Annotated in this window: 55 protein-coding genes, 1 tRNA gene and 1 pseudogene (1 of these 57 running past the window's edge); 29 read left to right on the top strand and 28 right to left on the bottom strand. The window is 41.7% G+C overall.

Annotation, left to right across the window (positions count from 1 at the left end):
• On the top strand, positions 1–1,730 hold the 3' portion of the coding sequence (locus ACILP5_RS07100; protein WP_395617962.1) for a hypothetical protein. It extends 169 nt beyond the left edge of the window; the window shows 1,730 of its 1,899 coding nt (coding positions 170–1,899); its start codon lies beyond the left edge, outside the window; it ends in the stop codon at positions 1,728–1,730.
• Here ACILP5_RS07100 and kdsA read toward each other — a convergent pair.
• From kdsA to ACILP5_RS07085, 3 genes are read right to left on the bottom strand one after another with little or no spacing between them, the layout of a single operon-like run.
• Positions 1,727–2,536: a 3-deoxy-8-phosphooctulonate synthase gene (gene kdsA, locus ACILP5_RS07095; protein ID WP_395617961.1), complete on the bottom strand. Its 810-nt coding sequence runs from the start codon at positions 2,534–2,536 to the stop codon at positions 1,727–1,729. The genes ACILP5_RS07100 and kdsA overlap by 4 nt on opposite strands.
• A 1-nt stretch (position 2,537) precedes the next feature.
• Complete coding sequence (murB, locus tag ACILP5_RS07090; protein ID WP_395617960.1) at positions 2,538–3,542, bottom strand: UDP-N-acetylmuramate dehydrogenase; 1,005 nt, start codon at positions 3,540–3,542, stop codon at positions 2,538–2,540.
• A 1-nt stretch (position 3,543) separates the two neighbouring features.
• A complete protein-coding gene (locus tag ACILP5_RS07085) occupies positions 3,544–4,272 on the bottom strand; it encodes an ABC transporter ATP-binding protein (protein ID WP_395617959.1) in 729 nt (242 codons plus the stop codon).
• A 64-nt stretch (positions 4,273–4,336) separates the two neighbouring features.
• Between ACILP5_RS07085 and ACILP5_RS07080 the strand changes: the two genes are divergently transcribed.
• Positions 4,337–5,236 (top strand): prohibitin family protein, encoded by a 900-nt coding sequence (locus tag ACILP5_RS07080; protein WP_395617958.1) that lies wholly within the window; start codon positions 4,337–4,339, stop codon positions 5,234–5,236.
• Positions 5,237–5,253: 17 nt separating this feature from the next.
• Here the strand turns inward: ACILP5_RS07080 and ACILP5_RS07075 are convergent, their stop codons facing one another.
• Positions 5,254–6,465, bottom strand: coding sequence for a bifunctional 3,4-dihydroxy-2-butanone-4-phosphate synthase/GTP cyclohydrolase II (locus tag ACILP5_RS07075; protein ID WP_395617957.1), 1,212 nt, complete (start codon positions 6,463–6,465; stop codon positions 5,254–5,256).
• Between the two features lie 51 nt (positions 6,466–6,516).
• Here ACILP5_RS07075 and ACILP5_RS07070 point away from each other — a divergent pair, with 51 nt between their 5' ends.
• Entirely contained in the window at positions 6,517–7,224 is a 708-nt protein-coding gene (locus ACILP5_RS07070; RefSeq protein ID WP_395617956.1) for an ABC transporter ATP-binding protein, read from the top strand.
• On the opposite strand, the gene ACILP5_RS07065 is transcribed toward ACILP5_RS07070, so the two are convergent.
• Genes ACILP5_RS07065 through ACILP5_RS07055 form a run of 3 tightly spaced genes read right to left on the bottom strand, consistent with a single transcriptional unit; the run spans position 7,205 to position 10,127 of the window.
• The gene (locus ACILP5_RS07065) at positions 7,205–7,984 is read right to left on the bottom strand and encodes an amidohydrolase (RefSeq protein WP_395617955.1); all 780 of its coding nucleotides are present in this window, start codon (positions 7,982–7,984) and stop codon (positions 7,205–7,207) included. The genes ACILP5_RS07070 and ACILP5_RS07065 overlap by 20 nt on opposite strands.
• A gap of 12 nt (positions 7,985–7,996) precedes the next feature.
• Entirely contained in the window at positions 7,997–9,367 is a 1,371-nt protein-coding gene (locus tag ACILP5_RS07060) for a DUF4270 family protein (protein ID WP_395617954.1), read from the bottom strand.
• Positions 9,318–10,127, bottom strand: a complete 810-nt coding sequence (locus ACILP5_RS07055) for a glycogen/starch synthase (RefSeq protein WP_395617953.1) — start codon at positions 10,125–10,127, stop codon at positions 9,318–9,320. Before ACILP5_RS07055 ends, ACILP5_RS07060 begins: the two co-directional genes overlap by 50 nt.
• A gap of 124 nt (positions 10,128–10,251) precedes the next feature.
• On the opposite strand from ACILP5_RS07055, the gene ACILP5_RS07050 reads away from it, so the two are divergent.
• The 3 genes from ACILP5_RS07050 to ACILP5_RS07040 are packed head-to-tail and all read left to right on the top strand — an operon-like array spanning position 10,252 to position 12,389.
• Positions 10,252–11,235 carry a lysylphosphatidylglycerol synthase transmembrane domain-containing protein gene (locus tag ACILP5_RS07050; protein WP_395617952.1) on the top strand — a complete coding sequence of 328 codons (984 nt, stop codon included), beginning with the start codon at positions 10,252–10,254 and terminating at the stop codon, positions 11,233–11,235.
• Entirely contained in the window at positions 11,219–11,704 is a 486-nt protein-coding gene (locus ACILP5_RS07045; RefSeq protein ID WP_395617951.1) for an adenylyltransferase/cytidyltransferase family protein, read from the top strand. Before ACILP5_RS07050 ends, ACILP5_RS07045 begins: the two co-directional genes overlap by 17 nt.
• A 4-nt stretch (positions 11,705–11,708) precedes the next feature.
• On the top strand, positions 11,709–12,389 hold the full coding sequence (locus ACILP5_RS07040) for a zinc metallopeptidase (RefSeq protein WP_395617950.1): 681 nt from the start codon (positions 11,709–11,711) through the stop codon (positions 12,387–12,389).
• Positions 12,390–12,529: 140 nt separating this feature from the next.
• On the opposite strand, the gene ACILP5_RS07035 is transcribed toward ACILP5_RS07040, so the two are convergent.
• On the bottom strand, positions 12,530–14,242 hold the full coding sequence (locus ACILP5_RS07035) for an amino acid permease (RefSeq protein WP_395617949.1): 1,713 nt from the start codon (positions 14,240–14,242) through the stop codon (positions 12,530–12,532).
• Between the two features lie 85 nt (positions 14,243–14,327).
• On the opposite strand from ACILP5_RS07035, the gene ACILP5_RS07030 reads away from it, so the two are divergent.
• Entirely contained in the window at positions 14,328–15,332 is a 1,005-nt protein-coding gene (locus ACILP5_RS07030; RefSeq protein WP_395617948.1) for a glycosyltransferase family 2 protein, read from the top strand.
• Here ACILP5_RS07030 and ACILP5_RS07025 read toward each other — a convergent pair.
• Positions 15,329–15,550 carry a PspC domain-containing protein gene (locus ACILP5_RS07025; RefSeq protein WP_223131421.1) on the bottom strand — a complete coding sequence of 74 codons (222 nt, stop codon included), beginning with the start codon at positions 15,548–15,550 and terminating at the stop codon, positions 15,329–15,331. The genes ACILP5_RS07030 and ACILP5_RS07025 overlap by 4 nt on opposite strands.
• 211 nt (positions 15,551–15,761) lie before the next feature.
• Here ACILP5_RS07025 and ACILP5_RS07020 point away from each other — a divergent pair, with 211 nt between their 5' ends.
• Positions 15,762–15,956 (top strand): cold-shock protein, encoded by a 195-nt coding sequence (locus ACILP5_RS07020; RefSeq protein WP_130895221.1) that lies wholly within the window; start codon positions 15,762–15,764, stop codon positions 15,954–15,956.
• A gap of 150 nt (positions 15,957–16,106) precedes the next feature.
• Here ACILP5_RS07020 and lysS read toward each other — a convergent pair whose 3' ends face one another.
• Positions 16,107–17,822 (bottom strand): lysine--tRNA ligase, encoded by a 1,716-nt coding sequence (gene lysS / locus ACILP5_RS07015; RefSeq protein ID WP_395617947.1) that lies wholly within the window; start codon positions 17,820–17,822, stop codon positions 16,107–16,109.
• A 145-nt stretch (positions 17,823–17,967) separates the two neighbouring features.
• Between lysS and ACILP5_RS07010 the strand changes: the two genes are divergently transcribed.
• Positions 17,968–19,449 (top strand): Do family serine endopeptidase, encoded by a 1,482-nt coding sequence (locus tag ACILP5_RS07010; RefSeq protein ID WP_395617946.1) that lies wholly within the window; start codon positions 17,968–17,970, stop codon positions 19,447–19,449.
• Positions 19,450–19,726: 277 nt separating this feature from the next.
• Here ACILP5_RS07010 and ACILP5_RS07005 read toward each other — a convergent pair whose 3' ends face one another.
• Positions 19,727–20,710: a pyruvate dehydrogenase complex E1 component subunit beta gene (locus ACILP5_RS07005; RefSeq protein WP_395617945.1), complete on the bottom strand. Its 984-nt coding sequence runs from the start codon at positions 20,708–20,710 to the stop codon at positions 19,727–19,729.
• Between the two features lie 110 nt (positions 20,711–20,820).
• Between ACILP5_RS07005 and aroB the strand changes: the two genes are divergently transcribed.
• Complete coding sequence (gene aroB / locus ACILP5_RS07000; protein WP_395617944.1) at positions 20,821–21,849, top strand: 3-dehydroquinate synthase; 1,029 nt, start codon at positions 20,821–20,823, stop codon at positions 21,847–21,849.
• On the opposite strand, the gene gatC is transcribed toward aroB, so the two are convergent.
• Genes gatC through ACILP5_RS06980 form a run of 4 tightly spaced genes read right to left on the bottom strand, consistent with a single transcriptional unit; the run spans position 21,850 to position 24,198 of the window.
• Positions 21,850–22,137 (bottom strand): Asp-tRNA(Asn)/Glu-tRNA(Gln) amidotransferase subunit GatC, encoded by a 288-nt coding sequence (gene gatC / locus ACILP5_RS06995; protein ID WP_395617943.1) that lies wholly within the window; start codon positions 22,135–22,137, stop codon positions 21,850–21,852.
• The gene (locus ACILP5_RS06990) at positions 22,127–22,309 is read right to left on the bottom strand and encodes a hypothetical protein (protein ID WP_395617942.1); all 183 of its coding nucleotides are present in this window, start codon (positions 22,307–22,309) and stop codon (positions 22,127–22,129) included. Before ACILP5_RS06990 ends, gatC begins: the two co-directional genes overlap by 11 nt.
• 9 nt (positions 22,310–22,318) lie before the next feature.
• Positions 22,319–23,821 carry a glutamate--tRNA ligase gene (gltX, locus tag ACILP5_RS06985; protein WP_395617941.1) on the bottom strand — a complete coding sequence of 501 codons (1,503 nt, stop codon included), beginning with the start codon at positions 23,819–23,821 and terminating at the stop codon, positions 22,319–22,321.
• Between the two features lie 5 nt (positions 23,822–23,826).
• Positions 23,827–24,198 carry a RidA family protein gene (locus ACILP5_RS06980; RefSeq protein ID WP_395617940.1) on the bottom strand — a complete coding sequence of 124 codons (372 nt, stop codon included), beginning with the start codon at positions 24,196–24,198 and terminating at the stop codon, positions 23,827–23,829.
• Positions 24,199–24,256: 58 nt separating this feature from the next.
• Here ACILP5_RS06980 and ACILP5_RS06975 point away from each other — a divergent pair, with 58 nt between their 5' ends.
• A complete protein-coding gene (locus ACILP5_RS06975) occupies positions 24,257–25,138 on the top strand; it encodes a DMT family transporter (RefSeq protein WP_395617939.1) in 882 nt (293 codons plus the stop codon).
• A gap of 200 nt (positions 25,139–25,338) precedes the next feature.
• Here ACILP5_RS06975 and ACILP5_RS06970 read toward each other — a convergent pair whose 3' ends face one another.
• Complete coding sequence (locus ACILP5_RS06970) at positions 25,339–26,433, bottom strand: chorismate mutase (protein ID WP_395617938.1); 1,095 nt, start codon at positions 26,431–26,433, stop codon at positions 25,339–25,341.
• Between the two features lie 106 nt (positions 26,434–26,539).
• On the opposite strand from ACILP5_RS06970, the gene ACILP5_RS06965 reads away from it, so the two are divergent.
• The 3 genes and pseudogenes from ACILP5_RS06965 to ACILP5_RS06955 form a co-directional block, all read left to right on the top strand.
• The gene (locus tag ACILP5_RS06965; protein WP_395617937.1) at positions 26,540–27,739 is read left to right on the top strand and encodes a proline dehydrogenase family protein; all 1,200 of its coding nucleotides are present in this window, start codon (positions 26,540–26,542) and stop codon (positions 27,737–27,739) included.
• The gene (locus ACILP5_RS06960; protein WP_395617936.1) at positions 27,736–28,314 is read left to right on the top strand and encodes a lipoprotein signal peptidase; all 579 of its coding nucleotides are present in this window, start codon (positions 27,736–27,738) and stop codon (positions 28,312–28,314) included. Before ACILP5_RS06965 ends, ACILP5_RS06960 begins: the two co-directional genes overlap by 4 nt.
• Positions 28,315–28,360: 46 nt before the next feature.
• Positions 28,361–29,047 (top strand): annotated as a pseudogene (locus tag ACILP5_RS06955) (sulfite exporter TauE/SafE family protein); the annotation flags it as partial.
• 49 nt (positions 29,048–29,096) lie between these two features.
• On the opposite strand, the gene ACILP5_RS06950 reads toward ACILP5_RS06955, so the two are convergent.
• The 8 genes from ACILP5_RS06950 to ACILP5_RS06915 form a co-directional block, all read right to left on the bottom strand.
• Complete coding sequence (locus ACILP5_RS06950) at positions 29,097–29,705, bottom strand: OmpH family outer membrane protein (RefSeq protein WP_395617935.1); 609 nt, start codon at positions 29,703–29,705, stop codon at positions 29,097–29,099.
• Between the two features lie 46 nt (positions 29,706–29,751).
• Positions 29,752–30,336, bottom strand: a complete 585-nt coding sequence (locus ACILP5_RS06945) for an OmpH family outer membrane protein (RefSeq protein ID WP_395617934.1) — start codon at positions 30,334–30,336, stop codon at positions 29,752–29,754.
• 2 nt (positions 30,337–30,338) lie between these two features.
• A complete protein-coding gene (bamA, locus tag ACILP5_RS06940) occupies positions 30,339–32,996 on the bottom strand; it encodes an outer membrane protein assembly factor BamA (protein ID WP_395617933.1) in 2,658 nt (885 codons plus the stop codon).
• A gap of 16 nt (positions 32,997–33,012) precedes the next feature.
• Positions 33,013–33,753, bottom strand: a complete 741-nt coding sequence (locus ACILP5_RS06935) for an isoprenyl transferase (RefSeq protein WP_395617932.1) — start codon at positions 33,751–33,753, stop codon at positions 33,013–33,015.
• Between the two features lie 79 nt (positions 33,754–33,832).
• Positions 33,833–34,522 (bottom strand): DUF6089 family protein, encoded by a 690-nt coding sequence (locus ACILP5_RS06930; RefSeq protein WP_395617931.1) that lies wholly within the window; start codon positions 34,520–34,522, stop codon positions 33,833–33,835.
• A gap of 26 nt (positions 34,523–34,548) precedes the next feature.
• The gene (locus ACILP5_RS06925; RefSeq protein ID WP_395617930.1) at positions 34,549–36,087 is read right to left on the bottom strand and encodes a DUF1501 domain-containing protein; all 1,539 of its coding nucleotides are present in this window, start codon (positions 36,085–36,087) and stop codon (positions 34,549–34,551) included.
• 2 nt (positions 36,088–36,089) lie between these two features.
• Positions 36,090–37,460: a DUF1800 family protein gene (locus tag ACILP5_RS06920; RefSeq protein ID WP_395617929.1), complete on the bottom strand. Its 1,371-nt coding sequence runs from the start codon at positions 37,458–37,460 to the stop codon at positions 36,090–36,092.
• Between the two features lies 1 nt (position 37,461).
• Positions 37,462–37,935 (bottom strand): hypothetical protein, encoded by a 474-nt coding sequence (locus ACILP5_RS06915; protein WP_395617928.1) that lies wholly within the window; start codon positions 37,933–37,935, stop codon positions 37,462–37,464.
• Between the two features lie 152 nt (positions 37,936–38,087).
• Between ACILP5_RS06915 and secA the strand changes: the two genes are divergently transcribed.
• Positions 38,088–41,441, top strand: a complete 3,354-nt coding sequence (gene secA, locus ACILP5_RS06910; RefSeq protein WP_395617927.1) for a preprotein translocase subunit SecA — start codon at positions 38,088–38,090, stop codon at positions 41,439–41,441.
• A 198-nt stretch (positions 41,442–41,639) separates the two neighbouring features.
• Here the strand turns inward: secA and proB are convergent, their stop codons facing one another.
• A complete protein-coding gene (gene proB, locus ACILP5_RS06905; RefSeq protein WP_395617926.1) occupies positions 41,640–42,668 on the bottom strand; it encodes a glutamate 5-kinase in 1,029 nt (342 codons plus the stop codon).
• A 13-nt stretch (positions 42,669–42,681) separates the two neighbouring features.
• Positions 42,682–43,290 carry a leucyl/phenylalanyl-tRNA--protein transferase gene (aat, locus tag ACILP5_RS06900; protein ID WP_395617925.1) on the bottom strand — a complete coding sequence of 203 codons (609 nt, stop codon included), beginning with the start codon at positions 43,288–43,290 and terminating at the stop codon, positions 42,682–42,684.
• Between the two features lie 228 nt (positions 43,291–43,518).
• Between aat and ACILP5_RS06895 the strand changes: the two genes are divergently transcribed.
• The 9 genes from ACILP5_RS06895 (at position 43,519) to ACILP5_RS06855 (ending at position 53,564) form a co-directional block, all read left to right on the top strand.
• Positions 43,519–44,181 (top strand): GNAT family N-acetyltransferase, encoded by a 663-nt coding sequence (locus ACILP5_RS06895; protein ID WP_395617924.1) that lies wholly within the window; start codon positions 43,519–43,521, stop codon positions 44,179–44,181.
• 7 nt (positions 44,182–44,188) lie between these two features.
• Entirely contained in the window at positions 44,189–45,382 is a 1,194-nt protein-coding gene (gene argG, locus ACILP5_RS06890; RefSeq protein ID WP_395617923.1) for an argininosuccinate synthase, read from the top strand.
• A gap of 1 nt (position 45,383) precedes the next feature.
• Complete coding sequence (gene argC / locus ACILP5_RS06885; protein WP_395617922.1) at positions 45,384–46,325, top strand: N-acetyl-gamma-glutamyl-phosphate reductase; 942 nt, start codon at positions 45,384–45,386, stop codon at positions 46,323–46,325.
• 83 nt (positions 46,326–46,408) lie between these two features.
• Positions 46,409–47,533 carry an aspartate aminotransferase family protein gene (locus ACILP5_RS06880; RefSeq protein ID WP_395617921.1) on the top strand — a complete coding sequence of 375 codons (1,125 nt, stop codon included), beginning with the start codon at positions 46,409–46,411 and terminating at the stop codon, positions 47,531–47,533.
• 96 nt (positions 47,534–47,629) lie between these two features.
• Positions 47,630–49,747 carry a peptidylprolyl isomerase gene (locus ACILP5_RS06875; RefSeq protein ID WP_395617920.1) on the top strand — a complete coding sequence of 706 codons (2,118 nt, stop codon included), beginning with the start codon at positions 47,630–47,632 and terminating at the stop codon, positions 49,745–49,747.
• Positions 49,748–49,809: 62 nt separating this feature from the next.
• The gene (gene gldG, locus ACILP5_RS06870) at positions 49,810–51,465 is read left to right on the top strand and encodes a gliding motility-associated ABC transporter substrate-binding protein GldG (RefSeq protein ID WP_395617919.1); all 1,656 of its coding nucleotides are present in this window, start codon (positions 49,810–49,812) and stop codon (positions 51,463–51,465) included.
• Between the two features lie 94 nt (positions 51,466–51,559).
• Entirely contained in the window at positions 51,560–52,684 is a 1,125-nt protein-coding gene (gene dnaN / locus ACILP5_RS06865) for a DNA polymerase III subunit beta (RefSeq protein WP_395617918.1), read from the top strand.
• Between the two features lie 116 nt (positions 52,685–52,800).
• On the top strand, positions 52,801–53,214 hold the full coding sequence (locus tag ACILP5_RS06860; protein ID WP_395617917.1) for a thioredoxin family protein: 414 nt from the start codon (positions 52,801–52,803) through the stop codon (positions 53,212–53,214).
• 47 nt (positions 53,215–53,261) lie between these two features.
• On the top strand, positions 53,262–53,564 hold the full coding sequence (locus ACILP5_RS06855; protein ID WP_395617916.1) for a nucleotidyltransferase family protein: 303 nt from the start codon (positions 53,262–53,264) through the stop codon (positions 53,562–53,564).
• On the opposite strand, the gene ACILP5_RS06850 is transcribed toward ACILP5_RS06855, so the two are convergent.
• Positions 53,561–54,373 (bottom strand): TerC family protein, encoded by an 813-nt coding sequence (locus ACILP5_RS06850; protein ID WP_395617915.1) that lies wholly within the window; start codon positions 54,371–54,373, stop codon positions 53,561–53,563. The two genes, ACILP5_RS06855 and ACILP5_RS06850, sit on opposite strands and share 4 nt — an antisense overlap.
• 148 nt (positions 54,374–54,521) lie before the next feature.
• Here ACILP5_RS06850 and ACILP5_RS06845 point away from each other — a divergent pair.
• Positions 54,522–54,596: transfer RNA gene (locus ACILP5_RS06845), tRNA-Val, on the top strand.
• Positions 54,597–54,980: 384 nt separating this feature from the next.
• Entirely contained in the window at positions 54,981–55,478 is a 498-nt protein-coding gene (locus ACILP5_RS06840; RefSeq protein WP_395617914.1) for a hypothetical protein, read from the top strand.
• Between the two features lie 61 nt (positions 55,479–55,539).
• On the opposite strand, the gene ACILP5_RS06835 is transcribed toward ACILP5_RS06840, so the two are convergent.
• Positions 55,540–55,956: a hypothetical protein gene (locus ACILP5_RS06835; RefSeq protein WP_395617913.1), complete on the bottom strand. Its 417-nt coding sequence runs from the start codon at positions 55,954–55,956 to the stop codon at positions 55,540–55,542.
• Between the two features lie 167 nt (positions 55,957–56,123).
• Here ACILP5_RS06835 and ACILP5_RS06830 point away from each other — a divergent pair, with 167 nt between their 5' ends.
• The 3 genes from ACILP5_RS06830 to ACILP5_RS06820 form a co-directional block, all read left to right on the top strand.
• Positions 56,124–56,504 carry a hypothetical protein gene (locus ACILP5_RS06830; RefSeq protein ID WP_395617912.1) on the top strand — a complete coding sequence of 127 codons (381 nt, stop codon included), beginning with the start codon at positions 56,124–56,126 and terminating at the stop codon, positions 56,502–56,504.
• 82 nt (positions 56,505–56,586) lie between these two features.
• The gene (locus tag ACILP5_RS06825) at positions 56,587–57,462 is read left to right on the top strand and encodes an AAA family ATPase (RefSeq protein ID WP_395617911.1); all 876 of its coding nucleotides are present in this window, start codon (positions 56,587–56,589) and stop codon (positions 57,460–57,462) included.
• Positions 57,440–57,671 (top strand): DUF3871 family protein (locus ACILP5_RS06820; protein WP_395617910.1); only part of this gene is annotated, 232 nt, incomplete at its 3' end. The genes ACILP5_RS06825 and ACILP5_RS06820, both read left to right, overlap by 23 nt.

Genomic DNA, 57,671 nt, shown 5'->3' with positions numbered 1-57,671 from the left:
AAATCACTTCATTTCTTGCATTTCGTAAGCAAATCGGATCCTTTCAGTCTATTTTAGAACTACAAACAATTCCCACATGGGATCTAGAGTTCCTACGAAGAATACAAGACTTCGTAGTCTGCAACCCAACGAATCCCAGCTGGTGGAAACCGAGTTCATCTGAGCATCAAATTTTATTTAAAACCGATTGGACGGCAGAAACGAAGAAAGGATTTACCGAACCTGATTTACGAAGCAAGACACGCTATGTGGGTGATCGAACAAACCAAATTTTACGTTATAGAGGACAATTGAATACGAATCTTCGTGTGGGATTTCTAGTACAAAAAGATGCAGGAGAAAAAAACCTCAGTGATTTTAGTAGTGGATTTATTGAATTTAAGTCGAAAGGTATACTCGAAAAAGTCATCTTAGGTGATTTCGTGAATCAATGGGGACAAGGTTTAGTACAAGCAGGTGGATTCTCTTTAGGCAAGAGCTTTGAAAGCATTAAAGCTACCCAAAAGTTCAACCTTGGAGGCCTAGCCTACAGTTCCAGCGTGGAATATGGCTATTATCGCGGAGTCAATACTACCCTAAAAATGACCGAATTTTTAAGAGTCCAAGCCTTCGCTTCGTATCGAAACTTGGACGCCACCACAGGAGCTGATTCGCTAGGCCAAAAATACCTACGTTCCCGTGTCGAGGATGGCTTTCATCGAACGGCCTCTGAAATCAGCCACATTGATGCGATGCAAGAGAAGACAGCTGGAATGACACTCATCTATTCCTCTTTGATACTTCCCCTTATCCTGCAATTCAACACCGTATGGACGCACTGGTCTTTGCAAAAACCCGCCGGTTTAGGATATAAAAAGAAAGAATGGTCAGGAGACGAGCTAAAAAATTATTCCATCCACATTCAATATCCCTACCGAAACATTCGCCTGGTGGGAGAAATAGCCTATTCTGGTGGTCAACAATTTGCCATCCTCCAATCTGGCGCGACCTCCATTTCGAAAAAAATGGATCTCTCCTATTTGATTCGCTTTTACTCTGCCGGGTATTTCAGTCCTAAATCCAATGGCCTTTCTGAAAACTCAGAAAATCTCAATGAAATGGGCTTATTCCTGGGCCACAGCTATCAAATAAATAAGCAATGGAAGCTTAGCTCCTACTTCGATTATTTTCGCTTCCCTGAGCCTAAATTCCGAGTTAATGAGTCTAACACCTTTGGCTGGGAAATTTTATCAAGGGTCATCTGGGAAAAAAGACATGCTGCACGCGGATTCATTCAAGGGAAATGGACTAGAAAAGAAAACCAAGATCTGCTACAAATCAGCCTGGATGGGCATTATTTGAAGGTAAAATCCTGGGATTTTCACCTACGCGCAATGGCTTCTAAACTAGGCAGCGAAATAGGCTATTTAGTTTTACAAGACACGAAATGGGACAAAGGAAAATGGACGATTCAAGGTCGCATAGCGTATCTGAATACCCCTAGCTATGACACCCGTAATTATGCGTATGAACCAGGTGTCCCCTATTCCTTCCTTCTCCCCGCTTATGCAGGAAAAGCACTAAAAACGAACCTGGTCATGGCTTTTCAATGGAAAAGGGAAATCCAACTAGCTGCCAAATGGGCTAGAATTACCTACTATGATAGAACGGAAATTGGATCTGGATTAGACTTAATTCAAGGTTCAAAAAAAACGGATGTTACACTTCAAATCCTCTATAAAATGCCTTAAACAATTGCCTCCCGAACGCGCAAGAGCTTTTCTAAAAGACCTTCCAACTGATCCAATGGTAACATATTCGCACCATCAGATTTAGCCACCGAAGGATTGGGATGTGTTTCGATGAAGATACCATCTGCTCCTACAGCGATAGCTGCTTTAGCAATCGTTTCAATCAAAGCAGGTTGGCCACCTGTTACGCCCGTTGTTTGGTTAGGACGCTGCAAGGAGTGGGTGCAATCCATAATGACCGGAACATTCATCGCCGACATCTCTGGAAGATTGCGGTAATCCACCACTAGATCTCCATAACCAAAGGAATTGCCACGATCGGTTAAATACACTACTGCCTCCGGATTTTCGTGCAACACTTTTTCTACCGCGAAACGCATGGAAGCGCCAGACATAAACTGGCCTTTCTTGATATTAACAGCCTTGCCTGTTTGAGCGGCAGCCGCTAGTAAATCGGTTTGACGGCAAAGGAAAGCAGGTATTTGCAAGACATCGACATAAGCAGCTGCCATGGCCGCTTCCGCACTTTCGTGAATATCAGTTACCGTGGGCAAGGAATAATGTTTTCCCACCGCTTGTAGAATTTCTAAGGCTTTGATATCACCAATACCGGTAAATGAATCGATTTTTGTCCGATTAGCTTTGCGGTACGAACCTTTAAAAATGTAAGGAATTCCCATAGCCTTCGTGAGTCCATCAATCTTTTCAGCGATTTCAAAGGCTAAATCGTTGCTCTCAATCGCACAAGATCCTGCCATCAAAAAGAAGGGGCCTTTGCCTAAATTCGCTAAAGTGGGTAATGTCATGTTATAAAATATTTACCTCGGTCTCTAATGAAACTCCGAATGTATCTTTTACTGATTTCTTAATTTCTTCTGATAGGGCCAAAATCTCCCCGCCAGTCGCCTCTCCATAATTCACTAAAACCAGTGCCTGCTTCGCATGCACACCCGCATCCCCTTTCCGGTAACCTTTCCAACCAGCCTTTTCAATGAACCAACCGGCCGGAAACTTGACGTCCGTACTGCCCTCCACTGGATAATGAGGAATACCAGAATTTTCCGAAATTAAGCGAACAGCCTCAGTAGCAGAAACTGTAGGATTTTTGAAAAAACTACCTGAATTGCCAATGTCTTTGGGATCTGGCAATTTACTTTGGCGGATTTCAATGACTGCATCAGCTACCTCACGGATCGAAGGTTGTGAGATTCCCTTAGCCGCTAAAACCTCTTGAATCGCACCATAAGACGTTTTAACCGAAGGCTTTTTGGATAATTTGAATGTCACAGAGCTGATAAGGTATTGCCCTTTTCCTGCGCGCTTAAAAAAACTTTCGCGGTAGCCAAACGCACAAGCTTTGGCATCAAACACCTCTACTTCCAATGTCTGTAGATTCAGCGCCTCTAAAGACTCAAATGTATCTTTAATTTCTACTCCATATGCACCAATATTCTGCATAGGAGCCGCACCCACCGTACCCGGAATCAAGGATAAATTTTCTAATCCAGACCATCCTTTATCGACAGAATACTGGACTAATTCATCCCAAACCACCCCAGCACCCGATTTCAACCACACAAAATCTACATCCTCTTTCAAGACCGAAATACCAGGAATGGAAATTTTAACAACTAATGCTTCTTGCGGCTTAGTCAACAACACATTACTACCTCCTCCTAAAAACAGGTGAGGTAAATCAGCGTACAAACCAGATTTTCGAAGAGAAACGTATTCTTCCACCGAACTAATCTCTACGAATTGACGAGCTTCCGCCTCAATCCCAAACGTATTATACCCACGTAGAGAAAACATATTAAAATAATTTAGTAGACAAAAACTCCTCTAAAGAGGGCACGCCTGAGTGATGAAAGGACTCTGAATTCCCCTCCCAAATCTTCTTTCCCTCCTTCAAGAAAATAATGGATTCCCCCATGCGCATCACCGAATTCATATCGTGCGATATAACCACTGTGGTCATTTTGTATTCCTGGGTAATTTCTTGAATCAAATAATCGATCTTCACCGCAGTCAAAGGATCTAAACCTGAATTAGGCTCATCACAAAACAAATACTTCGGATTCATCACAATGGCTCTGGCGATCCCTACCCGCTTTTTCATCCCACCTGAAATCTCAGAGGGCATTAAAAGGGCTGCATTCTCCAAACCCACCCGCTGCAAGCAAAGCATCGCTTGGTCGTTTTTTTCCTCTAAGGTTTGGGAAGTAAGGGTATCTAAAGGAAAACGGACATTTTCCAGAACAGATTTGGAATCAAAAAGGGCACCTCCTTGGAATAAGACGCCCATTTCACGGCGAATTTCTTTCACAACATCTTGATGAGCCGTCAAAAAATCACGTCCATCATACAATACTTTTCCCTTCTCAGGTACTAAAATCCCGATCATGCATTTTAGCAGGACAGATTTCCCCGTTCCACTACCCCCGATCACCATATTCGTCTTTCCTTGTTGGAAATTCGCACTAATGTCATCGAGCACCACACGACCGTTAAAAGATTTAGATAAACCCTTGATTTCAATCATATTCAAAATTAGGGATTATTGAATACTTTATGATAAATTTGACCACATTTAAATCTAAAAAAATATGTTTTTCATCTTCCTAGGTATTTTGCTGTTTGTTGGCGCAAACACCATTAGCCCAAATTTAGTATTCTACAAATACGCCAAAACATTGAAAGTCATAGGAGCTATTTTTGCCATCCTTGGCTTAACCAGTTCTGCGGTTGTGCAGGTGGATGCCGGCGAGGTCGGTGTACAAAGTGTCTTTGGAAAAGTACAACCTTCCACCTTAAATAGCGGGTTGAATTTCGTTAATCCAATCGCTAAGGTGGTGGTTTTTGATGCCAAAACGCAAAATTATACCATGTCTGGAGTTCACGATGAAGGTGATAAAGAAGGAGACGATGCGATTCGTGTTTTGACAGCCGACGGCCTTGAGGTCATCGTTGACTTGACCGTATTGTACCGAATCATTCCTTCAGAGGCTCCTCGCGTTTTAAGAGAAATAGGCGCAGATTATAAAGATAAGGTGGTTCGGCCTATCACACGTACCATGATCCGCGACAATGCTGTTTATTATGATGCAGTGGCGCTTTATTCTTTGAAGCGAAACGAGTTCCAGCAACGAATTTACCGAGATATCGAGAATAACTTTAAGAAAAGAGGATTAGTCTTAGAGCAGTTATTGATTCGAAACATCAACCTTCCTACCTCTGTAAAGACCACCATTGAGTCTAAGATTAACGCGGAGCAAGATGCGCAAAAGATGCAGTTCGTTTTACAAAAAGAGAAGCAAGAAGCGGAGAGAAAGCGCGTAGAAGCACAGGGTATTGCAGATTACCAGAAAATTTTATCGACAGGTCTAAGCGACAAACAATTGCAGTATGAGTCGATTATCGCCCAAAAAGAATTAGCTAAATCCCCTAACACGAAAGTGATTATTATGGGAGGCAAAAGCACCCCGATCATCTTAGGGAATCAATAAAAAATAGGCACGTGATTCTAGCGAATCGCGTGCCCCATTTTATCTCTTTTAGTTTCTAAGTATTTCTTATTGTGTGGATTAGCCGGAATTTCGATGGCAATCGAATCTACTATTTCTAAACCATAGCCCATAAGGCCGGCTCTTTTCTTCGGGTTATTAGATATCAAACGAATCTTGTGAATACCTAAATCACGTAAGATTTGAGCACCTACGCCGTAGTCACGCTCATCCATCGCAAAGCCTAATTCTAAATTCGCCTCCACCGTATCACGGCCTTGCTCTTGCAATTTATAGGCTTTCAATTTATTGATTAGACCGATTCCGCGGCCTTCTTGGAACATATATAAAATCACACCTTTCCCCTCTTTCTCCACCATTTCCATCGCTGCGTGCAATTGCTCTCCACAATCACAGCGACATGAACCAAAAATGTCCCCTGTCACACAAGAGCTATGCACCCGAACCATGACCGGTTCGTTTTCTTCCCAACTACCTTTAATTAAAGCTAGATGGGTATCTCCTGTATTGATTTGCTTAAAAGCGACTAATTCGAAAGAACCCCATTCAGTGGGCATATTCACTCCGATTTCTCTTTTGATGAGGGATTCTTTGGCCAAACGGTATTCAATCAAATCCTTGATTGTCACTAGTTTCAAATCATGTTTATCAGCTAGCTTGCGAAGATCTGGCAAGCGAGCCATGCTTCCATCTTCATTCAATACCTCAATCAAAACACCCGATGGTTGAAATCCAGCTAAACGGGCGAAGTCCATCGATGCCTCTGTATGGCCTGTGCGACGTAAAACGCCTTCCGTGCGCGACTTCAAGGGGAAAATATGACCAGGTCTTCCTAAATCAGCCGGTTGAGTCTTAGGGTCAACTAAAGCTTGAATAGTCTTAGAACGATCAGATGCAGAAATACCCGTAGTACAACCATTGCCTAATAAATCCACAGAAACCGTAAACGGCGTCTCATGTGAAGTGGTATTCTGATTCACCATCATCTCTAAGCCTAATGCCTGACAACGCTCATCCGTTAAAGAAACACACATCAATCCGCGTGCCTCCTTGATCATAAAATTGACTAATTCAGGTGTGATCGCTTCTGAGGCGCAAATCATATCGCCCTCATTCTCCCGATCCTCATCGTCAGCAACAATAATTATTTTGCCCTGGCGAATATCTTCCAAGGCATCTTCAATACGATCTAAGCGAATTTTATCTAACATTTTTTAGGCATTTGAATCAGAAACACAAAGTTACACGAAATAATTCCCATTTTGACTACCTTTGTCAATATGTTCATCGAGGCCATAAATCTTTCTAAAACCTACGGAAAACAAGCTGCCGTAGAAAACCTAAACTTTCGTTTAGAGGAAGGTCAAATTGTGGGTTTTCTGGGTCCCAATGGAGCTGGAAAATCGACAACATTGAAAATGCTTTTGGGACTCATTAAACCTTCATCAGGTTCAGTTACCATCGATGGAAAAGACCCACAAGAACAGGAAATTACCCTCAAAAGGCAGATTGGCTATTTAGCTGAAAACAACCCGCTTTATTCAGAAATGTATGTTCGGGAATTTTTGGCCTTCATCGGTACAATTCATCAAATTGCCCAACTTGAATCTCGCATTCAAGAAGTCATCGAATGGGTGGGACTCCAGAAAGAAGCGCACAAGAAAATTCAAGAGCTATCTAAAGGATACCAACAACGTGTAGGCATTGCCATGGCGATTCTACATAATCCTACCGTTTTGATTTTAGATGAGCCTACGAGTGGTCTAGATCCTAATCAGCGGGATGAAATCAGGACCTTGATCAAAAGCCTCCAAAAAGACCGCATTATCTTATTCTCCAGCCACATTCTATCCGAAGTGGAAGCCATATGCGATCGCGTATTATTGATTCATGAGGGCAAACTTGTGAATGATAGTCCTCTAAAGGATATTAAAGATTTAGAGAAATTCTTTAAAGAGAAGACAAGCTAAAGGAATCTGCATCCAGATGGGCAGGGAACTTTGTCCGAAATTCCGATAATGCTTCGTGCGATAATTCGCTTGTTAAGATTTGATCCTTCGATTTTAAATCGAGCAATAAATCACCTTTGAAATTTACTAACAGAGAATCTCCTGCATAAGCTAAATCATTAGCATCCATACCCACCCGATTCACACCTACCACATAGGCTAAATTTTCAATCGCTCTAGCTTGCAACAAGGTTCTCCAGGCATTCGCCCGAGGAGCAGGCCAATTCGCCACATAGATCGCGGCATCGTAGGCCAAGCCGACATTACGTGACCAAACAGGAAAACGCAGATCATAACAAACAAACAAAGCTATTTCCCAACCCTTGTAGGTAACAATCACTTGCTGATCGCCTGATTGATAAAACTTATGCTCGCCCCCCATTCGAAACAAATGACGCTTGTCATACGAAGTGTAGGCACCAGATGGCTCTACAGCATATAAACGATTGTAAAAAGAAGTATTGTGTTTTACTTTTAAAGAACCTACGACTAAGGCTCCTAAACGCTTCGCTTGTACTTGCATCCACTGCAGGGCTGGACCTTTACCAATTTCGGCCCCTGCGGGCGTCATAGAAAAGCCAGTAGCAAACATTTCAGGCAATATGACAACATCAGTCAAACCTGCTAAAACAGCTAATTTCTCCTCCAATTGAGCACAATTAGCCGAAGGATCTTCCCAAACTAAATCGGTTTGAACTAAACTTACCCGTAGATTTGTCATGATTGCCGGTATTTATTTGGCAATATAGGAATAATAGATTTTCAAACGAGCCTTAAATGCTTGCAAAGGAACAAAACGAGCACTCTCATTATTAATTCCTGAATTACCAACAGCATTTATAGAGAAAGCCGGTGTAATTAGCCAACCTGAGTTTGCTTGTTTACCTACTAATAGAGACTGAATAGCAGTTGTAACATTAAATGTATATGTCTTCGATAATTGATTTATAGAGGCCGTATTGACACTTGTACCACCTTCAGACAACAAGTATTTCAAACCATAACTATTTCTTAGTGTACGATTCGTAGCATTTGTCTCTACTATAGATAATTGTCCAATTGTATTTATTAAATCGATATTATCTGCGGCCGTCAAAACCAATTCAGCTTTGTTTACAGCCACATTTCGATTACCTTTCAGATTCAATAAATAGGGGAATTCTACCTTCGTTGCTACACCAGTTCCAGACTGTACATAAGTTAAACCGCTTGTTAAAGTAGATGAAACAAGATCACCAGGTTTTTGTAATGCCGCTAAAGGTCCGGATTTAATGGACTTTACTTGGTTAAATCGAGCTAATAATTCTGGGGTAAACGCATTAGATAAAGAGAAATAGTAATCTATATTATACATTTTTGCCTCACCCGGATTGTGGAAATATAAAGTCATCCGAGAGAACCCTGGATTAAAATTAATTATTGCTCCAGCGGATGTAGATGATGATTTAAATAACATTCCTGGAAAATAATTTCTAAAAGCCTTACCTCCAGCAGCCACATTTTTATCTGCAAACTTACTCAACAATTCACGTCCAAAGGTGTCAGACATCCTGAATCGAAGCGTATCAAATTGTGCCGAATCGCCATTCATCGCTTTCGTCCGAATAGGGCGAGGATTAAAGGTATGACGGCCTAAAATAGCGGCATCGGTCCGAATGGTTGAATTAGCGAAATAATTGGTTTTTAAACTCAAACTATCAAGTAAACGATACACGCTTAACGTTTGAGATTTAGTCGTATCTCCTTGAAAACCAGCATAAACTAATCTCAAAGTCAACGAATCGAAGACTGATGTTTCTTTCGCAAATAAGGTATCAATATTCGATACCTGAGTCAGAAAGGATGCCTCAGATGTACCTAAAACGGGATGATTATAGCTACCGGCTAACAATACAGACGGAGATCCTGTATAAATCGAATCGATCAAAACTGTCGACGATTTAACTGTAATCGTATCCGAATAATTCAAACCCACTTCCACGCTAAACAAATCGTCGCCAATTTCTTTAGGTGTTTCACAGGATGCAAGGAATAAGGAAAGAATTCCTACCCATTTAATTGCCGGACATTTCCAAGTACGTTTTTTCGAAGAAATCGAGGTCATTATCGGCAATATTTTGAGAAGTTTTATGTTGATATTCATCAATAATCGATTGAATACGGCTGTTATCCGCATTTTCTAAAGAAACTATTTTGTCCGCATACTCTGCACCTATCTTAATAAATGCTTCGTAATTCCCACCAGCTAAACTTCCTAAGTTAGCTTCATCTAAGTCACCAATCTTCACTTTCTCGATCAGATCGTCTGATTCAAACGTGAAATCAAAGGCTGAATTGTGTGGAGAGAAAATAGTTTTCGAATCCTTGTAAATGGGGTGATTCTGGTAATGCGTCGAAATATACAAAGGCACTAAACTTGACATCCAGTCATTACAATGAATGATATCGGGTGCCCAACCTAACTTCACTACCGTCTCCAATGCTCCTTTGCAGAAGAAAATCGCACGCTCGTGATTGTCTGGATAAAATGCGCCCTCCTTATCGTTAAGCACATATTTACGTTGGTAATAATCTTCATTATCGATGAAGTAGACTTGTAATTTCGCAGCTGGAATACTTGCTACTTTAATGGTCAAAGGCTTTTCTTCCTCACCCATTGGAATGGTAATACCTGAAAGACGAACCACTTCGTGCAAACGGTTTTTACGCTCATTGATCGAACCGAATCTAGGCACTAAAATTCTGATTTCCATGCCTCTTTCCTGCATTGCAGTAGGAAGAGCACGTACGAAATCTGCAATTTTTGATGTGTTTTGAAAAGGATCTACCTCACTTGAAACGTAAAGAATACGTAATTTGGCCATTCTAAATTGATTATTATGGGGAAATTACCCCAAAAAACATTACAAAAGTACAAAAAAATAATCGGATTATCACCATCATTATACAAGGAAAGGTCTTTAATTTGCCTTTTGATTTAGAAACCTTATGCTAAAGTCGATAGTAAAATACCTTATTTCTAGTTTACTAGCAGCCGGCTTGTTGTATTGGGCTTTTTCCAAAAGTGAATTGCACTATAATGACATCCTACTCACCTTTCAGCGAGCTGATTACAACTGGGTAGCTGCGTCTGTCATCATCTCCATCATCTCCCACCTTTTACGTGCCTTGCGCTGGGAGCAATTATTGGGAGCGATGTCCTATCATCCAGGAACTGTGCGCACTTTTTCTGCTGTATTAATCGGCTATTTCGCTAATTTTTTAGTACCTCGCTTGGGTGAAGTTTCGCGCTGCGGATCTTTGAAAAAAACAGCCAACATTCCCTTTGAGGAATCTTTTGGGACCGTTATAACAGAGCGCCTTATCGACCTATTAAGCCTAGTCGTACTCGTGGGTATTACCTTCATTTTTGAATGGGAGCCACTTCAGCAAAGCCTCTTCCCTACCTTGAAATTACCCTCTGGAACGCTCATTATCGTAGCTTCCGTACTAGGATTAATTGGATTAGGAGTACTTTGGAAATTTAAAGATCTGCTGAAAAACATAGGGGAAGAATCCAAAATTGGAAAAATGCTACTGGGCTGGATTGCTGGTATCGGCAGTATTCGAAACCTGACTTCCCCCAGAAAATTCATCGGATACAGCATCGGAATTTGGCTGTGTTATTTTCTGAGCACCTATACCCTTTTTTTAGCCTTCCCCATTAGCGAAAACCTAGGCCTTAGCGCCGGATTAACAGTTTTAGTGATGGGAACTTTCGGAATGGCCACCCCTACACAAGGTGGAATTGGCGCTTACCATAGTCTGGTTGCTTCGGCATTTGTCTTCTACGCATTAAGCTACAAAGATGGATTTATGCTGGCCACTTTTTTCCACGGAACTCAAATGATTACTCTTTTGTTATTGGGTGGATTAAGTTTTATTTTAACTTTGTTTTTACCCAAAATCACGTCCCGTGTCGAACAGAACTGAAAATAAAATAGTCACCCTGACGGAGGCCATTGAGATTCGCAAAGCATGGAAATCGGCTGGAGATAAAGTCGTTTTCACCAATGGCTGCTTCGATATTTTGCATTTAGGTCACGTCGACTATCTAGAGAAATCAAGTGAATTTGGCACTCAAATGATCGTTGCAATTAATTCCGATGCTTCGGTACGAACACTGGAAAAAGGAGTCGAGAGGCCCGTTAATTCGGAATATGCTCGAGCACGTCTGATTGCTGCTTTGGGATTTGTCTCCCTGGTCATTATTTTCGGGGAGTCGACTCCCTTGGAACTCATTGAGACGCTGACTCCAGATGTGTTAGTAAAGGGTGACGATTATACGATTGAGACGATTGTAGGGGCCAAAGAAGTATTAGCCACCGGCGGAGAAGTAAAAACCATCGCGTTAGTTCCAGATTATTCAACCACTCAAATCATTCAAAAACTTAAACAATAACCTTATGTATTTCATTGCCATTATTTTTGGAGTCGCAGGTATGCTTATCTCTTGGCGACTAAAGTCGAAGTTTAAAACTTATTCACAGACACCTCTACAAAGCAATTTGTCTGGACAAGAAATCGCCGAGCAAATGCTAGCTGATCATGGAATCCACGATGTTCGCATCATCTCGGTGGGAGGTCAATTAACCGACCATTATAATCCCGCAGACAGAACAGTCAATTTAAGCGAGGATGTATTCCACGGCCGAAACGCCGCTGCCGCAGCCGTCGCTGCCCACGAATGTGGCCACGCGGTCCAACACGCCAGAGCCTATTCCTTCTTGCAATTACGCAGCGCCCTAGTTCCCATGCTGAGCATCGCGAATGGATTCATGCCCATCCTATTAATGATAGGTATGTTCGCCCTGTATTCTACTGGAAACTCTACCCTATTAGCCATTGGTGTAGCGCTTTTTGCGATGGCTACTTTATTTAGCTTCATCACACTACCAGTCGAATTCGATGCCTCGAATAGAGCATTAAATTGGATCAAAGAAAAAGGAATCGTGACACCTACTGAATATGAGATGTCGAAAGATGCGCTTTGGTGGGCTGCAATGACCTATGTCGTGGCCGCTTTGGGTATGCTGGCGCAGTTGCTTTATTATTTGAATTTGTTGGGTGGGAGAAGCAGGGATTAGAGTATAGATTATAGAGTATAGAGTAGAGATTATAGAGTAAAGATGGGGTGATTTTACCTTCGGACTAAACAAAAAAGGGAGCAATTGCTCCCTTTTTTGTTATCCATATCTCTACTCTCTACTCTATACTCTCTTATCTACTAAACATTTAGTTTCGACTTCCTGTAGCTATACCCAAAATAAATCAACACACCAGCTAAGCACCAATACATAAAGCGCTCCCAGTTCGTTGCCCCCATTTGAGTCATCAAATACAAGTTAACTAATAGACCTAAAACCGGGATTAGAGATAATTTCTTCGTTACACTGAAAAAGGCCATCACCGCCCAAATTAGGAAGAACCCAGCCATGATTACGTGATCCGCTTTTGCTTCTCCTGAATACAATCCTTCCAGCCACTCGCCTAGATTTACGCCGGAATTAACGATTAAAACAAGCGCTAAAATCAGTGATAAACCCACGTAATAACCGGAATTGATATAAGGGATTTTGAATTTAGATTTCTTTTGATTCTCTGGGTCAAGATCTAATACTAATACACCTCCGCAGACTAATACGAAAGCAAACAGAGTGCCTATTGAACTTAGGTTAATTACCTCTTCTAGGTTCGCAAATAGGGCCGGAACACCGACTAGGACTCCGGTCATGATGGTGGAGAAGGAAGGTGTGCGGTATTTAGGGTGGATGCGGGAGAAAGCTTTTGGCAATAATCCATCGCGTGACATCGTCATCCAAATACGAGGCTGACCTAATTGATAGACTAATAAAGCGGATGTTAAGGCGATTACGGCGCTGGCAGCTACGATTCCAGCCACCCCTGGCAAGCCTACATGCATGAACATAAAGGCTAATGGGTCCTCAATTCCTGTTAATTGCTGCGATGGTACAATTCCTGTCAAAACCAACGTAACTAGCACATATAAAACTGTGCAAATGATCAAGGCATACATCATGGCTTTGGGAATATCCCGCTGCGGATTCTTGCATTCCTCTGCCGTCGTTGATATGGAGTCAAAACCGATGTAGGCAAAACAAACCGCTGCCACACTCTTTAAAACTCCGGAGATTCCGTTAGGTGCAAATGGTGTCCAGTTCTCTACCTGCACATAAAAAGCACCTACTCCAACCACGATCATGATGACGAGTAACTTTAAGACTACTAAAATATTGTTCGTGTTTTTTGACTCCTTAATTCCAATATACACTAGGTAGGTAATGGCCACCGTAATTAGAAGAGCGGGAATATTAGCTACAAAATGCCAACCAAAAATCGTGGGAGCAGACAGGTAGGCCGTGTAACCTTCTCTTAAATTCACCGATAAAGCTTCGAATTTCTGACCAGATGCTAAGGCTGCGGTCGTCTCGGTGAAGGCTCTTTTGGCAGATAAATAATCCATCGTGATGAACTCAGGAACGTGAACACCTAGGCCCTCCAGTAAATCCACAAAGTATTTTGACCACGAAATGGCCACTGCCACATTCGAAATCGCATATTCTAATAATAAATTCCAACCCAAAATCCAGGCTACAATCTCCCCCAAACTCGTGTAAGCATAGGTGTAGGCACTACCAGAAATAGGCACCGTAGCCGCAAAACGAGCATAACAGAAGGCTGTAAACATACAAGCCATCGCTGTAAATACAAATAACATGGATACCGCTGGACCTCCATTCGCTGAGGCCTGGCCTATCGCAGAGAAAATACTCGCACCGATAATCGCCGCCACTCCCATGAAGGTTAAATCACGCACACCTAGATTACGATCCATCGAATTACCTTCGAGGCTTTCGATTTCTAATTGATCAGAAATAATTTTATCAATGGATTTCTTGCGAAAAAAACTAGACCACATACGGTATTGGATTGTGAATGAAGGGACAAAAATACATCTTTCTGAAAGAAATTCTAATTTGATTGTTTTCGATTACCTTTGTGCCATGTCTGTCGCTGTCGTCATTTTGAATTATAATGGTCGGAAATTCCTAGCTGATTTCTTGCCCATCGTATTGGAAAACACGCCTGATGCAACGATTTATGTGGCAGATAATGGCTCATCAGACGATTCTTTGGCACTTTTAGCCTCCGATTTTCCTACCGTTTCAGTGTTATCATGGGCAGAAAACTTAGGCTATGCCGGAGGATATAATTTTGCATTAGGCCAAATAAAAGCCGACTATTTTGTTTTAATGAATTCGGATATCGCACCGCGTAAGAATTGGTTACAACCTTTAGTGGCTTATTTTGAAGCCCATCCACTCGTCGCCGCAGCACAACCGTTTCTGTTAGACTATCACAAACCTAATTATTTTGAATATGCTGGTGCAGCAGGTGGATTTTGGGATTCCTATGGATACCCTTTCTGTAGAGGACGACTTTTCGATACACTAGAAAAAAATGAAGGCCAATATGCCACCTCTATCGTCAACTGGGCAACAGGTGCTTGTTTGATGGTTCGCGCTGAAGCTTTTCACAAAGTAAGTGGTTTAGACCCTTACCTTTTTGCGCATATGGAAGAAATCGACTTGTGCTGGAGAATGCAAAGAGCCGGATATACCATCGCTGCCGTGGCCGAAAGCGAAGTACTGCACGTGGGTGGCGGAACATTGAACAAAGAGAACCCCTTCAAAACCTACCTGAATTTCCGGAATAACTTAATTCTACTTTATAAAAACCTTGAACCGTCTCAGCGTTTTTCGACCATTTTAGTCCGAATGATCTTAGATGGAATCGCAGGTATTAAGTTCTTAACGGAAGGAAAATTTTCATCCTTCATGGCTATCCTAAAGGCACATTACGGATTCTACGTCTACCTTTTTGCCGTAAAAGAAAAACACAACTTACCCCACGAACTGCAGAAATTATGGCCAAAAAGCTATGAAGGTAGCATCTTAAAAGACTACTTCCTGAAAGGCAAAAAGAAATTTCTTCAGATCAAATTCTAGATATCCCACACACTTGGGTTATTTCTTTGACGTAAATAGCGGCGGATATTCATCCAAAACGCTAAAATCAAATAAATAATCACAGGGGAACCCATCGTGATAAACGAGGTGTAAATAAAGTACAATCGAATGCTACTAGTGGAAATATTTAACTTCTCTCCTAAGCGAGTACAGACGCCAAATGCCTGATTCTCAACAAAAAATTTAAGTTTTTCCATAGGGTGATATTTAAAAGTCCAAATTTAAGCAAATTTAATAGTAAATAATATTAACTTAAAATAGTACTATAAAATATATTTATTATTATATTATATTTTAAATTAATTGGAAATTTATTTAAAAAGTCTTGCATGCAATTGTTTTCTTTCTACATTTGAGAGCTTGAAAGACTTTCGTCTGGATGGCATTAATATTTTTAACATTTTTTTTATGCAAACTGGTAAAGTAAAATTTTTCAACGAGACGAAAGGTTTCGGATTCATCGTTGACGATCAAACAGGTGAAGACATTTTCGTACACGTAACTGGCCTTTCAGGTGTTACTATCCGCGAAAATGATTCAGTATCTTATGAAGTTACTGACGGAAAGCGTGGCGCAAACGCTATCAACGTAAAGAAAATCTAATTTTTCTTTCGTTTTTTTGATTAGAGCAAATCAGTATTTTACAATATATATTTAGGTTTACCTATAAAATTGCAACATTGATCTCTAGTTAAAGAGAAATAAAAAAAGCCTTCTTAACGGAAGGTTTTTTTTATTTCTACAGGCGATAGGTTATCCTTGAATCCAAGCAGTAACCTCGTCCTTTGTCGGCATCGCCGCATCTATTTTCAATTTCTTGCGCATTCCTCCTAAGTCATTAAATACTTTGTTTGGGTTAGCGGCATCTAATGACTCTAGTGTAAGGATGCCCATCTTTTGTAAAGCGGGAATCCACACTTCAGAAATACCTCTTTCTGCAAAAGCAGATTCAGAATCTACTTCCTTCACCACTTCTGGGCGCATTTGAGGGAAGAACAATACTTCTTGAATAGAAGACTGGTTCGTCATCAACATCGTCAAGCGGTCAATACCGATACCTATACCCGAGGTAGGTGGCATGGCATATTCTAGCGAGCGAATAAAATCGTGGTCCATCGCCATTGCTTCATCGTCGCCACGCTCTGCTAAAGCTAATTGATCTTCGAAACGCTCTTTTTGGTCAATTGGATCATTTAATTCAGAGTACGCATTCGCGATTTCTTTTCCATTCACGAATAGCTCGAAACGCTCTACTAAACCTTCTTTCGAACGGTGTTTCTTTGTTAATGGTGACATTTCTACCGGATAATCTGTAATGAACGTCGGTTGGATTAAGTTTGCCTCCACTTTCTCTCCGAATAATTCATCGATTAGCTTTCCTTTACCCATTCCTTTGTCCACTTCCATTCCAAATTCGACACACTTCGCGCGCAATTCATCTTCGCTTAAAGCATCGACATCCACACCTGAATACTGTAAGATAGCACCTGAAATAGTTAAACGAGGGTATGGACCCGCGAATTCGATTTCGTTCTCCCCAACTGCGATTTTGGTTTTTCCATGCAATCTAGACGCCACCGTTTCGAAGATTAACTCCGTCAAGTTCATCATCCAATTGTAGTCCTTATAGGCTACGTAAAATTCTAACGAGGTAAATTCAGGGTTGTGCGTACGGTCCATTCCTTCATTACGGAACATTTTACCAAACTCGTACACCCCATCAAAACCTCCTACAATCAAACGCTTTAGGTATAATTCATTCGCAATACGCAAATAAAGTGGCATATCTAAGGTGTTGTGGTGGGTCTTGAACGGACGAGCCGAAGCACCACCGTGAACCGCTTGCAAAACCGGCGTTTCCACTTCTAACCAACCTCTTTCGTCAAACATAGCGCGCATCGTAGAGATGATCTTCGCACGTTTAATGAAAATGTCTTTCACCGATGGGTTCACGATTAAATCAACATAACGCTGTCTGTAACGCATTTCTGGGTCAGAAAAGGCGTCATAGGTTTGGCCATCTGCTTCTTTAACGACTGGAAGCGGCTTTAAGGCTTTGGACAAAATCGTAAATTCACGAACATGAACGGAGATTTCTCCCATCTGCGTCGTGAACACATATCCTTTCACACCGATGATATCACCGATGTCTAATAACTTTTTAAATACCGTATTGTATAGAGTTTTATCCTCGCCAGGACAAAGATCATCGCGGCGAAAGTATAATTGAATACGGCCATTCGCATCTTGAAGTTCCGCAAATGAGGCATTTCCCATGATACGGAAGCCCATCAAACGACCTGCTAAAACCACGTCTTGGAAGTTTCCAGACTCCGGTTTAAATTCTGCCAAAATTTGATCAGAATAAACATTCACCGGGTATTCCTGTGCAGGATAAGGATCAATTCCCATCGCCAATAATTCTTGGCGCTTTTGTCTCCTCAATAATTCTTGCTCACTTAAAATCATTTGAACGTGTTTTTACGAATGAACCACAAAATTAGCCATTTCCTTCGGGATTTAAAACTCTTAAATCTTGTTAATGAGGTTGTGCGAGGCGAATTTTCATTTAAATTCGCAAGACAATTTTTAATTCAAAATCAATTAAATGGAAATGAATAATCAGCTTAAGTCGTATGCGATCATTGCATTAATGTCGAGTGGAGTCACTTTAGGTGCCTATTCGCTCTTTAATTTAGGTAATAATTCATCCGGATTCTCGGATGCACCTTCCGCCTTTACCACCTCCGTTTCAAATCAAGTCGTTCCAGGAAACCCAGGTGAATTCACCTATGCAGCGGAAAAAACAACTCCTGCTGTGGTTCACATCAAGACGAAGATGGAAACGCGCCAAAGACAACAACAATTCTCTAGCCCTTTTGATGATTTCTTTGGATTTGGCGATCCATTTGGTGGCGGTGGCCGTAGACAACAGCAACAACCGCAAGAGGCATCTGGCTCAGGGGTAATTATCTCGGCTGACGGATATATCGTAACAAATAACCACGTGGTGGCGGAAGCGGCTGAGGTGACGGTCATCTTAAATGACAAGCGCGAATACAAGGCCAAAGTCATTTCTACCGATCCATCCTCTGACCTTGCCGTTATCCAAATCAAGGAAACGAATTTACCTTTCTTAGCTTTTGGAGATTCTGACGCGCTTCGTGTGGGCGAGTGGGTATTAGCCGTGGGTAATCCATTTAATTTAGAGTCTACGGTGACTGCAGGTATCGTTTCTGCCAAAGGTCGTCAAAACATCATCGACCGCGATAGCCCAGACATGAATCCACTTGAATCCTTCATTCAAACGGATGCTGCAGTAAATCCAGGTAACTCCGGTGGAGCTTTGGTGAACTTAAAAGGAGAATTAATCGGTATCAACACCGCCATATATTCTCGTACAGGACAGTTTGCGGGTTACTCCTTCGCAGTTCCAGTGAGCATCGTGAAGAAAGTATCTGGCGATTTAATCAAATACGGTAACGTACAACGTGGTTTCTTAGGCGTTCAAATCTCTGAAGTGAATGCCAAATTAGCAGAAGAAAAAGACCTTAAAACTAGCGCTGGTGTATATGTGGGAGGTTTCTCAGAAAACTCAGCAGCGAAAGATGCGGGTATCAAAATCAACGACGTGATTACTAAAATCGACGGTGTAGAGACTAAATCGACTTCGAAATTAATGGAAATCGTCAGCAGAAAGCGTCCAGGTGAGCCACTTCAAGTAACAGTTAACCGCGATGGCGCTACGAAAGAATTCAAGGTAACCTTAAAGAACAAAGATGGCAACACCGAAATCATAAAAGGAGACAACTCTCCTGAATCAGCGAAATCAGAGTTCTTAGGTGCTAAGTTTGCGAGTTTGACTCCAGCAGAGAAGAAGAAATTTGGCGTAAGTTCAGGCGTAAAGATCGCCGAAGTATTACCAGATGGCCGTCTTGAGATGTATGGCCTAGCGAAAGGTGCGGTTATCACAAAGATTAATGATAAAGTAATTAACACGCCCAAGGAGGCGGTTGAGGCTTTAGAATCTAGAAAAGGACGTATTAAGCTAGAGGGTGTGGATGTGGATGGATCGAGGTTTATTTATGTATTGTAGTCAGTAAACGGTAATCAGTAGTCGGTAGTCAGTAGAGTATAGATTATAGAGTAGAGAGTAGAGAGTAATAAAATGGAGTGATAACCAACCACTAGATACTGATTACCGACTACTGATTACTGACAACCAACCACTAGATACTGATTACCGACTACTGATTACTGACAACCAACCACTAGATACTGATTACCGACTACTGGATACCGATTACCGACTACCGCATAAAAAAGCCAGCGCTTCTTACGAAACGCTGGCTTTTTTTATGCACTGAAGAAGATTACTTCTTATAAGTCACTGTCTTAACTGCTTGGATAGTACGCTCAATGCTTGGAAGAATTTCTTCGATCAAGGTAGGTGCGTAAGGAAGTGGTAAATCGCGTGAGTTCACACGAACCACAGGTGCATCTAGATAATCAAATGCCCAACGCTGTAAGTGATAAGCAATCTCAGATGAAATAGCAGATAATGGATTCGCCTCTTCTACTACTACACAACGATTCGTTTTCTTCACTGATTCCACAACTGCAGGATAATCAATTGGACGAACTGAACGTAAGTCAATTACTTCGCAAGAGATTCCTTGCTTTTCTAATTCTTCTACCGCTGGCATAACCACGCGAGAAAGCATTTTACCGAATGTAACAATCGTTACGGCAGAACCTGGTTTAACCACGTTTGCTTTACCGATTGGGATTAAGTATTCGCCGTCTGGTACTAAACCTTTGTCGCCATACATTACTTCGGATTCCATGAAAATCACTGGATCATTATCACGGATCGATGCCTTTAACAATCCCTTCGCATCCGCTGGGTTCGAAGGAACCACCACTTTTAAGCCTGGTGTGTTTGCAAACCAGTTCTCGAAGTTAGATGAGTGTTGAGATGATAATTGTCCCGCATTTCCAGTAGGTCCACGAAAGACGATAGGGCAAGAATATTGTCCACCAGACATAGACATCATTTTAGCAGCTGAGTTAATCAATTGATCAATCGCAACTAAAGAGAAGTTAAAGGTCATGAATTCAACGATGGGACGTAGACCGTTCGCAGATGCGCCTACGGCAATTCCACCAAAACCTAATTCAGCAATCGGCGTATCAATCACGCGATCTGGACCGAATTCGTCTAACATTCCTTGGGAAACTTTGTAGGCTCCATTATACTCCGCAACTTCTTCACCCATTAAAAAAACAGATGCATCACGTCGCATTTCCTCTGTCATCGCCTCACGTAAGGCTTCTCTAAACTGAATTTCTCTCATAAAAAAATGTAAATCTTGTGGGATTAACAAGCGGGTACAAAATTAGGCAAAAAATAGTCTGTTTTCACAAAATCATGGTAATTTTAGGAATCCATTGAAGAAAAATTCCCATGTCAGTCGAAATCGCACCTATTTCAAATTCTTTACCTGCTTTTTTAAGCCAAAATACCTATTTGCAAATTGCGGTTTTAGTGGACGAACTTACTTCCAAGCATTGCCTTCCGCTGATTCAAGCCTATTTGCCCAAGGGTTTCATTAAGATTCAAATCAAATCTGGGGAAAACAATAAGCACTTAGGGACGTGTGAAAAGGTTTGGGAAGCCATGACAAAAGCAAACATGGATCGCCATGGACTGTTAATTAATTTGGGGGGTGGGGTGATTGGTGATTTGGGCGGATTTTGTGCCTCTACCTACAAACGCGGGATAGACTTTATTCAGATTCCTACGACCTTACTAGCACAAGTAGATGCAAGTGTGGGCGGGAAATTAGGGGTGGACTTTCAGGGTTTAAAGAACCATATTGGGGTTTTCAACTTACCTAAAACGGTTTTAATCGATCCGAACTTCATACATACTTTACCCAGTGCGCAAAAACTTTCGGGTTATGCGGAAATCATCAAACATTGTTTGATTCGCGATGCGCAGAAATGGGAACAAATCAGTCATACTGATTTCTCAGAGGTAGATTTCGCGGGACTGATAGAACATTCAGTGGAGATTAAGAAAGCGGTAGTGGCGGAGGATCCAACCGAAAAAGGCTTGCGTAAAATCTTAAACTGGGGACACACCTTAGGTCATGCGGTGGAAACCTTCTTATTAGATCAAGGCAAACGTAAAATCTTGCACGGCGAAGCTATCGCTGTGGGCATGATCATGGAGTCATTTATTGCCTATCAGCGCGGATTAATCACAGAAGAAGAACTTGGGGATGTTGAGGTCTACTTATTCGAGACCTATGGAATAGTGGCATTGAAGGCTTCGGAGATTCCGGCCATTATTGCCTTGACCCTTCAGGATAAAAAGAACAAAGGTGGAGAGGTGAGATTCTCTTTGTTAACTGGAATTGGGGATTGTGGCTATGATATTCCAGTCAGCAAATCGGAAATGAAAAAGGCGATTGAGTACTATATTGGTTAATTATTCGATTACTTGTGGCACTTTGAAATAAGTCTCGTTTGTGTCGGGACCTAGTGCTAGAGCTTTGGCACGATCTAACGTAACCTTACTCTCATCTTCGCGGAAATTATTCAAAGCGGGAGTCATGTGCACTAGAGGCTCCACATTTGAGGTATCCACTGAATTCAAAGCTTCCATCCACACTAATACCTTGTTGATGGAATGTTGCATCTCTCCTATCTTCAATTCGGGCATCTCTAATCGAGCTAAATGCGCGATTTTCTTCACATCCTCCTGACTAACCTTCATTTTCTTTCGGCTTTAATTTTTTATCCTCGGGCATTTGTTTGTCCAAAAAAGCATTCAATCGATCGCGATCAAGGGTAGACGTAATAGTTCCTAATGAATCAATATTCATCTCGAATCCCGCTAAATCCGGATGCACCGTGGGTAACTCCTTCTTTTTATCCTTCTTTGCCATCTTCTTTTATTATACTGTAGGGAACTTCGATAATGCTAGAGATAAACGCTCGATCACCTCTGATTTACCCCATAATTGCATTGAAATCATCAAATCTGGACCCGCACCATTTCCACTCAAAGCGACACGCAAAATCTGCATCACCTTGCCCATCTTAATTCCATTTGCCTCTAAAACCTCGTGAATCGCGTTTTTGATGCCCTCCGGCTCCCAAGATTCCACCCCAGGCAAAGCCTTTAGGATAAATTGTAAGCCAGCTTCCGCATCTGCGTTCCACTTAGAAGCTAAAACAGCCTCCTCGTAAACAGCTGGACGCATTTGAAATTCTACCACCTTGTGGGCTAATTCTTGTGGAAAAGTAATGCGATCTAAAAACAAGTGAACAAAAGAAAGTGCTTGATCAGCAGGAAGAGAAGGTAAATAATCCTTCGCAAGAGCTACTGGATCTTGTTGCTTAATATATTGCTCATTAAACCACTGCGCTTTTTTTACATCGAATTTCGCGCCGGCTTTATTAATACGCTCTAAAGAGAAAGCTTCTGCAAGGTCCGTTAAGCTAAACATTTCTTGCTCGGTTCCTGGATTCCAGCCTAAGAAGGCTAAAAAGTTCAAGGTTGCTTCCTTAAGGTAGCCTTCTTGCTTAAAACCTTTGGAAACCGCACCCGTAGCTGGATCCGTCCATTCCATGGGGAAGACAGGAAAACCACCTAAATCTGCGTCCCTTTTCGATAACTTGCCATTCCCCTCTGGTTTCAATAAAAGCGGCAAATGAGCGAATTGAGGCGCTTTCCAGCCGAAAGCTTGATATAATAAAATGTGCAATGGAGCCGATGGCAACCATTCTTCACCGCGAATCACGTGGGTAATCTCCATAATGTGATCATCCACGACGTTCGCTAAATGGTAGGTGGGCATTCCGTCTGATTTCATCAAGACTTTGTCATCGATGCTGGATGTGTGTACGTGTACCCAATCGCGAATGCTGTCTTGGAATCGAACCTCTCCTTTCGCTGGAACTTTCAAGCGAATCACGTAAGGCGTTCCGGAAGCGATTAATTGATCCACTTCAGCCTTATTTAAGGCAATCGAGTTTTTTAATTTAACACGGGTCAAGGAATTGTATTGAAAAGCAGACCCCTGACTCTCAAAACTAGCGCGCATCGCGTCTAAATCTTCGGAGGTATCAAAGGCATAATAGGCCTTTCCATCTGCTAATAATTGATCTGCATAGGCCTTGTATAGGTCTTTGCGCTCACTTTGGCGATAAGGTTCATGTGGTCCACCCACGCCTACTCCTTCGTCAGGACTAATGCCTAACCACGCTAAGCTATCTAAAATGTATTGTTCCGCACCCGGCACAAAGCGTGCCTGGTCTGTATCTTCGATCCGTAATAAAAATTTACCCCCCATTTTGCGGGCAAACAAGTAATTATATAAAGCCGTTCTCACCCCTCCAATATGGAGCGCTCCCGTAGGACTGGGTGCAAAACGAACACGTACTGAATTAGACATAGATTTTATTTATAGGCAATACAGGAAATCTCCACGCGCACATCTTTAGGTAGGCGAGCGACCTCCACCGTTTCCCTAGCTGGAGGATTGGAGGTAAAATAACGACCGTAAACTTCATTTATTTGGCCAAAATGATTCATATCTTTCACGAAAATGGAGCATTTCACCACCTGGTCAAAACTGTAACCAGCAGCAGTTAAAATATGTTGCAAATTCAACATCACTTGATTCGTCTCCTCTTCTATCGTTCCACCTGCATCAAAAACCGATAAAGCAATCTGTCCAGACACGTAAAGCGTGTTATTCACCTCAACTGCCTGGGAATAAGGCCCTATCGGAGCGGGTGCATCAGGGGATAAAATTATTTTTTTTGTCATACCTTTGAAAAGAAATGCAAGTTAGAAAATTTGAGCTAATCCTCGAAGATTATACCAAATGTTGAAACGAATTTATTCCAATAAAGGAGTCTTTTTTATGTTACTCTCCTCCCTTTGCTTCGCGGTAATGTCTGCGATCGCAAAAGAGATGAGCCACACCTTCAACTCCATTCAACTCGTATTCTTCCGAAGTGCCGTTGGTCTACCCTTTTTATTGACGAGCCTGTACCGCAGACCCGCCATCCAAACCGGCGGAAAACTCTATTTTATCATTTACAGAGGCCTTCTCGGCGCCTTCACCCTCTATTGCCTTTTTTACACTTTAGAACATCTCGGATTATCCTTAACAAATACTTACGGCCAGGCTTTCCCCCTCTTTATTGCAGTCTTTAGCTTCTTTTTATTGCCAAATGAAGGTCTTTCCGGTAAACAGGTTTTATTCCTACTGATTGGCTTTTTCGGCATTTTACTCATTTTCCAACCGAGTAGTGATGGTTCTCTTTGGCACCACAGCACCGGTATCATCTATGCCATGGGAACTGCTTTAGGCTATTTAGCCATCAAAGAGGCCCAAAAATACTATGACTCTCGCTGGGTCGTCGTTTCCTTTATGGGCGCCGGACTTATCGCTTCTATTATTTCTCTTTTGACCGGGACTTTTGGCGGATTTGAAAATAGCTTCTTAACCGGCGTTTGGGTGCAACCATCGATAGCTGAATGGATATGGGCCCTTGTTATGGGTTTATTATCCTTAGGGGTTCAATACTACACTACCCAGGCACTCTTGAATGAAAAAGCTAGCGTGGTGGGTGTAGTAGGAAATAGCTCTGTCATATTCTCCATCATAATCGAGGTGATATTGGGTCATGGCTTCCCAGATTTCATTACGTTGATGGGAATGGGGCTGATTGTTTGGGCGGGGTATAAGATTAGTCGCTAGCGCAACTAATTAAAGAATAAAGCACAAAGCATAAAGAATAGAGGTGGTATCGCCTACGGCGATGGAATCGTGAAAAGTTTTTCAAGAATGCATCCGCGAAGCGGATTCCATCTTTATGCTTTATTCTTTGCTCTTTGAACTTTCAATTTTATATTAAAAAAGGCCCTATTAAGGGCCTTTTTTAATATAAAATTTAGCGATTAAACCACTGCATTATTCATCACCTCCGTTTGCTTACGGATCGACTCTAAGTGAACTAATTTGAATAGTTCTTCTACGAATTCTGGATATAAAGCTAAACCTTTGGCCTGATTAGCACGATCATTGTGCAATTGCTTCCAACGATCTAATTGCAATACCGCTACGTTGTTATCGCGCTTGTATTCACCTAATTTCTCTACCACTGACATACGCGCAGCAAGAACTTCTAAAATTTCACGATCGATGTTATCGATTTTCTCACGAAGACTCGCTAATTCATCAGAGAAGTCAGCGCCATAGTTCGCATTACGAACTTCAAGGTCACGTAACATTTCACCTAATTTCTCAGGAGTAACTTGCTGTGAAGCATCTGACCAAGCTGCATCTGGATCACGGTGCGTCTCGATGATCATACCATCGTAGTTCAAATCCAAAATACGTTGAGACAATTCCATCAATAAAGCACGCTTGCCAGCCATGTGAGAAGGGTCACCGATTAATGGCATTTGAGGAAACAAACGCTTTAATTCAACTGCCATCGCCCACATAGGTGAGTTACGGTACTTTGTTTCTTGTGCGTTAGAGAAACCACGGTGGATTGCTCCTAATTTCTTGATACCTGATCCTTGAAGACGCTCGAAAGCACCTACCCAAAGAGCTAGGTCTGGATTTACTGGGTTCTTCACTAATACAGGAACGTCTACTCCTTTCAAAGCATCCGCTAAATCTTGTACGTTAAATGGATTAACCGTAGTACGAGCACCGATCCATAAAACATCAACGCCGTATTTCAAGGCTAATTCGATGTGCTCAGGCGTTGCAACTTCAATCGCTAAAGGTAATCCTGTTTCCTTTTTCGCTTCCACTAACCACTTTAATGCTGGTTCTCCCATCCCTTCAAAACTGCCTGGACGTGTACGAGGTTTCCAAACACCCGCTCTCATAATGTGAGCATAACCCTCCGCTTTGATACGGCGAGCGGTTTCTAATACTTGCTCTTCTGTCTCAGCTGAACATGGACCCGCAATAATTAAGGGTTTTCCGTTCGTCTGAATCCAGTCCTGCATCGGTACAATGTCTAAATTGGCATTCATAATATTCTGAAGGTTAACAAGGACCTACGTCCTCTATTTATTTGTTTATTTTTTTCTTAAGCAATCGGTAATATTTCAATTATATTTGCATCAATTTTTAGCACAAATGACAAAAAAATCATCAACAATAACCTCAATTAATTTATCATTTGAGGATACAAAAATAGCCTTTGCTTCGAAAGACGATTTTCAGTTGAAGAAGTCCTATTGGATTTTTGCTGCAATGAACCAAAATTGGTTGGTAAATTTAGGCACTTTTTTCATTAAACTATTTCTTTTCCTGCATTTTCCGGTCAAAAAAGTCATAAAAAGCACGATTTTCGCCCAATTTTGTGGTGGAGAAACCATAGATGGCTGTGAATCAACGATTCAAGAACTAGAAAAAGCGAAAATTGGCACTATTCTTGACTATTCTGTGGAAGGAGAGGAAAGTGAGAAATCATTCCAAAAAACCAAGGATGAGATTCTTAAAACTATCCGTAAATCTGCTGAAAATCCAGCCATTCCTTTTGCCGTTTTTAAGTTAACGGGGATTTTTCAATCTGAGCTTTTGGAAAAAGCCCAAACCGAGTCAGAATTAACCGAGGAAGAGCAGGAATTATTCGATCACAGCAAAGATTTATTAACTGAAATCTGTGATTTAGCCTACCAGCTAAAGGTTCGCTTATTTATCGATGCAGAGGAAAGCTGGATACAGACGACCATCGACCGATTAACCTACGAAATGATGTCTAAATACAACCAAAAGACAGCTATCATTTACAATACTTTTCAGATGTACCGCCATGACATGCTGGCAAATTTAGAAGAGGCCATCGCCATGGCTGAGGCAAACAAGTATCACTTAGGAGTGAAGTTAGTGCGCGGTGCCTATTTAGAAAAAGAACGCCAAAAGGCACACGAAGACGAATATTCAGAGCCTCTACACGTTTGTAAAGAAGATACGGATCGCGATTACGATTTAGGCGTTAAGTTATGCCTTCAGCATGTGGATATGGTGCATTTTTGCATGGGTACTCATAATGAAGCAAGCTGTTTGCTACTTTGCAATGCCATGAATGAATTACAAATTCCAGCTAATCACCCGAATATCTACTTCGCACAATTACTTGGCATGTCAGACAACATCTCCTATAATTTAGCCGCATCTGGCTATAATGTAGCGAAATATGTACCATATGGACCAGTTGATGCCGTAATGCCTTACCTGTTTAGACGCGCAGAGGAAAATAGTTCTATTGCTGGACAAACATCTCGCGAATTTGCCCTGTTACAAAAAGAAGTAAATCGCCGAAACAACGCATGAAAAATTACCGCTATTTTCTATTAAGTTTATTGATTATTGCCCTAGACCAGGGAATCAAAATAGCTGTTCATACTTGGATGGAGCCAGGTTATTTTGGACAAATTCCCCTTATTGGAGACTTCTTCAAACTACATTATACCTTAAATCCGGGTATGGCATTTGGGATTCAAATTGGATCTATTTGGGGAAAGTTAATCTTAACAAGCTTTCGTATTTTAGCCATGTTCGGCATTGGTTATTATTTGTACAATTTGACGGTTAAAAATAGCCCAACAGGACTTTTGGTTTCAGTAGCATTGATCTTGGGGGGGGCCATTGGGAATTTAATTGACTCGGTATTTTATGGGGTATTGTTCAAAAATGCCCCGGAGGGAGCGCCGATGGAATGGTTTCACGGTCAGGTAATTGATATGTTCTTTGCGGATTTTTATGAGGGGCCACTTCCTTCATGGATTCCACTTTGGGGCGGGTCTTATTACTCCACACCCATCTTTAATTTCGCAGATGCGGCCATCTTTTGTGGGGTTATGGCTATCTTGTTTTTTCAAAACAAGTTCATAATTCAGGACCAATAAAATGGACAGGAGCTATTATTTATTCTTTTAATTAGCTCTACTTGCGGAAATCATCGGAACGATTAGCGGTTTTGGCTCATCAATATTGTTTGTACCCTTAGCTTCTATTTTCATCAATTTTAAGCTGGTATTAGGTATCACAGCCGTCTTCCACGTATTCAGTAATCTATCTAAGATTTTTCTTTTCCAAAAAGGTATCAATAGAAATATTGCCATTAAACTGGGTGTCCCAGCTGTCATTTTCGTAATACTAGGCGCTTACCTTACTTCGGTAATCCCATTGAAAGAAATTGAATTAAGTATGAATTTGATCATATTGGGGTTAACAATTCTATAAATCTCGGGGGTGGGAAAAAGGATTGAACAAACTAATTTCAACCTCTACACTGGTGGTGTGATTTCAGGTTTTATGGCTGGCTTAATTGGGACAGGTTGAGCCATTAGAGGCATTACACTGGCGGCTTTTGGCTTGGAGAAAGATATATTCATTGCCACCTCTGCACTAATTGATCTGGGAGTTGATACGAGTCGTGCTGTTGTCTATATTTTGCAAGGTTATTTTCAACAAGAACATATCGTATTTATCCCATTTCTCATCATTATTGCCATTTCAGGCTCCTATCTAGGCAAAAAGGTCCTTGTTTATCTTCCTGAAAAATACTTTCACTATGTGGTCTTAGGAGTCATCGGAACGATTTCTATATTACAAACCATTCAATACTTCAGGGCATAAAAAAACCTGACCGTTTCCGATCAGGTTTCTTTCTATTCTTTTATTAGAATTACTTCTTAGGAGCTGCTGGCTTAGCCGCTGGAGCTGCTGCTGGAGCCGCTGCTGCTGGAGCTGGTGCACCTGCTGGACGTGGAGTAATTCCCATTTTCTTCAATACTAAGTCTGAGATATCAGCCTCCGCAGGGAAGTGTAAAATCACAGGATTAGCACCTGTTCCTGGCTCGTAGTTGTTAAACACGAATGTATATGCATTCTCGTTAGCTACTGCATGCATGTTTTCTTCAATCTTCTTTACGATAGGTTGCAACAATTGAGCTTGCTTCTTTTGGATAGAAGTTTGTGCATTTTGCTGGAACTCTTGAATCGAAGTTTGCAAGTTTTGTAATTCCTTCTCTTTGTCTTGCTTGATGATATCAGATGTGTTAGCTGGTAACTTCTCATACACCGCTGCCTTATCTTGGAAGTCCTTGATTTTTGCTTGAATCAATGTTTGGTATTGCTTCTCTGTGTTTTTCAAATCTTCCTCTACTTGCTTAGCCTCTGGCATTTGGCTGTAGATTTTTTCTTGGTAGATGAATCCGATTTTTACTTGAGCCGTAGCAGGCAACGCAGCTAATCCGAAAAGTAGGCCTGCGGCCAAAATAAACTTATTTTTCATGTGTATTAATAATTTGTTTGTGTTCTCTTTATAATTTAGGGTAAAATTAATTCTTTTTAGGACTTTTCTGCTCTTGCGCCTCCTCTTTCTTTGTTTTTTCTGCCAAATTAGGATCTAACTCCACTCCTAATTCTTCTAAAACGTAATCTGAGTAGTCGTGAATAGGATTTGTATACAATAATACCAACCCATCATTTGCCTTGTCAAAAATAAAATCTAAGCGCTTCGTTCTAACTACTTTTTCAATTGCTTTAGAGATTTGATCTAAAATAGACTTATAAGCGGTTTGCTTTAATTTAAATAAATCCCCCTCAGGACCAAAAACTTGATTTTCAAAAGCCTTCAATTCTTTACTTTTTAACTGAATAGCGGCTAATCGTTGCTGCTTTAAATCTTCGGTTAATAAGAGCTCTTCTAACTTAAATTCTTTTTCTAACTTCTCTAGCTCTTGCTTTTTCTTTTCTACATCGTTTAACCATGTCTTCGTATTCTGATCAATTTGCTGTTGAACTTTAGCGTACTCAGGCATTTTAGAGGTGATGAATTCTGTGTCGACATATCCAAATTTCTGAGCATTTGAAGAGCTCAGAAACAGTAGAATTACAATACCTGTCAACCAAAACCGCATCATGCTTATCTAATTTGTTGTCCAATCGAGAAGGTAAAGGCTTGACGGCCAAAATCAGAATCTCCTGGACGTGGCTTATCAAAGGCCATACCATAATCTATACCGATCATACCAAAAGCAGGCATAAATATACGCGCTCCTAGACCTGCAGATTTGTACAAATTAAATGGGCTATATTCATTTAACGTTGTAAAATTGTTACCCCCCTCAGCAAAAGCTAAGGCGAAAATAGTTGCAGATGGATTCAATGAAACGGGGAAACGAACCTCCATCACGAACTTATTATATGCCACACCGCCGTTACCATAAGAGCCAGAAGGCCCAATTACCCGGTCTTTATATCCTCTTAATCCGACAATATCACGATTGAAGGAGAACCCTTGCACCATTCCCGAACCACCTAAATCAAAACGCTCAAATCGAGTAATCTCTTTGCCACCATACGATCCTAGGAAACCTAAGTGCGCACGCGTATGCAAGATTAATTTACCCACTAAAGGACTAAACCAACTCGCATCAAACATCCATTTGTGGTATTCAATCAACAAGTTGTCTTTATTCATACCTAATAACCCAAATGGAGGTGTTAGTGTCCCTGATAAAGAGAAACTAGATCCTGAACGCGGAAAAGTAGGATTATCAATACTGTTTCGAGAGAAGTTCGTCATGAATGTGACTGATGTCGAAATACCTTGCGGGTAAGCCCAGGTCATGTAACGGTCCACATCAAAACGAGAAAAAGCAATCGAATGACTTAATGAAAAATAATCATCAGGCCACTTTAAACGTTTTCCTAAACTTAAAGATAAACTGGTTACGTTAAAGTGAGCATCTGTCAATGAGTCCGGAACAGAGAAACTGTTTATTCCACCAAAGCCACCGCCAAAGCCTCCTAAACCACCGCCACCAAATCCACCAAAACCACCACCACCAAAACCACCACCGCCAAAACCACCGCCACCAAAACCACGATTAAAACCTGGTTGGCGGAATAAATATGGATATGAAATACTGCTATTTATAGCAATTGAAAAGGAATTAGGCCTTTTCCCTCCTAACCAAGGTTCTGTAAATGTAAGACTGTAGTTTTGAAAAGAAGCCCCATTGGCTTGAAAACGGATAGCTACCTTTTGGCCATCGCCAGCAGGAAGTGGGCGATAAGACTTAAGATTTAAAATATTTTTTGCCGAGAAATTATTAAAAACGACACCCAGCGTACCTACGAATCCAATGAATCCACCCCAACCTCCGGAAAGCTCAATTTGATCTGAAGGTTTCTCCTCCACATTGTACTCGATATCTACCGTACCATCAGGGCGGGGAACCGGATTAGGACTAATCTTTTCTGGATTAAAATACCCAATCGTGGAAAGTTCACGCACAGTACGAATGATAGCCGATTTATTGAATTTTTGACCTGGCAAGGTACGAATCTCACGCATGACTACGTGATCAGATGTTTTTGTATTTCCGTTCAAGGATACTTTATTAATAGTGGCCTGCTTACCTTCTGAAATACGTATAGTTAAGTCAATTGAATCACCCTCGATAGACGTCTCTATCGGCTCTGCATGATAGTATAGATACCCATTATCCATGTAGACAGAACTTAAGTCCTCACCTGGGTTTCCATTCATTTTTTTATCCAATTCCTCCGTGTTGTATACATCTCCTTTTTTCACGCCTAATACGTCACTTAAAAGAGAATCAGGGTAAATGAAATTTCCCTCAAAACGGATAGTACGGTAAAAATATTTCCGACCTTGAACTATACTCAACACTAAATTAATTGATTCATCATTAAAACGAACGACTGAATCTGATTGCAATTGAAAATCTCGGTACCCTAGCTTGTTCATGGCTGCAAGTAACTTCTCTTTATCTTCATCCCACTTCTTTGGAACGAATTTGGAAGGTTTAAATACACGCCCAAAACGAATTTGCTTGGTGTTTTTAATCTTTCTTAAGATTAGAGAACGGTACTCAGGATCAATCCCGTTCAATATAATTTTATTCACTTTAACTTTCTCCCCCTTAGTGACATCTACTTGTAAAATAGCATTATTTCCCCGCACAGAATCTACTTTAATAACCGACTTTGTCTTGACATTCAAACGGCCTTTTTCTTGGTAATATTTACGTACCGTCAATTCTAAATTCTTTCGAAGAGTCTCCGTGATAATCTTACCCTTGTAGGTCTTCATCTTATCGTTCAAAGCTTCTTTCTCTCCTTTTCGAATCCCCGTATAATCAATCGAATACAAACGAGGTCGCTCTTTTAATTCGATATTTAACCAGACTTTACCCTCTTCTACTTTCGTCGCAAATATTTGCACATCATCTAAAATACCTTGATTCATTATTTTACGAATCGCAGCTCCAATGGCCTCACCAGGGATCTTGATTTTATCCCCTACCTGAAGACCTGAAATATTAATCATGGAAGTTCCATCGTAGTACTTCGAACCAGTTACCTGAATATCAGCGATGGAATACTCCTTAGGATCAGCATAGGAAAAACTTGTTTCTGGAAGAGCTGATGCTAATGATCTCGTCCTGCCTAGTATCTGAGCAGACACAGAATATGAACCTAATATAAACAGTAAAACACCTAACAAGGCGCTACGTTTATTTGATAATTGAATGGCAAATAATTTTTTCATAAATGAGCCTCAGCCCCTAATTTAACTGTTCACTAATCTTCCCAAACCTTCTTTCACGCATTTGAAAATCGATAATCGCTTCATGCAGATGTTCTTTTCTAAAATCAGGCCAAAATAAATCTTCAAAAATATATAACTCTGCATAGGCTAATTGCCACAGCATAAAATTACTAATTCGGTGGTCTCCACCTGTTCTAATCATCAAATCTGGATCGGGCATATCAGCCGTAGACAGATGAGCTTGGATCGTATCTGCATTAATGGAATCTGCAGCTAATTCTCCCGTTTTTACTTTTGCTGAAATCTGCTGAGTGGCCTGTACTAAATCCCATTTACCAGAATAAGACAAGGCTAACACTAAGGTTAAACCCTTATTTTCAGCCGTTTCAGCCATCGCTTTCTCTAGTTCAGCTCTAGAAGAGGCTGGCAATTTACTTAAATCACCAATGGCCTGTAAGCGAATATCCTTCTTCTTCATCCCAGGCAATTCATCCTTAATTGCACTAACCAAGAGACTCATTAAAGCGGTCACCTCGGCCTTAGGTCGATTCCAATTCTCGGTAGAAAAAGCATACAAAGTCAAAAATCGCACCCCCAATTCGCCACAACCTTCAATCGTCTCCCGAACTGCTTTCAAGGCTGATCTATGTCCAAAAACACGATCCATAACACCTTGTTGCTTAGCCCAACGACCATTACCATCCATGATAACGGCGATGTGAACGGGAACATTCGTAAGATCAATCGACTCTTTCAATTCTTTATAAAAATATTTACCAGTAGGTAACAAGGTGGCAAATGTACTTATTTAGACGGCTTTATCCAATTAAAAAATGTTAATCCGTAGGACAAAAAATGGACTGTATCGTATAGGTTACGCTAATCGACGTAAATAAATACTGATCGCCATCAAATAACTTGTAATTAGAGACATTCGTATCTCTTGGACTATCTAGAGCAGAAGAAAAAGTCTTTCTTGAACCTGCCTCAAATTGCAAACCAACCTTAGGATTAACTTGATATTTTATTCCAAGGCCATAAGGAAAGGCTAGAACCGGAAATACGGAAGAATTAAAATCTGCTCCATTATTCACACCCGATACTTTAGCCAGTACGCCTGATAGACCCACATAAACATAGGGAGTCCAATTAACGATTTTTCGATTAGACTGATAATCCAAAAAATTATAATCAACTAAGCCATCCAATTGAAAAATGGAGGTTGAAAAATTAGTCGCCGCTAAACCACCCACAGTGGGGGAAATCCTATTTTCTATATTCCCACTTAAACCAGAATAGGCCATTTGAACTCGAAAATCTACATATGATTTTCGTTGATACATCACTTGTAAATTAATGCTGGGCTTAATGTTTGCTAATTCTTTTGTGTTAGGAACTAAATTCCAATTAGCATAATTTCCATGGTATAAAGCTCCACCCAGACCTGCACCATAGGTCCATTGTTGTGCCTTCAGAGAGATACAAAATAGGAGAACTAGTAGTAAACTATTGGAAATTCTTTTCATTAATCTGCAAAGGTAAGCATCTAGATTCAATTTATGATGATTAATCGTTTGGTAATTCGTTCTCCTATAGACGAAGCTAAACTGAGTAGGTAGGTTCCTGCTGGGAAGGTGCTCGTATCCAAAATTTGGGTGTAGGTTCCCAATACAACTTCACCTGAAAATAGGGATCCTACTTTTTCTCCCACCATATTGTAGAGTGCTAAATCTATGGTCATCTTCTCAAAGACAGCATATTGAATTCTGACAAGACCCGTAGCAGGATTTGGTGCAGGATCCATTAGTCGAAATCTTGAACCTGCTTCTTGTAAAAGTGGTGAGCTCAAGAATATCGGTAAACGCTCAAAAGATTTTTTAAATATCTCCGTTGTGCTAGTAGCGCTCAAACCTAAATGATCTCTTAATACGGTAGAATAAATCTGACGATAATCAAACATAGATTTGATGTCTCCGCTTGAATCCACGTTTGTTAAACTAGGATTCTCTCCTATTATTCCTCCTCGAACGGTTTCCCCTATCACAAATAGAGGAGCGGCGGTACCGTGATCCGTTCCAGCAGTGCCGTTTTGATTTACTCGACGACCGAATTCAGAAAAAGTCATTAACGTAACTTTATCTGATATATTTTGAGCTTTTAGGTCTTTTTGAAAGGCAGCTACCGCCTCTGATATTTGTTTCCAAAGGTTAGCGTGCTGATTTAATTGATTCGCATGGGTATCAAATCCTCCGATGGTACATAAATAGACTGGAGTTTCTAATCCCCCCGAGATGAGTCTGGCAACAATACCTAGCTGTTTTGACAAGTTCGTATTGGGATAAGTCACCCTATTAGCTCCTTTCAAAGCTCTATCCCGAATCACTTTCGAGTACTGAATAGAAGTGCTTGAAATTTGTTTTAAAAAGGCTAATTCATCCCCTGCTAGTGTAGCCGGTGGTATTTCATCGTCAGCTAGGGTACCGGAAACTAGCTGATAGAAGAGATTAGGATCCTCAAAAACCGTACCAAATCGACCTAAATCTGATTGAAATAAAAGTGATTCAACCGAGCCTAATTGAATGGCCATGGGCTGGGTTGGCATCGTAATAGGATAATTAGGGTACCTGTCTGCCAAATAACGCGCAGCCCATCCTTCCTCCCAGACCACATTTGCATCCGATCCGGTGTTCCAAATATCAGTAGAACGGAAATGGGAACGATTAGGGTTCGCATAACCTACATTTTGGATGATCGAAACGTTCCCTTGATCGTATAAGGATTTGATGGGAGCCATGGATGGATGCAAATACATCCCGTTTTTTAAGGCGATCGCATTTTCCTTTTTGATGGCGATATCTGGTCTTTTGGCAAAATAAATATCATTTTCTGCCGGAATCACCGTATTCAAACCGTCATTTCCTCCCACTAATTGAATGATAACTAGGGCATTACCTGTGGGAACTGAAGTAGCTATACCAGCAGGCAATTGCGCATAGGCCTGAGCGGGCATCCCTGAAATTCCTAATCCGACACCTCCCGAAAGAAGCGCCATCTGACGTAAAAATTCTGAACGTGTTAAATCCTTTTTCATCCTTAGCAAAGTTGAAATTCAGGTAAACGCATCACTGCTCTAAAGAACTGCAGCAGATTTGCACTTACACCGGGTGAATAAGTGGAATAATTAGTTACAATGGTTCCCGCTAATAAAGTCTCTAGCAAAAAAGCCTTCTTCTTCGCTGTAATCGGAAAAGCTAAAAACAGTTTGCACACATCCTCTACGAATTCTACCGCTTTCTCTGAATTTGTGAACGTTTGTGCATAGGGTACTGGCACTAATTTACCCGTGACATTCACCCCATTATAGCGTTTACCCGTCAGTAGCGAATCCGTAAATCCTCCCCTATAAGAATAAGTGGTTGATGAAATCCAATCCCGTTGCCCAGGCCATCCTGCCACATCAGGTGGCTGAAAAAGCTGCATCTGTAACACTCGGGATAATTCGTACATGTTGATATAGTCTGGAGTGGGTAGTTCCAATAATTTCGAACTACCTATCATCAATTCAATCGGGTTTTTAATTTTACTTCCTATATAACTGGCTTTAAAAAACTCTTCCGAGTTGAACAAAAACCTCAATAAAGGCTTCATTTCATACTTATTGGACCTGAAAACATCCGCCATCTGAGTGACAAATGCTTCATTCGGTTTGTAGTAGACAAATTCTTTGTAGAGTTTTCGGCAGATGAATTCTGCTGTCGATTTCTGCTCAAAGATGTGATCAACCAAAGTATTTACATCAAATTTCGCCGTTTTGCCCAAAATCGTTACGGAGGCCTCTGTATACCAGCGAGTGGACACAAAATTTGCTGTCAATCCATTCACCTGCCATCCAGAAAGCACCTTAGCCGATTGTTTTACGTCTAATTCTGAATAATTACCAATGCCCATTGTAAATAACTCGAGTAGCTCACGAGCAAAATTTTCATTCGGCGTGGCTCCCCGGGAATTATTCCCGTCTAAATAGATCAGCATCGCAGGATCAATCGCAACCTCTTTGACTAACTGCTTGAAATTACCAAAGGCATATTTTCTAAACAAGGCATTCTGAGCGTACATGTGTTGGGGATATTGCACTTTATCCCGCTCGTTCGCAAAATGATTATGGTAGAACAGCACCATTTTCTCTCGCATATTCAAGCCCTCTTTGTGCATCAGATTAAACCACCAATAGTTGAATTCGCGGTACCAGGTGCCTGTTTGACCGGAGGTATTCTGAGCAGCGGCAGGGACCGTGGTCACCCAGGTATTAGGAGCAGCTGGTGCAGGTGTATCTTTTAGAAGGGCTAAATCAATTAAATCTGAAAAAGTACCATAGCCTTGGGCAACAGATAAGTCATTCTTAGAATACCCGAAGAGTGTCCTAGCTAACAAATGACCGACATGAGTGGAATTCCAAACTGGCATCTTATTTTAAGAATTTAATTCGCAAAGTCGTGTCAGGCTTTGAGAAACGTTGAACATGAACATCTAGTGAATTGGCTACTTTTGTTACTCTTTGAGGGACAGCTAGTTGATCGAAGAAAACAGGATCCGCATCGACTAGATCGACAATCTGCTTTTTACCCTTCTTCCCTTTTATGACTAAGTAATAATGAATATCACTCTTGTATTTCGCATCCGTATATTTCTTTCGAATAGATCCATCCCAGGCCATTTCGGTTATTTCATCTGCGTCATTGTAGACTTTTTGAGACCAAAGATTAGGTAGGAAAATTTGTGCTGCGAAGGCCATTCCGGTCATAGCGATCAGAATAGAGCCGAAGTTTTTGCCAAAAAAATCTTCCTTATTTGCTGATGCGCCACCACCCATACCTCCAAAAAGAGGCATTTTTAGTTTCTTGCGAGGAACTCTGCGCGGTGGAACTGGAACGTTAGACATTTTGTTAAGGAGATTAATTTACAAATCAACTAATTTTGAGGGAATTCTTACCTTTTTTTGTATTAATTTATCGTTTATAGTTAGGATAAAAATTCAAATTGGTAAATTGCCTGTTCATTTTTACAAACGCCTAGAAAGCACAGATTATTATAATGATTTCATTCATCAGTAAATCGGTAACGAAAATATTTGGCACGAAATCAGAGCGCGACATTAAAGCGTTGATGCCTATCGTCGAGAGCATAAAAAACGAATATTCAAAGCTTAATTCATTATCAGATGACGAATTGCGCGCTAAAACGGCGGAATTCAAATTAAGAATTGGAGATTTTGTAGCAGATATAGATAATCAAATTACTTCCCTACATACCTCTGCGGAAGAAACAGAGGATGTGGATGCGAAGGATCGTTTTTTCCAACAAATTGATGCCTTACAACTCGAGCGCAATAGCCGTTTAGAAGTCGTATTGATGGAGATTTTACCCGAAGCTTTCGCGGTGGTAAAAGAAACAGCGCGTCGTTTCACAGAGAACAAACAACTAGTCGTTTTAGCGACAGTAGACGATAAATTCATTGCGTCCAAGAAGAAGAATGTAGTGATTGAGGGGGACAAAGCGATTTGGAAAAATCAATGGTTAGCCGCTGGAAATGAGATTACCTGGGACATGGTGCACTATGATGTGCAGCTGATCGGAGGTATCGTATTACACCAAGGAAAGATTTCTGAGATGGGTACGGGTGAAGGAAAAACACTCGTTTCTACCCTTCCTTCCTATTTAAATGCCTTAGCGGGACGCGGGGTTCACTTAGTTACGGTGAATGATTACCTAGCGAAACGTGACTCCGAGTGGAACGCACCTTTGTTCGAATTCCACGGATTGAAAGTGGATTGCATCGATAAGCACGAGCCGAATACAGAAGAGCGTCGTGCGGCTTATTGGGCTGATATTACTTACGGAACGAACAATGAGTTTGGCTTTGATTATTTGCGCGATAACATGGCGCGTAGTTTAGAGGATCAAGTCCAAAGACCACACCATTTCGCGATGGTCGATGAGGTCGATTCGGTTTTAATTGATGACGCGAGAACGCCATTAATTATCTCTGGACCAATTCCAAAAGGTGATGAGCAAGAGTTCGAAACCTTCCAACCCCGAATTCACAAATTAGTAGAAGCACAGAAGCAGATCGTTCAAAACTTCTTAGTCGAAGCAAAGAAATTAATCGCTGCTGGCGATAAGAAAGAGGGTGGTTTAGCCCTATACCGTGCCTATAAAGGTTTACCGAAGTCGAAGCCATTGATCAAGTTTTTGTCCGAAAACGGGATGAAGCAATTGATGAATGAGACGGAAAGCACCTTCTTAGCTGACAATCAAAAGATGATGCCGGAGGCAGTAGCGCCTCTTTTGTTCACCATCGAGGAGAAGAACAACCAGGTGGAGATGACCGAGAAAGGTTTGGAATTCATGAGTGGAGACACCGAAAATCCGAACTTCTTCGTGTTACCCGATCTATCGATCGACTTAAACCGCATCGAGAAAACAGCCGATTTATCGGATGCGGATCGTCTTGCCGCGAAAGAGCAATTGATCCAAGATTACAACGAGAAAGCTTCCCGCATTCATACTGTTAGCCAGTTATTAAAGGCCTATACCCTATTCGAGAAGGACACCGAGTACATTATCGTAGAGGGCAAGGTGAAGATCGTAGATGAGCAAACGGGTCGTGTGATGGAAGGCCGTCGTTATTCAGATGGCTTACACCAGGCGATTGAAGCGAAAGAAGGCGTTAATGTAGAGGATGCGTCCCAAACCTATGCCACAGTTACCCTCCAAAACTTCTTTAGAATGTACCACAAATTAGGGGGTATGACGGGAACTGCGGAGACAGAAGCAGGTGAGTTTTGGACCATCTATAAATTAGATGTCGTTTCAATCCCTACGAATCGCGTCATTCAGCGCAAGGACCACGAAGATAAAGTGTACCGTACGGTTCGGGAGAAGTACAATGCCGTAGCAGAGGAAATTCAAGAATTAGTAGCTAGTGGTCGCCCAGTCTTGGTAGGTACGACTTCGGTAGAGAACTCGGAATTATTAAGCCGTTTGCTGACCATTCGTAAGATTCCACACAATGTTTTGAATGCCAAACAACACGCACGCGAGGCCGAAATCGTCGCAGAAGCGGGTCAATCAGGCAAGGTAACGATCGCTACGAACATGGCCGGTCGTGGAACCGATATTAAATTAAGCCCAGAGTCAAAGGCGGCGGGTGGTCTAGCGATCATCGGTACCGAACGCCACGAATCACGTCGCGTCGATCGCCAGTTACGTGGTCGTGCCGGTCGTCAAGGGGATGTAGGTTCTTCTCAGTTCTTCGTTTCACTAGAGGACAACTTGATGCGTCTATTCGGATCAGACCGTATCGCGAAAGTGATGGACCGTCTGGGAATGGAAGAAGGCGAAGTGATCCAACACTCGATGATTACCTCCTCGATTGAGAGAGCACAGAAGAAGGTGGAGGAGAACAACTTTGGCATTCGTAAGCGTCTTTTAGAATACGATGACGTGATGAACTACCAACGTAACGCTATCTACAAACGTCGCCAAAACGCCCTTTTAGGCGAGCGTCTTTCATTGGATATCATCAACATTTTGTTCGACGTATGCCGCGACATCACGACAGGTTACACGAACTATGATGATTTCGAATTAAAAACGATTGAATTATTAGGCATGGAGCCTCCGTTCGATGCGTCTGCATTCAATAAATTGAATAATGACCAAAGAACGGAACAATTATTCATTGCAGCAGAGCAACATTACAAGTCGAAAAACGAGGTCATCGCCTCTCAAGTCATTCAAGTGGCTCAAGAAGCCAAGCAACATGGCTATTCAGGCATCCAAGTGCCTATTAGCAATGGTCAAATGACGACCGGAATCATCGTAGATGCGGACAAAACAATCTCAACACAAGGAAAAGAAGTCGTAAAAGAGATGGAGAAATTCATCACCCTTTCGCTAATCGACCAAGAGTGGAAAGAGCATTTACGCGAGATGGACGACTTGAAACAATCGGTTCAAAATGCCGTATTCGAACAAAAAGATCCTTTATTGATCTACAAATTCGAATCTGTGAACTTGTTCCAACGTTTCGTATCCCGCGTAAATATGGACACCATCAGCTTTGTAGTCAAAGCAGAAATTCCAGCGGTTCAACAAACAAATCAATCCGCAGTAAAAGCTCCAAAAGAGAAAGCGCCGAAATTGCAAATGAGCAAAGACGATGCCATCTCCTCTTTATTAGGTGGCCTAGCCGGTTCTCAAGAGGAATATCACGACCCTTCTACCCCATCGGTAGAACGCGCGGCACCTCGCCAAGCGATCAAAATCGCTGACCGTAACCAACGCGTGACTGTTCAATACATTGACGGAAGCATCAAAGAAGATGTGAAGTACAAGACCGTGGAGCAGGATGTGGAGAGTGGGAGAGCGGTGGTTATAGCATAAATTTAATATTAAGGCGGATGCCTTAATATTAAATTTAGCTAGTCGATAGTCGCTAGTCGCTAGTCGACAGTTTTTATTAGAGTAGAGATAAGAGAGTATAGATAAGAAGGCGCCGATGGCGCCTTCTTTGATGTAATTCAGAAAGAGAATAGTTTTGATTTGACCGGCATAAAGTATGGCGTAGACCACTTTGGCCGGTCAAATCAAAACTATATCATCAGCATTTGCAACCTCCACTCCCATACTCGCCCCTTCCAACTCCGCCTTCGAGCATCTTGCCCTCGCAATCGCGAAGGGAGTTTTAGTGGTATCTAGTAATTCAATCACTTCGCCTTTCATGAAATCACCGAGAATTTCGGTGATGCCGACGGATAATAGACTCTTTCGGGAATTAATGGCTTTGACGGCGCCTTTGTCTAGGACGACTTTGCCAGTGATGAGGCTGCCGGCGGCGAGCCATTTTTGGCGGGCGGTGAGGCTGGCTTTGCCTGCTTCGAAGACGGTGCCTATTTTTTCGTGTAATGCGTCTACAATTCCGCCTTCGTTATCTAATCCGAAAATGACTACCTTGATGCCTAAGCGCATGGCGAGGCGGGTGAAGGTGAGTTTTGAGATCATACCGCCTAGTCCGGTGGACGAGGTGTCGGAGGAAACGACGGATAAAGTGGAGGCGTCGATTTTAGGTACGTGGCGGATGATTTCGCCGTTTGCGTCTAAGAGACCGCCTACGGAGGTAGATATTAAAAGTTTTTCTGCGCCAAAGCCGGTCGCGATCAAAGTTGCGAGTTCGTCGTTGTCGGAGAATTTTAGTTCGGTGTTTGAGACTACGTCATTTTCGTTTGCAATGGGAATGACGTTGCTTTTCCAAAGCTCTGTATATGTTTCCTTGAGTTGAAGGAAAGATTCGCGGTTCGAGAAATGGTGGCGTTCGCAAAGCGATTGAGCGATGGAGATGCCGTATTTCGAGAAGTAATGGTTGTATTTTGCGATCAAGATGGGGTTTCCAATCGCTGCGGCGGCTTTTCGTTCTGAAAGGGTGCCTTTGTAATTTTTCATGAAGGCCTTTCCAGCGGCGACAGCTCCAGAGGAAACTAGGACGATGTCGTAGTCTTTTGCGAGGCTGGATACCTGGGCGGCTATCTTTTCCAAAGTCTGTTCGTTCACCTCCCCGTTCTTGTGGGTGATGGAAGACGAACCGAATTTGATGACAAGAATGGGCCTATACATGCCGCAATTTACGTTAAATTGCGGGTTTTTGAAAGTCGCAGGTGGATTTTAGGGCTTTGGCGAGTCTTTTTATGTAGGCTGTACGCGGAATGTTGATGGCTCCGTAACGCAAGACGTTGTCGTTCATGAATTGCGAGTCGAGGAGTTGGTATTTTTGTTCGCGCAAGATTTGGATCAAATAATGAAAGGCCACTTTCGAGGAATTAGAGACTAAGGAGAACATGGATTCACCGAAAAAGGCAGCTCCCAATGACACTCCATATAATCCTCCCACTAACTTGTCTTCTTGCCATGCTTCTACGGAATGTGCTAATCCCATCCGGTGTAATTCGGAATAGGCAGCGATCATTTCCTCTGAAATCCAAGTTTCGTCTTCTGTGGCTCGAGGCAAGGCACAATTGCGCATGACTTGCTCGAAACTGGTGTCTAGGCGAATTTCGAAGCGGTTTTGGTTGATAATCGGCCTAAGCGATTTGGCAGGCTTATAAGATTGAATCGGAATAATTGCGCGCGGATCTGGACTATACCAAAAGATTTCTCCAGACTCTTCCGCCATCGGAAACATACCCGATGCATAGGCGTAAACTAGGGTTTCGGCGGTAACGGGAGTGGAGGCTTCCATGAAATAATTACGTGTTTATTGGGATTTAAACGAAGATTTACCGAAATTCGACCCTTAAATGTCAACAACAGTTGACTTTGCTTTTGACAAAACTAAGGAATGACCTTTATTAATTCAAATTATTACCTCGCATCTATGCTCCGACGAAGGAGACGATTCATCTTTCGGGTCTGATACCCTACAGGTGTGTGTGTGTAATTTGTCTCATTCTTTAATTTTCGTCCCTTCATGAATAAATATACCGTTCAAGTGGCTAGCGAACAACATTTCGACCTAGCCCAATCCATCTGCAACGAGATGGCTGAATCAGCCAAAGCACGCGGAACCGGAATTGCTAAACGTACCCCAGAATACCTAAAAGAGAAGATGTCCGAAGGAAAGGCCATCATCGCTACAGACGACGCAGACGGCTCTTTTGTGGGTTTTTGCTATGTGGAAACCTGGCAACACGGGAAGTTTGTCGCAAACTCGGGATTGATTGTGAAACCTAGTTACCGAAAATACGGAGTTGCCAAAGCCGTAAAAGAACGCGCCTTTCAATTATCTCGTGAACGTTTCCCAGACGCAAAAATCATCGGTATCACGACCTCATTAGCGGTCATGAAAATTAACTCTGATTTAGGCTATGAACCTACGACCTTCGCGGAATTGCCAGTAGATGATAATTTCTGGAAAGGCTGTGAATCCTGTGTGAATTTTGATATCCTGACCAGAACGGAACGTAATATCTGTTTGTGCACGGGAATGATTTACGATCCTGAGAATCCGGACAAAAAATCGCCAGAAGAGAAAGACGAAAAATGGCTATTCGTAAAGAATATTGGCGATTTTACGCGTTTAAAGAAGTTTAAAGAGAAATTATTACTGCCTTTCAAGAAGAAGGTTAAATAAATAAAGTATGAGCAAGCCTAAAGTAATTCTAGCGTTTAGTGGTGGTTTAGACACCTCCTTTTGTGTGAAATATTTAACGGAAGAGCGCGGCATGGAAGTGCATTCGGCCCTTGTGGACACGGGTGGATTCTCTCCGGCGGAGTTAAAAACCATCGAGGAGAAAGCCTATACGTTAGGGGTGACTTCGCACGTGACTTTGGACGTGGTGGAGGAATACTACCAAGATTGCTTGAAGTATTTAGTGTACGGAAACGTCTTAAAAAATAACACCTATCCCCTATCTGTGTCTGCTGAGCGCGTTTTTCAAGCTACGGCAGTCGCTAAGTATGCGGCCAAATTAGGTGCGAAAGCCATCGCGCACGGAAGTACAGGCGCAGGTAACGACCAAGTTCGTTTCGACGTGGTGTTCAGAATCCTAGCACCTGAGTGCGAGGTGATTACACCGATCCGCGACTTACAATTATCTAGAGAAGCCGAAATCGAATTCTTAAAGTCTAAAGGTGTGGTTCAAGAATGGCACAAGTCGACTTATTCGATCAATAAAGGGCTTTGGGGCACTTCAGTAGGCGGAAAAGAGACCTTGACATCAGATGGTTATTTGCCAGAAGAGGCTTGGCCTACCCAATTAACGAAGACAACTCCAGAGAAAATTAGCTTGCAATTCGAAGCAGGACAGCTGGTAGGATTAGACGGAAAGAAATTCCCGTCAACAGTGGCGGCGATCCGCGAATTAACGGAAAGAGCGGGTGCTTTTGCAATCGGTCGTGACATCCACGTGGGTGATACGATTATCGGGATTAAAGGTCGCGTAGGCTTTGAGGCTCCTGCGCCTTTGATCATTATTAAAGCACACCATTTATTAGAGAAACACGTGCTGACGAAGCACCAATTGTATTGGAAACAAAACATCGGTGATATGTACGGCACCTTATTGCATGAAGGCCAATTCTTAGAGCCTGTGATGCGTAATTTCGAAACATTCTTAGCGGATACGCAAGGAAATGTGACGGGAACGGTTCACGTGACGCTATCTCCTTACCAGTTTATGGTGACGGGAATGGAATCGAAATACGATTTGATGTCGTCGGTTTTTGGCGCTTATGGCGAAATGAATAAAGCATGGACAGGAGACGATGTGAGAGGATTCTCGAAGATTGCATCTAACCAAACCATGATCCACCGGAAAGTTAACGAACAATAACATGGCAAAGATCGGAATCGTAGGGGCCGCAGGCTACACGGGTGGTGAATTACTGAGAATTTTGGTGAATCACCCGGACGTGCATTTGACCTGCATATTATCGAATTCACAGGCTGGAAAGTTGATTTCAGACGTGCATACCGATTTATTAGGCTCCACGCATTTACGATTTGTTAAAGACCTAACACCCGTTGACGTCCTTTTCCTTTGCTCAGGCCACGGCGAATCCAAAAAATTCTTAGCCGCAAACGACATTCCTTGGCACACGAAAATCATCGATTTAAGCACAGATTTCCGTGATGAATCCGAAGGCTTCGTCTATGGTTTAGCGGAGTTCCAAAAAGAAAAAATCCAATCCGCGACCAAAATCGCGAACCCTGGCTGTTTCGCCACTTCGATCGAATTAGCCCTTTTGCCCCTCGCAAACGCAGGTTTAATCACCGAAGACGTACACGTTTCAGCCATCACTGGTTCGACAGGCGCCGGACAATCGCTTTCTCCTACGAGCCATTTCTCGTGGAGAAATAACAATGTGAGTGTGTACAAGACGTTTACGCACCAGCATTTGGCAGAGATTAAACAGACGTTAGGTACAAATAAGGCCATCCATTTTATCCCTTACCGCGGCAATTTCTCGCGCGGGATTATGGCAAATGTGTACACGCCTTACAGCGGGACGCAGGAACAAGCCGAAAAACTATACGAAGATTTCTACGCAAATTCGCCCTTTGTTTTCCTCAGCCCAGAGGCCGTGGACGTGAAGCAAGTAGTGAATACAAACAAGTGTTTTCTTCATTTACAGGTTCATGAGGGCCAAATCCTCATCAGCTCTGTAATAGACAACTTGATTAAAGGTGCCTCCGGCCAAGCAGTTCAGAATATGAATTTGATGCTGGGGTGGAGCGAGGATGCAGGATTGAAGTTAAAAGCCATTGGGTTCTAGAGTATAGATTAGAGAGTAGAGAGTATAGATAAAACTATCTCCTATCTCTAATCTCTACTCTATTATCTCTCATCTAAATGTTTATGCAACTATTCAACGTTTACCCCCTCTACGACATTGAGCTTGTGAAAGCCAAGGGTAGTACGGTTTGGGACAAAAATGGGCAGGAATACCTGGATTTATATGGTGGTCACGCAGTGATTTCCATCGGACACTCGCATCCTACCTATGTGAAGCGAATGACGGAGCAGCTAGATAACATTGGCTTCTATTCGAATTCAATCATTATATCGGGTCAGCAAGAGTTGGCTGAGAAGCTAGGTAAAGTGTCTGGATACGAAGATTATACCTTGTTTTTAACGAATTCGGGGGCGGAATCGAATGAGAACGCCTTGAAATTAGCGTCTTTTCATACTGGTCGTAAGAAGGTGGTTGCGTTTTCGAAGGCTTTCCATGGTCGTACGGCTGGGGCGGTGGCAGTAACGGATAATCCGAGCATTGTAGCACCTATTAATGATACATCGCATGTGAGTTTCTTGCCATTTAATGGCCTAGAGGGATTGGAAGCGGGAATTACGGAAGAAACAGCGGCGGTGATCGTGGAAGGAATTCAGGGTGTGGGTGGAATTCAGGTGGCGAGTGATGCATTCTTGCAGGCGCTTAGAAAGCGTTGTGATGAGACGGGTGCACAGTTGATTTTAGATTCGGTTCAGTGCGGTTATGGCCGTTCGGGTCAGTTCTTTTCGCATCAATTTGCGGGGATTCATCCGGATATGATGACGACTGCGAAAGGAATGGGCAATGGCTTCCCTGTTGGTGGGGTTTTGATTGCGCCGCATATAAAGGCGAGTTATGGCTTGCTGGGGACGACTTTTGGGGGAAATCACTTAGCGTGCACGGCGGCGAATGTGGTGCTCGATGTGATAGTAGAAGAAAAGTTGATTGAGAACGCGTCGAAAATAGGTGACTATATTCAGAAAGAACTGAAAGGTATTAACGGCATCACGGATGTGAGGGGTCGTGGGTTGATGATCGGGATTGAGGTGGAACAGCCTGTGGGGACTGTGAGAGATGCTTTATTGTTTAAAGAACACATCTTCTGCGGTTATTCCGGGAAGCATACCTTGCGTCTTTTACCTAGCTTAGCGATCGATCAGAAAATTGCGGATCAATTTTTACAAAGTTTAAAAACGGTTTTAGCAAATTAACCCTTGCTTTTGAACTAGAAATGTGATTATTTTGCGTTTCTTTGTTCAAAACACAAGAGCAAAAAATAGAGTAAAAACAATCATTTATCCTTTATAATGGCATTAATTACAAAAATTAGAGAGAAGTCAGGAGTAGCGGCGGCAGCGATTGCTATCAGTTTAGTTTTATTCCTAGTGGGAAGCGATATTTTCCAAGGTCAATCCTCTTTGTTCGGATCTAGCTCACAAGAAGTGGGTGAAATCGCTGGAGAAAGCATCCTGATTCAAGATTTCCAAAAGAAAGTAGAAGAGCAGACTCAAAATTACACGGCTCAAACAGGCAAAGGTCCATCTGAGCAAGAGGCAAGCATGATTCGTGACCAGGTTTGGAACCAATTAATCTTAGACATCGCATACAAGAAAGAATTCGATGCGTTAGGAATCAAGGTTTCGGATGAAGAATTAATCGACATGGTGCAAGGAAACAATATCCACCCTTCTGTTCGTCAGCAATTCACTAACCCACAAACAGGTCAATTCGACAAGATGTTCGTCGTTCAGTTCTTAAAGAATTTGAAGACATTGCCAGTGGAGCAACAACAATCTTGGGATCGTTTTGAGAAATCAATCGCTCAAGATCGTATCCGTACGAAGTATGAGAACTTAATGCGTATGTCTAACTACGTGACTCAAGCGGATGCTGCGAAGGAATACCAAGCTCAAACAGCAAAGTTTAATGCGAAATTCTTATTTGTTCCTTTCTTCTCCGTTTCGGATTCAACCATTAAAGTACAAGATTCTCAATTAGAAGAATACCTAGCGAAGCACAAGGATGAGTTCAAAGGAACGAACACACGTTCGATTCAATATGTGACTTTCCCGGTGATACCTACGAAGCAAGATACAGTGGAGTTCTATAACTCGATTAAGAAATTAGCGAAGGATTTAGCGGTAGCGACGAATGACTCAGCGTTTGCTGTATTGAATTCTGATATCCGTACTCCTTATTTAGTTTCTTATGCAGAAATTCCAGAAGGCGTGAAAGAGCAGTTAGGTACTTTCCAAGTGGGTGGTATCTACGGACCTTTTAAAAACGGCATGACTTACTCCATCTACAAATACGGTGGTGTGAAGAAAGATACATTGTTTACGATGCGTGCTAGCCACATCTTAATCGCACCAGCGGACAAGTCGGATTCAGCGAAGGCGCAGGCGAAAACACGTGCGGAAGGAATTTTGGCACAAATTAAGGGAGGCGCGAGCTTCGAGACTTTAGCCCAAATGAATGGAATGGACGGCACCGCTCAACAAGGTGGTGACTTAGGTTACTTCAAAAACAACGGTGGAATGGCTAAGTCATTCGAGAAAGCGTTATTCGGCTTCAATGGTACAGGTTTAATGCCTGGTATCGTAGAAACAGAATTCGGTTTCCACGTAGTGAAAGTAACTGACGCGAAGACAAACACGAGCTATAAGTTAGCGGCGATCAATAAGACCATCGCTCCTTCTCAAGCGACGATGGATAAAGTATTTACGACGGCGGATGCGTTTGCGAATGCAAATGGCAACTTAGCTTCGTTCGAAGTGGCTTTGAAAAAGGACAAAAACTTAATCATGATGCGCGCGGATCGTTTAACAGAAAATGCGTCTGCGGTGAATAACTTAGCAAATGCGCGTGAGATCGTACGTTGGGCATTTGATGACAATACATCAGTAGGTGATGGTTCTAAGCGTGTATTTGAGCAAGATTCACAATACATCGTTGCTTACGTAACAGGAAAGTCTGAAAAAGATAATGTGAAAGTAGAGGACTTCCGCCAGGAGTTAACAGCCTTAGTGCGCAATCAATTGAAAGGTGAAGTCGTAATTAAGAAATTAGCTAACAAGAAAGGTTCATTAGAGCAAATCGCGCAGGCATACGGTGCGGGTGCATTAGTTGAAAACGTTCAAGACATTACTCTAGCTACTGGTATGTTAAATACAGCGGGTCCAGATGCAATTGCATTAGGTCGCATTGCTGGTTTGAAAAACGGTAAGCGTTCGAAAGTTTTCGTAGGAGACAATGGGGTGTTTATCGCTGAGAAATTAAGCGGTGCTCCGGCTCCAGCATTAGCGGATTATTCTAATTTCAAGAATCAAATCCAAATGATGAACACACAACGTTCTTCATTCTACATCAACGAAGCGATTAAAGAAAATGCGAACATTGTAGACAAGCGCTACAAGTTCTATTAATATTGAAACATTTCGATTAGAAAAGCATTCTGCAAGGGATGCTTTTCTTGTTTAACAGAAGGATGAAACATTTGAAACGTTTTAGCGCTTTTTACCTTATTGGAATCGGTATTTTACTGATTGCGTTAAGTCCATTTGTGCGCGGACGTTTTGACCTCAGTGAGGATGGTAAGTTTACCCTAAGCGAATCGAGTGAGGCCATCCTGGAAAGTATTGATGCTCCCCTTTTAGTGCAAGTCTATTTAGGTGGGGATGATTTACCCGGGGGATTTGAACGGCTGAAAAAAGAAACGCTGGATCTACTTTCAGACATGCAGTCGAGTGCCGGAGCGCAAATCGAGGTCGAGGTGATCGATGTGTATGACGCATATCCTACTGAAGAGTCTCGGGCTGACTTAACTCGCCAGCTGGATTCTTTAGGCATTCCCCCTACGAATCTGGTACATAAGGACAATGGCAAGCAGGTGCAGCAATTGGTTTTCCCGGGTTTAGTGATTTCGAAGGGTGCCTTGAAGACCGGTGTTCTATTGTTAAAGGGAAATAAATTAGCGAGTCCGGAGGAAGCCATAAACCAGTCCATCGAGGGCTTAGAATTCGAAATCATTCAGGGCATTCAACAATTGATGCCGCAGGAGCGCAAGAAGATCGGTTTCTTTGTCGAATATTCCACAACCCCAGCGATTGCCCAGATCGATCTGATTAATAGCTTAAAACGCAAATATGACCTGTATCCGGTAGACTTAGCTGCCTCTAAAACCTTAGATGGCCTGGACGGGATCTGTGTGTTACAGCCTAGCCGCGAATTCAGCGAGGAGGATGCCTATAAAATAGATCAGTTTATTGTCAAAGGAGGTAAGGCCATCTTCCTGATGGACGGCGTGAAAGTGGACACGGTGGAAAAGCAGGGACTATTCATTAGCCCTAAACGCCATGGCCTAGAGAACCTCCTATTTCATTACGGCCTGAGGTTAAATAACAACCTGGTAAAGGATGCCCAAAACTCCGGCATGATCCCTTTGAATGTGGGAAATCTAGGTGATAAACCGAACATTCAACTGATGCCTTGGCCATCTTACCCACTGTTAAAAGGTAATCCTGATTTCATTATAACTAAGAACCTGGATGCGATTTTCGGCAAGTTTAGCTCTTCGATTGATACAATCGCTGGAGTGGCACTGCATAAAACGCCTTTATTAAGTACCAGCAAATACTCCCAGGTATCGAAGGCGCCGTCTTTGATTTCGGTGAATTCGGCTGGGAAGGATTTTGACCCGGAATCCTATACGGCAGGTGTTCAAACCGTGGGCTATCTCGTGGAAGGCATGTTTAGATCCGCGTTTCCGTATGCGAACCAGGACACAAACTTTGTGGCGCAGGGCAAGACGTCCAGTGCGATCATCCTAGTGGGCGATGGAGACATCGCGTTGAATGAGGTGAATTATGCGGCAAAACAGGCCTTGCCCTTAGGTTTTGACCCCTTCATGAAGAATACGTTCTCGAATAAAGATTTCCTTTTGAATGCCTTCACCTATTTATTAGATGACAATTCGCCGCTGTTAGCTCGATCGAAATCGATTCAATTGCGTCCTTTAGATAAGGCCAAAATCCAAGCAGACGGCACCTTCTACCAGGTCATCAACATTGCGGTGCCGCTTCTTTTTGCCACACTTTTGTCTTTAGCCGTGGTCTTTTATAGAAAGCGCAAATACAATCGCTAAAAGCTTTGGTAGAAAGCCTAAATTATTTTAACTTCAAGGTTTGAACGGCATCCTGTCGAAAACCCTTTTACACGTATCATAAAGCTAATATATAATGAAGTTTCTAGTCGCCTCTAATGTCTTATTAAAGCAATTATCAGCCATCAATGGCGTCGTTGCGAGCAACCCGATCATCCCCATCTTAGAGAACATCTTAGTGGAATTAGAGGGCAATACCTTGATTTTAACGGCATCAGACTTACAAACGGTGATGACGACGCGTTTAGAAGTAGAAGGATTCGAGAATGGATCGATCGCTCTTCCAGCGCGTTTATTGTTAGAAACCCTACGCAGCTTACCAGAACAGCCGGTGACGATCTCAGCAGATCAAGCGACTTTCGGGGCAGAAATCTCTACCCAAAACGGTCGTTTCAAGCTTTCAGGCGAAAATCCAATCGACTTCCCACGTATCCCAGAAGTAGCGAAGAATCAATCAATTTCTCTTACTTCCATGGTATTAGGTGAAGCGATCGCGAATACCTTATTAGCGGTTTCAAACGACGATATGCGTCCAGCGATGACCGGTGTTTTAATCCAGATGATGGGCGATCACACGAATTTCGTAGCGACAGACGGTCACCGTCTCGTGCGTTACCGTCGTAAAGATATCCGTCCGGATGCACAGAGTAGTTTAATTTTGCCAAAGAAGGCTTTGGCCCTATTAAAATCCACTCTTCCCGCAGATGACACGAAAGTAACGGTTGAATTCAGCGCCTCAAACGCTTTCTTCAGCTTCCAAAGCTTCTCCTTAATCTGCCGCATCATCGACGAGCGTTTCCCAGAATACGAGAACGCGATCCCGAAAGAAAACAACGAGATCTTAACGATCAACCGTCTTGAGTTCTTGAGCTCGGTAAAACGTATCTCGATCTACTCAAACAAGACAACTCACCAAATCCGCTTAAAGCTATCCGCTAACAAGCTAACGCTTTCAGCAGAGGACTTGGATTACTCGAACGAGGCGAACGAAGTGCTGGCTTGCGACTACGCAGGAAAAGACATGGAGATCGGTTTCAACGCGAAATTAGTTTCTGAATTACTAAGCAACTTATCAGCGAAATTCGTGGACATTAAATTAAGCGAGCCTAACAAGGCTGGTTTGATTATTCCGTCGGATCAAGATGAGAATGAGGATGTGCTTTTACTGGTGATGCCAGTAATGTTGAACTCTTACAACTAAGTAATCAGTATCCAGTAATCGGTAGTCGGTAAATGATAAATGGTAAGTGGTAAATGATTTTTGATTTAAGCCTTTTCCCATTCACCATTTACCACTCACCATTAAAAAAATATGCTATGAAAAACTTATTATTTGCCCTTCTGTTCCTCTCTTTTGCTAGCCTAGCCCAAGACGAGCCATCAGGCGTACGTTTCTTCGAAGGAAGCTTCAAACAAGCAATGGCTAAAGCCAAGAAAGAGAACAAAGGCATCATGTTCGATGCGTATACGACCTGGTGTGGCCCGTGTAAAGTATTAAAGACAAATGTATTCCCTAATAAAGAATTAGGCGCTTACATTAACGAAAACTACGTGTCTATCGGTGTAGATATGGAAGCAGGCGAAGGCCCAGCTTTAGCAAACATGTATCCATTAGAAGGATATCCTACCATCTTCTTTTTAGATGCAGCAGGCAAAGTGAAGAAGAAGGTCTTAGGACTTCCTCAGGGTGGCGCAAAAGAGCTGCTATCGATTGCGAAAAGCATTAAATAGTTTGCTTCGGCATTGATTTACGTTAAGTTTACGTTCTAATTCGTATTATGAACACGCTTACAGCATACAAAAATGAAATCAATGCCCTTTGTACGAACCACAGGGTAAAGAGTTTGTATGCCTTTGGTTCCGTTCTAACGCCTCAATTTAGCCATCAAAGTGACATTGATTTGATTGTCGATTTCGACGACATAGATGTCAACCATTACGCTGATAATTATTTCGATTTCAAGTTCTCACTTCAAGAGATATTTAACCGTCCAGTAGATTTATTGGAAGCGCAAGCCATCAAGAATCCTTATTTTAAACAAGTTGTTAATCAAACTAAGCAACTTGTTTATGGATATTAAATAATCCCTTCTCTCTCCGCCTGGTTCTTTAGGTCTCTGATCTCGACTTTTTCAATTGACTTCTTCCGTAACTTAATGTTAACAAATTCAACGAATAAGGAAAATACGATAGAAGAATACAAATAACCTTTAGGAATTTGGCCTATAGAATTACCTAAAATCTGTAACTCAGAGTCGTGGCTTGCCTCGGCGATCAGCATGAAACCAATCATGATGAGGAAGGATAGACCCAAAACCTGTAAAGACGGGTGATTGTTCACAAAGCGACCTACAGGGCCAGAGAATCCCATCATGATGACGGCTGAAGCGACTACGGCGATGATCATAATCGTCATGTCATTTGTGAGGCCTATCGCAGTTAAGATGGAGTCTACAGAAAAGACAAGGTTGATCAGGGCGATCTGGGTGACGACCTTGCCTACTGAATTAGCCGCTTTCTTTGCGGGGGAGATCACTTGCTCCTCTCCTTCTAGTTTCAAGAAGATCTCATTCGTCGCTTTGTAAATCAAAAATAGGCCTCCTGCTAATAGGATGATTGCCTGACCCGAAGGTGCAGCCTGGAACCATTTAGACTGGATGTGCATGAAGGGTTGCTGCAGGGATATCAGGATGGAGATACCGAACAACAGGATAATCCGGAATACCATAGCCAGCAATAGACCTATGTTGCGCGCCTTGCCTTGCTCCTCTTTAGGCAAGCGAGAGGCCGTAATCGATATAAAGATGATATTATCAATCCCTAATACGATTTCCAAAAACGTCAATGTCAATAAACTGACAATACTATCCACTGAAAGCAATGATTCCATAAAAATATTTTTCAGCTGTAAAGATGGTGTCTTTCAGGCAGATAATCAACGAAAAGTGCCTCAGGGTCAAAAAATATCATCTTTTTTCAAACCCTGACTTGCATATTTTAAATTAAAATAAGATATTTGCAAACCAATTCAAGAAAATGGTCCTATAGCTCAGCTGGTTCAGAGCACCTGCCTTACAAGCAGGGGGTCCTAGGTTCGAATCCTAGTGGGACCACGATTAACTAAAATAAAAGCCTGTAACTCAATAAGTTATAGGCTTTTGTGTTTTCTAGGTACAGGTATAGGTACAGGTTTTGTTTCTGTGTGTCTTTCGTTGTGTACTCACTCCCCCAATATATATGTCTTTTTAGAGCCTAATCTAAATTGCTTACAGTAATAAATATATAGCATTAACTGTTAGTTTAGGTGGACACATTGTTCAAGCAAATTTATCACTCGGTTTTCAGAGATCTTCGTTTAGTAATTTAGCAAGAACTTTCTATCTTCGGGAGGTAAGCAATATCTCTTTTTTGAAAAATTTTCTCCGAAAATTCACATTTCAATTTTTTAAAATATAAATAATATTTATATTCGGATGTAAAAAAATCTAAAAAAAATCATGAGAATAATAAAAACTGACACTCCACAAAATGACCACAATACTCATTTAATGAATTCTTGGCAAATTAAATTAGGGTATTCATTGTTTCTTATTTTTAGTTTTATTTTCATTAGTGGTTGTAATAATTTAGAATCAATTGAAGAAACAGAAGCATATGCAGCTAATACATATTGGAGCGGAAAAATTCAAAATATTTCAATTAGTAATAAGAATGATTATATATATGCATTTAAACTCTTTGGTGATAAAACGGCCTGTATGTTTGTCGAAACTCCCATAACAGGGATTGTTAGGGCGGATGGTAATTGGAGTGTGTCTTCGGTTGGAAAAATTACTGTTCACTTTAATTCCGTTGGCGAATATCCACAAAGAAACTACACAATTGATCTAATTAAGGATAAAGAAAACTTTACCTACAATGATATAAAATACGAAAAGATGGAAAAGCCTGCACAAGAATATTTGTTAAAAACTTGTCCTGATATGAGTAGATAGAATCTATATCAAAATAAATATTTTTATTTGGCTAGAATAGTAATTTTCGAGTTATAAAATATTATTTTAAAGTTCTTACAGCTCGAGCACCATAATAATATCCTTTTGAAATATCGTATTGTTTAGGATCGTCGGAAAACATCTTCCAAGCATATTCTAAATCGGTGGGATTATTTGTCTTGGTGGAACTCCAATAATAATAAGCGTAAAATTTACCAATTTTGTCTTGATTTGTATACAATTTCTCTAATTCTATTTTAGTAGGCAACCGCCACCCACTACCTAAGGAATTACATGCTTTATTTGCCTCTTTCCATTCCATTAGGAAAGGGAAATCATATTGCGCTATTTCTAAATTATCTATTTTTACTGGTATTCCGATGATATTTTTGTGATCAGAATTACTCTCAGGTTCTTTTAATGAACTTCCGCAACTTACTAGAATTGCAAATAAAAAGAATGCAAAAAGATTTTTCATATTTTTTTTTACAAATCTAAAAAATATTTAATCGAAAAAAAATTTTCCTTGTACCCCCTCCATTAAGGTACTCCACACTGCAACCCCTCGGGGGTCTTGGGCAGGCGGGTGTCTCTCCCTGGGTCAATTCTGACCTATCATTTTTCACATTCTTAATTATTAACGTTATGGTAATTGTATCAGATTACATGGAGAAGGTCAACTCATCTAATGGCCAAACATTTGTTCTTCTTGAACTTTCAGGAGGATTAGAACTTGTTCAATCTCAAAACACGGGGAAGTTCTATGCTACCAGTCGAAAGTGCAGGATTCCTTCTACTTTCTCAGCTGATGTAGCTAAACTGATGATTGGTCAGCAGATTGAAGGGGACATTGTCCGGATTGAATCAGATCCTTATGAGTACACCAACAAAACTACGGGAGAAGTGATCACACTAGCTCACAGCTATGCCTACCGACCAAAAGGAAGTATGGAGCTACTGGGTGAAACTCAGCTTGAGGTGGTTGAGGAGAAGATTAATCAAAACAGTTATAAACTAGCTATCTAATCAAGTTAGTTATTTCTTCGCATTAAGGGGTGTAGCAAGTTGCTATGCCCCTTTTTTCATTTATACCTAAACTATATATGTTATGGAATTTCAAATCGCCCAAAGAAAACGGGCTAAAATTAAGATGGCTATTCAAGGTCATAGTGGTAGTGGTAAGACATATTCTGCCCTACTTGTTGCTCACGGATTATGTCAATCTTGGGAAAAGGTGGCTGTTATAGATACAGAGAATGAATCTTCTCATTTATACGCTCATCTAGGAGGATACAAGGTGTTAGGTATCTGTTCACCATTTGAACCAGAGAAGTACATAGAAGCCATTGATTTTTGTGTGGCCTCAGGGATTGAAGTGGTTGTTTTAGATTCAATAACTCACGAGTGGGAATGCCTGCTTGATTACCACGGTTCTCTATCAGGTAATTCATTTACCAACTGGAACAAGGTTACACCACGGCATAATGCTTTTGTACAGAAGATCTTGCAAGCACCTGTTCACATCATTGCTACGGTGAGAACCAAACAAGACTATGTCCTTACAGAGAAAAACGGTAAAACCATTCCTGAAAAGGTAGGACTTAAATCTGTTCAACGTGATGGGTTAGATTACGAGTTTACGCTCGTGTTTGATTTAGATAATAAGAACCTGGCACATGCTAGCAAAGATCGTACAGGACTGTTCTTTGGAAAGCCTGAACATAAGCTTTCCGCTACAACAGGAAACATCATCTCCAAATGGTGTATGGAGGAATTAGAGCCTCAAATTGATTACGTGAAAGATCGTATCAACAACGCTTCCACCATCATCGAATTACTGGGATTGTATAACCAATTTACCCAGTTTAATGACTTGCTTTTGCCATATTATGAGAAGCGAAAGCAAGAGCTAAGACAAGCTAAAAATCGTGCTTTAGAAGGCAACTTAAACCCCATTCCAAATGAACAACCAACTAACAGTTAATCCACCCATGAAGGAGGAAGAATACGCTTCTTATATCAAGATAGAGGAGCACCTTATCGAATCTAGTAGCTCAGCATTTATAGGAGCTAATACCATCGAAGTAAACCTTCAAGAGATTCAAAGTCAGCATATCATTCCTGTGTTTAGTAAAGACAATGAACCGCTGATTAGTCATGGGGATTTCATTCAGACCACATACGACGTGATTA

The sequence above is a fragment of the Aquirufa sp. genome (genome assembly GCF_044239315.1).
Taxonomy (GTDB): Bacteria; Bacteroidota; Bacteroidia; order Cytophagales; family Spirosomataceae; genus Aquirufa.
This window is presented reverse-complemented; position numbering and strand designations above follow the sequence as displayed.

Coding starts and splice junctions, on each gene's coding strand:
- ACILP5_RS06965 (WP_395617937.1), top strand. CDS start 26,540: ATGACAAAAAAATCATCAACAATAACCTCAATTAATTTATCATTTGAG.
- ACILP5_RS07080 (WP_395617958.1), top strand. CDS start 4,337: ATGTTTTTCATCTTCCTAGGTATTTTGCTGTTTGTTGGCGCAAACACC.
- argG (WP_395617923.1), top strand. CDS start 44,189: ATGAGCAAGCCTAAAGTAATTCTAGCGTTTAGTGGTGGTTTAGACACC.
- bamA (WP_395617933.1), bottom strand. CDS start 32,996: ATGAAAAAATTATTTGCCATTCAATTATCAAATAAACGTAGCGCCTTG.
- lysS (WP_395617947.1), bottom strand. CDS start 17,822: ATGATTTTAAGTGAGCAAGAATTATTGAGGAGACAAAAGCGCCAAGAA.
- secA (WP_395617927.1), top strand. CDS start 38,088: ATGATTTCATTCATCAGTAAATCGGTAACGAAAATATTTGGCACGAAA.
- ACILP5_RS06920 (WP_395617929.1), bottom strand. CDS start 37,460: ATGCCAGTTTGGAATTCCACTCATGTCGGTCATTTGTTAGCTAGGACA.
- gltX (WP_395617941.1), bottom strand. CDS start 23,821: ATGTCTAATTCAGTACGTGTTCGTTTTGCACCCAGTCCTACGGGAGCG.
- ACILP5_RS06850 (WP_395617915.1), bottom strand. CDS start 54,373: ATGGAATCATTGCTTTCAGTGGATAGTATTGTCAGTTTATTGACATTG.
- ACILP5_RS06895 (WP_395617924.1), top strand. CDS start 43,519: ATGAATAAATATACCGTTCAAGTGGCTAGCGAACAACATTTCGACCTA.
- ACILP5_RS07050 (WP_395617952.1), top strand. CDS start 10,252: ATGCTAAAGTCGATAGTAAAATACCTTATTTCTAGTTTACTAGCAGCC.
- ACILP5_RS06960 (WP_395617936.1), top strand. CDS start 27,736: ATGAAAAATTACCGCTATTTTCTATTAAGTTTATTGATTATTGCCCTA.
- ACILP5_RS07035 (WP_395617949.1), bottom strand. CDS start 14,242: ATGTGGTCTAGTTTTTTTCGCAAGAAATCCATTGATAAAATTATTTCT.
- ACILP5_RS07025 (WP_223131421.1), bottom strand. CDS start 15,550: ATGGAAAAACTTAAATTTTTTGTTGAGAATCAGGCATTTGGCGTCTGT.
- kdsA (WP_395617961.1), bottom strand. CDS start 2,536: ATGACATTACCCACTTTAGCGAATTTAGGCAAAGGCCCCTTCTTTTTG.
- ACILP5_RS06825 (WP_395617911.1), top strand. CDS start 56,587: ATGGAATTTCAAATCGCCCAAAGAAAACGGGCTAAAATTAAGATGGCT.
- ACILP5_RS06930 (WP_395617931.1), bottom strand. CDS start 34,522: ATGAAAAGAATTTCCAATAGTTTACTACTAGTTCTCCTATTTTGTATC.
- ACILP5_RS07065 (WP_395617955.1), bottom strand. CDS start 7,984: ATGACAAATCTACGGGTAAGTTTAGTTCAAACCGATTTAGTTTGGGAA.
- ACILP5_RS07010 (WP_395617946.1), top strand. CDS start 17,968: ATGAATAATCAGCTTAAGTCGTATGCGATCATTGCATTAATGTCGAGT.
- ACILP5_RS07060 (WP_395617954.1), bottom strand. CDS start 9,367: ATGACCTCGATTTCTTCGAAAAAACGTACTTGGAAATGTCCGGCAATT.
- ACILP5_RS06830 (WP_395617912.1), top strand. CDS start 56,124: ATGGTAATTGTATCAGATTACATGGAGAAGGTCAACTCATCTAATGGC.
- ACILP5_RS07085 (WP_395617959.1), bottom strand. CDS start 4,272: ATGATTGAAATCAAGGGTTTATCTAAATCTTTTAACGGTCGTGTGGTG.
- ACILP5_RS06925 (WP_395617930.1), bottom strand. CDS start 36,087: ATGAAAAAGGATTTAACACGTTCAGAATTTTTACGTCAGATGGCGCTT.
- ACILP5_RS06950 (WP_395617935.1), bottom strand. CDS start 29,705: ATGAAAAATAAGTTTATTTTGGCCGCAGGCCTACTTTTCGGATTAGCT.
- ACILP5_RS07040 (WP_395617950.1), top strand. CDS start 11,709: ATGTATTTCATTGCCATTATTTTTGGAGTCGCAGGTATGCTTATCTCT.
- ACILP5_RS07030 (WP_395617948.1), top strand. CDS start 14,328: ATGTCTGTCGCTGTCGTCATTTTGAATTATAATGGTCGGAAATTCCTA.
- ACILP5_RS06875 (WP_395617920.1), top strand. CDS start 47,630: ATGGCATTAATTACAAAAATTAGAGAGAAGTCAGGAGTAGCGGCGGCA.
- ACILP5_RS06945 (WP_395617934.1), bottom strand. CDS start 30,336: ATGATGCGGTTTTGGTTGACAGGTATTGTAATTCTACTGTTTCTGAGC.
- ACILP5_RS06880 (WP_395617921.1), top strand. CDS start 46,409: ATGCAACTATTCAACGTTTACCCCCTCTACGACATTGAGCTTGTGAAA.
- aat (WP_395617925.1), bottom strand. CDS start 43,290: ATGGAAGCCTCCACTCCCGTTACCGCCGAAACCCTAGTTTACGCCTAT.
- aroB (WP_395617944.1), top strand. CDS start 20,821: ATGTCAGTCGAAATCGCACCTATTTCAAATTCTTTACCTGCTTTTTTA.
- ACILP5_RS07055 (WP_395617953.1), bottom strand. CDS start 10,127: ATGGCCAAATTACGTATTCTTTACGTTTCAAGTGAGGTAGATCCTTTT.
- dnaN (WP_395617918.1), top strand. CDS start 51,560: ATGAAGTTTCTAGTCGCCTCTAATGTCTTATTAAAGCAATTATCAGCC.
- ACILP5_RS06980 (WP_395617940.1), bottom strand. CDS start 24,198: ATGACAAAAAAAATAATTTTATCCCCTGATGCACCCGCTCCGATAGGG.
- ACILP5_RS07020 (WP_130895221.1), top strand. CDS start 15,762: ATGCAAACTGGTAAAGTAAAATTTTTCAACGAGACGAAAGGTTTCGGA.
- proB (WP_395617926.1), bottom strand. CDS start 42,668: ATGTATAGGCCCATTCTTGTCATCAAATTCGGTTCGTCTTCCATCACC.
- gldG (WP_395617919.1), top strand. CDS start 49,810: ATGAAACATTTGAAACGTTTTAGCGCTTTTTACCTTATTGGAATCGGT.
- ACILP5_RS06915 (WP_395617928.1), bottom strand. CDS start 37,935: ATGTCTAACGTTCCAGTTCCACCGCGCAGAGTTCCTCGCAAGAAACTA.
- ACILP5_RS06970 (WP_395617938.1), bottom strand. CDS start 26,433: ATGAATGCCAATTTAGACATTGTACCGATGCAGGACTGGATTCAGACG.
- ACILP5_RS06855 (WP_395617916.1), top strand. CDS start 53,262: ATGAACACGCTTACAGCATACAAAAATGAAATCAATGCCCTTTGTACG.
- ACILP5_RS07005 (WP_395617945.1), bottom strand. CDS start 20,710: ATGAGAGAAATTCAGTTTAGAGAAGCCTTACGTGAGGCGATGACAGAG.
- argC (WP_395617922.1), top strand. CDS start 45,384: ATGGCAAAGATCGGAATCGTAGGGGCCGCAGGCTACACGGGTGGTGAA.
- murB (WP_395617960.1), bottom strand. CDS start 3,542: ATGTTTTCTCTACGTGGGTATAATACGTTTGGGATTGAGGCGGAAGCT.
- ACILP5_RS06835 (WP_395617913.1), bottom strand. CDS start 55,956: ATGAAAAATCTTTTTGCATTCTTTTTATTTGCAATTCTAGTAAGTTGC.
- ACILP5_RS06975 (WP_395617939.1), top strand. CDS start 24,257: ATGTTGAAACGAATTTATTCCAATAAAGGAGTCTTTTTTATGTTACTC.
- ACILP5_RS06860 (WP_395617917.1), top strand. CDS start 52,801: ATGAAAAACTTATTATTTGCCCTTCTGTTCCTCTCTTTTGCTAGCCTA.
- ACILP5_RS07075 (WP_395617957.1), bottom strand. CDS start 6,465: ATGTTAGATAAAATTCGCTTAGATCGTATTGAAGATGCCTTGGAAGAT.
- ACILP5_RS06990 (WP_395617942.1), bottom strand. CDS start 22,309: ATGGCAAAGAAGGATAAAAAGAAGGAGTTACCCACGGTGCATCCGGAT.
- ACILP5_RS06840 (WP_395617914.1), top strand. CDS start 54,981: ATGAGAATAATAAAAACTGACACTCCACAAAATGACCACAATACTCAT.
- gatC (WP_395617943.1), bottom strand. CDS start 22,137: ATGAAGGTTAGTCAGGAGGATGTGAAGAAAATCGCGCATTTAGCTCGA.